Origin of the sequence: Amycolatopsis sp. NPDC051903, from assembly GCF_044452505.1 — a bacterium.
Lineage (GTDB): Bacteria > Actinomycetota > Actinomycetes > Mycobacteriales > Pseudonocardiaceae > Amycolatopsis.
This window is the reverse complement of sequence record NZ_JBITBT010000011.1, coordinates 1-49,695: the sequence shown is the minus strand read 5'-3', so window position 1 is coordinate 49,695 and position 49,695 is coordinate 1. Positions and strand designations below refer to the sequence as shown.

At 71.6% G+C, this 49,695-nt stretch carries 41 protein-coding genes; 24 read left to right on the top strand and 17 right to left on the bottom strand.

Features of this window, described 5'->3' with window-relative positions; all coding sequences use genetic code 11:
• Positions 1-227 precede the first annotated feature (227 nt).
• Positions 228-3,224, bottom strand: a complete 2,997-nt coding sequence (locus ACIA77_RS23635) for a glycosyl hydrolase (protein ID WP_395888111.1) — start codon at positions 3,222-3,224, stop codon at positions 228-230.
• Between the two features lie 217 nt (positions 3,225-3,441).
• The gene (locus tag ACIA77_RS23630; RefSeq protein ID WP_395888110.1) at positions 3,442-5,625 is read right to left on the bottom strand and encodes an alpha-L-rhamnosidase C-terminal domain-containing protein; all 2,184 of its coding nucleotides are present in this window, start codon (positions 5,623-5,625) and stop codon (positions 3,442-3,444) included.
• A gap of 279 nt (positions 5,626-5,904) precedes the next feature.
• Here ACIA77_RS23630 and ACIA77_RS23625 point away from each other — a divergent pair, with 279 nt between their 5' ends.
• The 7 genes from ACIA77_RS23625 to ACIA77_RS23595 all read left to right on the top strand — a co-directional run bounded on the left by ACIA77_RS23625 (position 5,905) and on the right by ACIA77_RS23595 (position 15,042).
• A complete protein-coding gene (locus ACIA77_RS23625; RefSeq protein WP_395888109.1) occupies positions 5,905-6,963 on the top strand; it encodes a LacI family DNA-binding transcriptional regulator in 1,059 nt (352 codons plus the stop codon).
• A gap of 161 nt (positions 6,964-7,124) precedes the next feature.
• The gene (locus ACIA77_RS23620; RefSeq protein ID WP_395888108.1) at positions 7,125-8,435 is read left to right on the top strand and encodes an MFS transporter; all 1,311 of its coding nucleotides are present in this window, start codon (positions 7,125-7,127) and stop codon (positions 8,433-8,435) included.
• Positions 8,435-11,245 (top strand): family 78 glycoside hydrolase catalytic domain, encoded by a 2,811-nt coding sequence (locus tag ACIA77_RS23615; RefSeq protein ID WP_395888107.1) that lies wholly within the window; start codon positions 8,435-8,437, stop codon positions 11,243-11,245. The genes ACIA77_RS23620 and ACIA77_RS23615 overlap by 1 nt, the downstream gene beginning before the upstream one ends.
• Entirely contained in the window at positions 11,242-11,472 is a 231-nt protein-coding gene (locus tag ACIA77_RS23610) for a hypothetical protein (RefSeq protein ID WP_395888106.1), read from the top strand. The genes ACIA77_RS23615 and ACIA77_RS23610 overlap by 4 nt, the downstream gene beginning before the upstream one ends.
• Before the next feature lie 698 nt (positions 11,473-12,170).
• Positions 12,171-13,553, top strand: a complete 1,383-nt coding sequence (locus ACIA77_RS23605) for an MFS transporter (RefSeq protein ID WP_395888104.1) — start codon at positions 12,171-12,173, stop codon at positions 13,551-13,553.
• Positions 13,550-14,053, top strand: a complete 504-nt coding sequence (locus tag ACIA77_RS23600) for a pyridoxamine 5'-phosphate oxidase family protein (RefSeq protein ID WP_395888103.1) — start codon at positions 13,550-13,552, stop codon at positions 14,051-14,053. Before ACIA77_RS23605 ends, ACIA77_RS23600 begins: the two co-directional genes overlap by 4 nt.
• Positions 14,050-15,042: an NADPH:quinone reductase gene (locus ACIA77_RS23595; protein WP_395888102.1), complete on the top strand. Its 993-nt coding sequence runs from the start codon at positions 14,050-14,052 to the stop codon at positions 15,040-15,042. The genes ACIA77_RS23600 and ACIA77_RS23595 overlap by 4 nt, the downstream gene beginning before the upstream one ends.
• Positions 15,043-15,048: 6 nt before the next feature.
• Here the strand turns inward: ACIA77_RS23595 and ACIA77_RS23590 are convergent, their stop codons facing one another.
• Positions 15,049-15,834, bottom strand: coding sequence for an IclR family transcriptional regulator (locus ACIA77_RS23590; RefSeq protein WP_395888101.1), 786 nt, complete (start codon positions 15,832-15,834; stop codon positions 15,049-15,051).
• Positions 15,835-15,996: 162 nt separating this feature from the next.
• Between ACIA77_RS23590 and ACIA77_RS23585 the strand changes: the two genes are divergently transcribed.
• Positions 15,997-17,850: an FAD-dependent monooxygenase gene (locus ACIA77_RS23585; RefSeq protein WP_395888100.1), complete on the top strand. Its 1,854-nt coding sequence runs from the start codon at positions 15,997-15,999 to the stop codon at positions 17,848-17,850.
• Between the two features lie 412 nt (positions 17,851-18,262).
• Here the strand turns inward: ACIA77_RS23585 and ACIA77_RS23580 are convergent, their stop codons facing one another.
• Positions 18,263-19,312 (bottom strand): S1C family serine protease, encoded by a 1,050-nt coding sequence (locus ACIA77_RS23580; RefSeq protein WP_395888099.1) that lies wholly within the window; start codon positions 19,310-19,312, stop codon positions 18,263-18,265.
• A gap of 202 nt (positions 19,313-19,514) precedes the next feature.
• On the opposite strand from ACIA77_RS23580, the gene ACIA77_RS23575 reads away from it, so the two are divergent.
• Positions 19,515-20,015, top strand: a complete 501-nt coding sequence (locus ACIA77_RS23575; protein ID WP_395888098.1) for a pyridoxamine 5'-phosphate oxidase family protein — start codon at positions 19,515-19,517, stop codon at positions 20,013-20,015.
• Positions 20,016-20,267: 252 nt separating this feature from the next.
• A complete protein-coding gene (locus ACIA77_RS23570; RefSeq protein ID WP_395888097.1) occupies positions 20,268-20,720 on the top strand; it encodes a universal stress protein in 453 nt (150 codons plus the stop codon).
• A 76-nt stretch (positions 20,721-20,796) separates the two neighbouring features.
• Here ACIA77_RS23570 and ACIA77_RS23565 read toward each other — a convergent pair whose 3' ends face one another.
• Complete coding sequence (locus ACIA77_RS23565) at positions 20,797-21,204, bottom strand: VOC family protein (protein WP_395888096.1); 408 nt, start codon at positions 21,202-21,204, stop codon at positions 20,797-20,799.
• An 85-nt stretch (positions 21,205-21,289) separates the two neighbouring features.
• Positions 21,290-21,862, bottom strand: coding sequence for a hypothetical protein (locus tag ACIA77_RS23560; RefSeq protein WP_395888095.1), 573 nt, complete (start codon positions 21,860-21,862; stop codon positions 21,290-21,292).
• Positions 21,863-22,323: 461 nt separating this feature from the next.
• On the opposite strand from ACIA77_RS23560, the gene ACIA77_RS23555 reads away from it, so the two are divergent.
• On the top strand, positions 22,324-24,615 hold the full coding sequence (locus tag ACIA77_RS23555; protein ID WP_395888094.1) for a GH92 family glycosyl hydrolase: 2,292 nt from the start codon (positions 22,324-22,326) through the stop codon (positions 24,613-24,615).
• Positions 24,616-24,839: 224 nt separating this feature from the next.
• Positions 24,840-26,588: an amidohydrolase gene (locus tag ACIA77_RS23550; protein WP_395888093.1), complete on the top strand. Its 1,749-nt coding sequence runs from the start codon at positions 24,840-24,842 to the stop codon at positions 26,586-26,588.
• Here ACIA77_RS23550 and ACIA77_RS23545 read toward each other — a convergent pair whose 3' ends face one another.
• Both ACIA77_RS23545 and ACIA77_RS23540 read right to left on the bottom strand, forming a co-directional pair.
• Positions 26,589-27,689 (bottom strand): aldo/keto reductase, encoded by a 1,101-nt coding sequence (locus ACIA77_RS23545; protein WP_395888092.1) that lies wholly within the window; start codon positions 27,687-27,689, stop codon positions 26,589-26,591.
• Positions 27,690-27,780: 91 nt separating this feature from the next.
• Positions 27,781-31,188 (bottom strand): S8 family serine peptidase, encoded by a 3,408-nt coding sequence (locus ACIA77_RS23540; protein WP_395888091.1) that lies wholly within the window; start codon positions 31,186-31,188, stop codon positions 27,781-27,783.
• Positions 31,189-31,374: 186 nt separating this feature from the next.
• On the opposite strand from ACIA77_RS23540, the gene ACIA77_RS23535 reads away from it, so the two are divergent.
• Complete coding sequence (locus ACIA77_RS23535; RefSeq protein ID WP_395888090.1) at positions 31,375-32,337, top strand: helix-turn-helix domain-containing protein; 963 nt, start codon at positions 31,375-31,377, stop codon at positions 32,335-32,337.
• A gap of 11 nt (positions 32,338-32,348) precedes the next feature.
• Here ACIA77_RS23535 and ACIA77_RS23530 read toward each other — a convergent pair whose 3' ends face one another.
• The 3 genes from ACIA77_RS23530 to ACIA77_RS23520 all read right to left on the bottom strand — a co-directional run bounded on the left by ACIA77_RS23530 (position 32,349) and on the right by ACIA77_RS23520 (position 34,128).
• Positions 32,349-32,624: a hypothetical protein gene (locus ACIA77_RS23530; RefSeq protein WP_395888089.1), complete on the bottom strand. Its 276-nt coding sequence runs from the start codon at positions 32,622-32,624 to the stop codon at positions 32,349-32,351.
• Between the two features lie 567 nt (positions 32,625-33,191).
• Entirely contained in the window at positions 33,192-33,734 is a 543-nt protein-coding gene (locus ACIA77_RS23525) for a hypothetical protein (protein WP_395888088.1), read from the bottom strand.
• A gap of 160 nt (positions 33,735-33,894) precedes the next feature.
• Complete coding sequence (locus tag ACIA77_RS23520) at positions 33,895-34,128, bottom strand: hypothetical protein (RefSeq protein WP_395888087.1); 234 nt, start codon at positions 34,126-34,128, stop codon at positions 33,895-33,897.
• Positions 34,129-34,611: 483 nt separating this feature from the next.
• On the opposite strand from ACIA77_RS23520, the gene ACIA77_RS23515 reads away from it, so the two are divergent.
• The 4 genes from ACIA77_RS23515 (at position 34,612) to ACIA77_RS23500 (ending at position 38,125) form a co-directional block, all read left to right on the top strand.
• Positions 34,612-35,025 carry a pyridoxamine 5'-phosphate oxidase family protein gene (locus tag ACIA77_RS23515; RefSeq protein WP_395888086.1) on the top strand — a complete coding sequence of 138 codons (414 nt, stop codon included), beginning with the start codon at positions 34,612-34,614 and terminating at the stop codon, positions 35,023-35,025.
• Between the two features lie 1,050 nt (positions 35,026-36,075).
• Positions 36,076-36,474 (top strand): hypothetical protein, encoded by a 399-nt coding sequence (locus ACIA77_RS23510; RefSeq protein ID WP_395888085.1) that lies wholly within the window; start codon positions 36,076-36,078, stop codon positions 36,472-36,474.
• Positions 36,471-37,496 carry a hypothetical protein gene (locus tag ACIA77_RS23505; protein WP_395888084.1) on the top strand — a complete coding sequence of 342 codons (1,026 nt, stop codon included), beginning with the start codon at positions 36,471-36,473 and terminating at the stop codon, positions 37,494-37,496. Before ACIA77_RS23510 ends, ACIA77_RS23505 begins: the two co-directional genes overlap by 4 nt.
• A gap of 38 nt (positions 37,497-37,534) precedes the next feature.
• Positions 37,535-38,125: a hypothetical protein gene (locus ACIA77_RS23500; protein WP_395888083.1), complete on the top strand. Its 591-nt coding sequence runs from the start codon at positions 37,535-37,537 to the stop codon at positions 38,123-38,125.
• Positions 38,126-38,193: 68 nt separating this feature from the next.
• Here ACIA77_RS23500 and ACIA77_RS23495 read toward each other — a convergent pair whose 3' ends face one another.
• Both ACIA77_RS23495 and ACIA77_RS23490 read right to left on the bottom strand, forming a co-directional pair.
• Positions 38,194-38,616 (bottom strand): hypothetical protein, encoded by a 423-nt coding sequence (locus ACIA77_RS23495; protein ID WP_395888082.1) that lies wholly within the window; start codon positions 38,614-38,616, stop codon positions 38,194-38,196.
• A 61-nt stretch (positions 38,617-38,677) separates the two neighbouring features.
• Complete coding sequence (locus tag ACIA77_RS23490) at positions 38,678-39,436, bottom strand: SDR family oxidoreductase (protein ID WP_395888081.1); 759 nt, start codon at positions 39,434-39,436, stop codon at positions 38,678-38,680.
• 140 nt (positions 39,437-39,576) lie between these two features.
• Between ACIA77_RS23490 and ACIA77_RS23485 the strand changes: the two genes are divergently transcribed.
• From ACIA77_RS23485 to ACIA77_RS23470, 4 genes are all read left to right on the top strand, one after another.
• Positions 39,577-40,791 (top strand): FAD-dependent monooxygenase, encoded by a 1,215-nt coding sequence (locus ACIA77_RS23485; protein ID WP_395888080.1) that lies wholly within the window; start codon positions 39,577-39,579, stop codon positions 40,789-40,791.
• A gap of 16 nt (positions 40,792-40,807) precedes the next feature.
• On the top strand, positions 40,808-41,509 hold the full coding sequence (locus tag ACIA77_RS23480; RefSeq protein ID WP_395888079.1) for a TetR/AcrR family transcriptional regulator: 702 nt from the start codon (positions 40,808-40,810) through the stop codon (positions 41,507-41,509).
• Between the two features lie 55 nt (positions 41,510-41,564).
• A complete protein-coding gene (locus tag ACIA77_RS23475; RefSeq protein WP_395888078.1) occupies positions 41,565-42,260 on the top strand; it encodes a hypothetical protein in 696 nt (231 codons plus the stop codon).
• Positions 42,261-42,395: 135 nt separating this feature from the next.
• Positions 42,396-43,247 (top strand): NAD-dependent epimerase/dehydratase family protein, encoded by an 852-nt coding sequence (locus ACIA77_RS23470; protein ID WP_395888077.1) that lies wholly within the window; start codon positions 42,396-42,398, stop codon positions 43,245-43,247.
• Positions 43,248-43,283: 36 nt separating this feature from the next.
• Here ACIA77_RS23470 and ACIA77_RS23465 read toward each other — a convergent pair whose 3' ends face one another.
• Both ACIA77_RS23465 and sigJ read right to left on the bottom strand, forming a co-directional pair.
• Positions 43,284-44,687, bottom strand: a complete 1,404-nt coding sequence (locus tag ACIA77_RS23465; RefSeq protein ID WP_395888076.1) for a PLP-dependent aminotransferase family protein — start codon at positions 44,685-44,687, stop codon at positions 43,284-43,286.
• A 3-nt stretch (positions 44,688-44,690) separates the two neighbouring features.
• Positions 44,691-45,584, bottom strand: a complete 894-nt coding sequence (sigJ, locus tag ACIA77_RS23460) for an RNA polymerase sigma factor SigJ (RefSeq protein WP_395888075.1) — start codon at positions 45,582-45,584, stop codon at positions 44,691-44,693.
• 119 nt (positions 45,585-45,703) lie between these two features.
• On the opposite strand from sigJ, the gene ACIA77_RS23455 reads away from it, so the two are divergent.
• Entirely contained in the window at positions 45,704-46,180 is a 477-nt protein-coding gene (locus ACIA77_RS23455; RefSeq protein WP_395888290.1) for an RrF2 family transcriptional regulator, read from the top strand.
• A gap of 41 nt (positions 46,181-46,221) precedes the next feature.
• Here the strand turns inward: ACIA77_RS23455 and ACIA77_RS23450 are convergent, their stop codons facing one another.
• Positions 46,222-46,635: a cupin domain-containing protein gene (locus ACIA77_RS23450; protein WP_395888074.1), complete on the bottom strand. Its 414-nt coding sequence runs from the start codon at positions 46,633-46,635 to the stop codon at positions 46,222-46,224.
• A gap of 9 nt (positions 46,636-46,644) precedes the next feature.
• The gene (locus ACIA77_RS23445) at positions 46,645-47,415 is read right to left on the bottom strand and encodes a fumarylacetoacetate hydrolase family protein (RefSeq protein ID WP_395888073.1); all 771 of its coding nucleotides are present in this window, start codon (positions 47,413-47,415) and stop codon (positions 46,645-46,647) included.
• A 370-nt stretch (positions 47,416-47,785) separates the two neighbouring features.
• Here ACIA77_RS23445 and ACIA77_RS23440 point away from each other — a divergent pair, with 370 nt between their 5' ends.
• Both ACIA77_RS23440 and ACIA77_RS23435 read left to right on the top strand, forming a co-directional pair.
• Positions 47,786-49,012, top strand: a complete 1,227-nt coding sequence (locus ACIA77_RS23440; RefSeq protein ID WP_395888072.1) for an NAD(P)/FAD-dependent oxidoreductase — start codon at positions 47,786-47,788, stop codon at positions 49,010-49,012.
• Positions 49,013-49,042: 30 nt separating this feature from the next.
• A partial coding sequence (locus tag ACIA77_RS23435; protein ID WP_395888071.1) for a LysR family transcriptional regulator occupies positions 49,043-49,695 on the top strand: 653 nt, incomplete at its 3' end.

The following is a 49,695-nucleotide window of genomic DNA, read 5'->3' as shown; positions in this document are numbered from 1 at the left end:
CCGCGGGGGGGTGGCCACCTGGGCGGCCCAGCGCCGGGGGGGGGGGGTTGTGTCGGGGTCGGGGGGGGTGTGCCGGTCCCGCGGCCCGGCGTAACCCCCCGGCCCCCGCTTCGTGCGTTGGTGATGAGGTTGCCGGCCGGCGGCTCCGCGGTGCTCAGCCGTCGCAGACAAGCGCCGGGGGTCGCCTGTCGGCGTCCCCCGGCGCTTTCGGGACTCGTCGAACCGGACTACTTCCCGTCGTAGATGACGTAATCCTGGTACGGCGTGAGCGTCACCGGGCCGCGCAGCCCGTAGGGCTGGCTGGCTGTGGATTTCTTGGTGTACTGGGACACGGCGTTGCGCAGTGTCGTCCGCACCGTGATCTGGACCGAGTTCGTGCCGGGGTGGAGCCAGGGGGTGATGTCCCAGTGCCGGCCGTCCGTGAGCTGGGTGCCGACGAACCGGCCGTTGACCGAGATGTCCGCGGTTCCGTCGACGTGGCCGATGTCCAGCTGCACTCCCTCCGCGGCGTTCGCGTGCCACCCGTCGGGCAGCGTGGTGTTCGCCGTGTAGGTCCCGACGCCGGACTCGCCGGTGAGCTGGGTGATGTCCCGCCAGTCCTTGAGCCGGAACTGCTGGAACTGGGAGTCGCCCAGCCCGCTGGGGATCGACACCGTGGCGCCGCCGGTGGGGGAGACGGTCTTGACCGTCAACGACCACGGGGTCCACTGGTCGATGGTGGACGGACGGCTGGACGGGACTCCGGAAAGCGGCCGATCGTCGTCGGTGCGGACTTCGGCGGTGACGTCGGTCTTGCGGCCGTTGGACAGCTGGAAGGTCTGTCCGCCGGATTCGGTTGCCCGGAAGACGATCTTCCCGGCGCCGACGAGGAACGAACCGTCCTCGGGCGGCGCGCCCGTGACGTGGACGGCCGGGCGCGCGTCCTTGTTGATCGCCACGACCGCGCCCTGGCCGCCTTGCAGGGTCATCGGGACAGTGGTGCGTCCGTTGCCCGTGGCGTACTGGGCGATCGGCGCGATCGACCCGTCCCACAGGTTCATCTCCGCCGGCACGCCCTGGACACCGAAGGACGGGCTGAACGTGACCGGGTGATCGGACGGGTTGTACAGGTAGACGTAGGCGCCGCCCTTGATCTCGCGCCACTGGGACAGGACCTGCGTGCCACCCGAAGCGACCCGCGGAGCGAGACGCAGGCGCTTGAGCGCGTTCGCGACGTCATTCTGCGTCGCCGCCTTCGTCGCCGACGCTAGTTTCAACGTCGCGGCAACGTTGTTCTTGACCTCCGCGTCGCCGCGCGCTCCGCTGGCGTAGGTCGTGTCCCGGTCGGGGAGGGCACCTACGAACACGACCCGGACGCCGGCCTTCGCGGCCTGCAGGATCGCAGCCGATGCTTCGTGCGTGATCGACCGTTGATCGACCACCAGGGCGCGGTAGCCGCTGGTGCCGGGGAACAGTTCACCGTGCTCCGGACGCGCATCCTTCGCCAGCCCTTGCGGGTCGAGGTACTCGACGGAGAAGCCCTGCTGCTCGAGGCGCTGAGCGTTGAACGGCGACTGGTGTCCGCGTGGGGACAAGAAGGAGTCGCTGTAGACCGCGACGTCCGTCTTCGCCGTACCGGTCTCGAGCACGCTGGTGCCCCGGGCGAAGTAGCTGTTCAACGCCGGCCAGCTGGACCACTGGGGGAAGTTCTTGTCGTTCCAGCTTTCGGTGACCGATTCAGCGAAGCGGGTGGTGCCCGGCCACGCTGCGCCTGCGGATTGCAGGGCGAAGCCGTGGATGAACGGCTGGGACACCCCCGCGGCCCACTCCTTGCCCATCAGGTCGCGGTAGTCGTCGAGGTTCATGCTGTAGGCGGGCTTGAAGATCGCCCCGAGTTCGACGCTGAGGAGATCGCCGCCACCTTGGTGCACGCCGGCGGCGATCGTTTGCTGGAAGGCGAGCGAGTTGCGCCAAGCGGGGTCGTCGGGCGACACCGGCAAGTTCTCGCCGGCATCGAGGGATTCGGTCTCCGACCTCGCGCCGAAGCTCTGCAACGAGCGGAAGCTCCGGATCGGTTCGAGGTCCTGCAGGTAGGCGGCCTGGGCCTTGTACTGCATGCCGTACTGCTTCGCCCAGTCCTGGAACACGTGGAGGTGGTTCGCGAGGTACAGGTCGGTCAACGTCTCGTAGTAGTCGTGCCGGATCTTGCTCGCCGATCCGTCGGAGAGGGAGAAGTCAGGTGTCGGTTCCTTCGGTGGCACGGGGAAGTCCGACTCGCCCTGGACGAACATCATCGGCAAGTACTTCGCCATGTCGTATCCGCGGCGGCTGCGGAATTCGCTTTCCATGGTGGGTGTCCAGAAGAGGGAAGTCGCGTGCAGCTCCAGCGAGTCTTCGAACAGGTCCGCTCCGGATTTCCGCAGTTTCGCCGCGTTGTCCTTGCCGATCTGGATCTGATCGAGGTCCTGCGCGGCTTTGCGTGAGGCGTCGGCGTCCAGCGGGTTCGTGTAGTTCCCCTTGTTTTCACGGGACCAGAACGCGAACAGCTCCCAGTCACCCGACGCCGGTGCCTGCCACGTGATGCTGCCGTTCTTCACTTGCGCGGTGAGGTCCGTCAGCGAATCGGGGTCCAACACCGTCGACTTGGCCGGCGGCTGTCCGGGCGTCGACACGTCGGGACCGGCTTCTGTGACCCGGGCGGCCGTGACCGCGACGAGCCGGCGCGCCTGGGGCAGCTGCGCTGCGTCGATCGGCGGCGGAACCGGTCCTGAAAAGCTCTGGCCGCCGGACACGTGGACCAGGCCGTATTGCAGCTCTTGGGAAGCGAATCCACTTCCGGCGCCGGTTCCCGGCGTCTGAACCGGCCACGCCTTGCCCATGGTCATCGACACCTTGATGCCGAGCCGGGCAGCTTTGTCCAGCACGGCGCCCAGGATCGTGCGCTGGTCGTCGGTCGCCCACGCACCGTCGGAGAACGCGATCTCGACCTCGCCGAACCCGGCGTCCGCGATGACCTGCAGCTCGCGAAGCGCCTCCGCGTTGTCCAATGGCTTCTGCCACCACCATCGCATCGCCGGCTTGAACCGGGTGTCCGGGTGGGCGAACTGGGCCGCGGTGAGTCCGCCGGCCAGGGGCTGCAGCGCATCCGTTCCGTTCAGCAGCTCGGCGGACGGTTCGGCCGGGCTCCGGAGATCGGAGCTGGCGGTGCCGCTCGGCGTGAGGCTGACCAGTGATGCGACAGTCACCGCGGATACGCCGAGGGACAAGAACATCAGTTTTCGTTTTCTCGATGTTGTGGACGAAAACATCACACCTCCATTGGTGCTTTCCGTTCGCCTGGGACAGGAAGTCGGGGAAGGGAGATTCGCGCTTCGGCTGGTTTCGTCTTCCGCGACGTGGAGTGGGCTGCTGCGGAGATTTCCTCCACAGCAGCCCACAGCGTTACGGCGCTTCTTCGTCTGGTCAGGAAACGATGATCTGGGAGGTGCCGTCGGGCACCGTCAGGGTCACGTAGCCACCGGACGAGTTCGCCCCGGACCCGAAGTCCTTGCCGGCACGGCCGTTGACCGTGACGACCGACGTGCGGCCGACCGGGACAGTGATCGTGCCGGTGGTGTGCTCGGGCGCCTGCACGGTAAGGGTGAACCGGCCCGATCGCGGGTCCGAGGTCCACTCCGTCTTGATGGTCCCGTACGCAGTGGGGACGGCGCCGCTAGCCCAGCGAACGCTGCCGGGGTGCGGCGCGATGCTCCACGACTGGTAGCCGGCGCCGACCGGCTTGACGCCGAGGAGCTGCTCGGTCAGCTGCACCGACGGCGACGCGGCCCACCCGTGGGCGAGGCTGGCCGTCGCGCGGTTCACGCCGCCGGTGCTGTTCTTGAACTCCCAGAACGCGCCGGTGTAGAGCGGGTTCTTCTTGTCGATCATCGGGCCCCAGGTGCGCTTCATGAGGTCCAGCGCCCCGGTGGTGTCACCGACGGCGAAGCGGCCGGCGGTCTCCATGCCGTTGGCGAAGGGCTCGATGGTGTGACCGGTGGGGTCCTGAAGTCCCGGCCCCATGATGGCGCCGTACGGAGTCCAGAGCGACTTCATCGCTGCGAGGACGCCGGCTTCCTTCCCCTCCGGGACGAATCCGTACTGCAGCGCGAGGGCGTTGGCGTCCTCGACCAGAACGTCGGGCTTGGCGCTGCTCTGCCCGTACGCGCCGAGCTGCGGGTTCCAGAGCTTGCTGATCACCGCGGTCTTGACGGCCTCGGCCTTGGCATCGTCACCGTCGGCCAGTGCAGCGGAGCCGACGCTGCGCTCGAGCCACGACATCTCCTTTAACAGGACGTAGTAGTCGATGCTGTACTTGGTGACTTCACCGGTTTGCGTCGCCTGCCAGTAGTCACGGTCGTTGGAGACCACGAGGTTGTCGGTGCTGAGGAAGGTGTCGTTGTAGGCCAACTCCTTCCGCAGCGCGGGGAGCGCGGCGGTGAGGTAGGCCTTGTCGCCGGTGTAGCGGAAGTAGTCGATGAACGCGCGCGCTCCGTACCCGGAGTAGTTGTTCGAGTAGAACAGCGGGGAACCGGCCGGAGAGGTGCGCTTCGAGAAGTCCGGTGAGCCCGGGAAGGCGCCGTCCGCGCGCTGGGTCGCCAGCAGCACGTCGAGCGACGACTTCACGTAGGTCGCGCCGGCTTTTCCGAGACTGGTGAGCAGCGTGGGGATCTGCACGAGCAGGTCGCCGGTCCAGATGCTGCGATCACGCTTGGCGCCGTCGTAGATGCGCGCATCAGGTAGGCCGTTGAGCCCCGGCGCCTTCAGGTTCATCTGCAGCGTGTAGGCGCCGGAGTACCACATCCGGTTGAGGTCGTCCTCGCTGGAGAGGAACCATCCCTGGTAGTCGGCGGGTGTCGCGCGGAACGCCTGGAAGTCCAGGCCGGCCGACGAGAGGTTGACGCTGCCGAGGGAGGAGACGGTGAGCAGCGCGAATCGGAAGCCGCCATGGAATCCTCCAGTCAGCCGACCGGGCCCGGTCGGCTGGAAGGTGTCCGGACCGCCGACGCCGGCGAGCCCGCGGGACTCGTCCGAACTCGGCGCACCGGGCGACGTGGCCACGGCGGTGCCGGCCGCCAGAGCCGCCGGCAGCGCGGGTTTCACCGTGACGGTCCGGGCGGTGGCGTCGAAACCTGTGATCGTGCGGGTGACCGGGGTGCCGGTGGCGGGGGTGAACGTGATCGTGTTGCCGGTCTCCAGGTTCCCGGCGGAAGCCAGGGGGATCTGCGTCGATCCGCTCGCTGCCGCTGCCGAGACCGTTGTCGAGGCCGGGGTCCGGATGTACTGGCGAGCCTCGGCGGTCACCAGCGTGAGCGTCGGTGAACCGGTGACGCGGGTGAGGTCGAGGTAGGGCGTGCCGCCGACCTCCTTGCCGAAGTCGAGCAGGACGGACGCCGGCGGACCGCCCGCCTTCGTCGTGAGGGTCGTCGCGGGACCGTGCGATTTCAGCAGTGACTGCGGATGGGCGACTTCACCGCGGCCTTCGACCTGGACGGGGTGGACATCGGCGGTCGACGGGCCGAGCACGGAGGACTGCCAGGCGGAGGTGTTCAACCCGGACACATCGATCGGTGCCGCCACGGCGGACGGCGCCGCCAGCGCGGGGATCAAGGCGGCGAGGATTCCCGCCGTCGCCAGCCGGTGCGGCCGGGACGATCTCAGGCTAGTGAATCGTTTCAATTCAAATGCCTCTCTCTCCGTTGAGCGGAGGTCTGCGGGGACTGTCCGGAACGGGCGCGGACGGGCCTGGCCACGGTCGGGGACCACGGCCAGGAAGAAATGGTGGGGACCCGCCCGAGGGCAGGGCAAGGATTTGTCCGGATCCGGACGCGCATGCGGCATCGGCCGAGGTCGCGGTCCGGGTGCCTGCACTAGCATCGGTGGCACTGGGTGTCGTGCGGGCGGGAGAGGAACAGTCGGCTGAACAGGGTCACCATTCGCGACGTCGCGGAGCTGGCGAAGGTTTCCCCGGCCTCGGTGTCGAACTACTTCCACCGGCCGCGGAAGCTGTCCGAGGGAACGCGCCAGCGGATCCGCCAGGCGGTGGACACGCTCGGGTTCGTGCCCAACGACGCCGCGCGCACCTTGCGGACCGGGGTCAGCCCGGTCATCGGCTACCTCGCCTTCGAGCTCGCGGGTGCCACCACTCCGGAGATCGCCGCGGCCATCGAGCAGCGGGTCTCGGCCGAGGGCATGTACATGTTGATGGCCAACGACACCGCGTCCGAGCAGCGCGAACGCGCCTACCTGCAGCTGTTCGCGAAGCAGCAGGTGAGCGGGGTCATCATCGCCCCGGTCGGCAACGTGGAGGCCGAGCTCGCACGGATGCGTTCGTTCGGCATCGCGAGCGTGCTCAGCGCTCGCCGCGCCGAGTCGCCGGCTCAGGCGTCGGTGTCGATCGACCACGTCGAGGGCGGCCGGCTCGCCGCGGCGCACCTGATCGAGCAGGGGCGCAAGCGCATCGGGTTCGTCTCGTCCTCACTCGAGCTGAAGCAGATGTCCGACCGGCTCAACGGGGCGCTGTCCGCCGTCCACGCCGCGACGGGCGTAACGCTGGAGGTCATCCCGGTCCCGGAACGGTCCGTGGAGGCGGGGATCGCTTGCGCGGACGCGCTCCTGCGCCGGCCGGCGGCCGAACGGCCCGACGCGTTGTTCTGCGCCAACGACCTTCTGGCCATCGGTGTGGTCCAGGCTTTCGTGGCGAACGACGGTGTCCGCGTGCCGGCCGACATCGCGGTGGTCGGCTACGACGACATCGAGTTCGCCCGGTCCACGATCGTCCCGCTGACGACGGTCAGCACACCGCAAGCGGAACTCGGCACGGCGGTGGCAGATCTGCTGTTCGCCGAGATCGACGCCCTCGTCTCACCGGGTGGCGGCGGTCCGCCGCGTCCTCAGCTCGAGTTCTCGCCCGAGCTGGTCGTCCGGGCTTCGACCGTTCGGCGCTGACCCGCCTCACGGGCGGTTTCGCGTCGGCTCGTTGTTGAATCGTTTTACTAGATTTCCCTCTTCGCCTTGACGGGCCCCGGAGGCCATGTGGTGTGATGCCACGCGCACGGAGGTAAAACGTATTACCAACGGCGTGCTGCTTCGACGATGAAGGAGACCTGATGGCCGAGAACACCGCCGCCGGCGCGGCCGCGCTGGAGACCAGACACTGGCTGCTCGCGGTCGCCGCGGGGATGGCGTCGCTGCTGGATTCCGGAGCGATCATCTCCGTGGGCTTGGGCCTGGCGCTGTGGAAGAAGGCGTTCGAGCTCGACGTGTGGACGGTCGGGGTGCTCGGTTCCGCCTTGACCTTGTTCATCGCGGTCGGCTCCGTGTTCGGCGGGCGCCTGGCCGACCTCGTCGGCCGCGGCCGGATGTTCTCCCTGACGATCCTGCTGTACGCGGCAGCAGCGGTGACCGTCGCGCTGGCCCCGAGCGCGACCGTGCTGGTGATCGGCGTGATCGTGCTGGGGATCGCCGCCGGGGCCGACCTGCCGACCTCGCTCGCTGTGCTGTCCGAGCGCGCTCCCGGCGGGACCCAAGGTCGGCTCGTCGCGTTCACGCACGTGATGTGGACGATCGGCGTCGTGGTGGCGACGCTGCTGGGCTTCGCGGTCTCCGGGATGGGCGTGCCCGGCATCAGCCTGATCTTCGGGCTGCTCGCCGTGCTGGCTGTGGCGACCTTCGGGTTCCGAGCGTTCTACCCGCCCTTCCGGCGGCTCGAGCAGGAGGCACAGGCCCGGTACGCGACGGGCGGCGTGGATCCCGCGAAGGCCCTGCCGCTCGCGAGCCTGCTGCGGAACCGGACTTCGCTGGCCCTGATCGCGCTCACCGCGCTCTTCTACCTGTTCTTCACCTTGGTGGCGAACACGTTCGGCTCGTTCAAGACGTACTTCCTCGTCACCGTCGGCGGTACGACGCAGACCGTCGCGACCGGACTGTCGTTCGGCACCACCCTGATCGGTCTCGTCGGCACGATCGTGTTCACCCGCATCGCGGACACCAAGTGGCGCAGCCGGTTCTTCGCCGCGGGCGTGGTGGTCTTCCTCGTCTGCCAGTTGCTCATCGCCGTCACGGGTGGGGTGGTCCTGCCGGCGATGATCGCCGCTTTGGTCCTGTACAACATCGCGTTCCCCTTCGTCGGGGAGGCGCTGTACAAGATCTGGACCCAGGAATCGTTCCCGGTCAACGCCCGCGCGACCGTGCAGGGCTTCACCATCGCGATCGCGCGGTTCATCGCCGCCGCCTTCGCGCTCGTCACGCCCGCACTCATCGCGTGGAGCCCGGCCGGCCTCTACTACTTGCTCGCCGTGTTCGCCGTGGTGTCCGGGCTCATCGGCACGCTCATCATCCGCCGGCTGCGGGCCGGCTCCGGCCGTGCGCCGGCTTCGCCGTCCCAGCCTGCCACTCTCACCACCAAGGAGGCTCTTTGATGACGGGTGATCCCCTCGTCACCGTCAACGCTCCCCGCCTCGGCCTCTCCGCCGAGCCGTTCGTGGCGACCCCCTCGCCGAAGCTGTCGTGGACGACGGTGGCGCGCTCCGGCGGCTGGCTCCAGGCCGGCGCGGAGATCGAGGTGTCCCGCGGGGGTTCGCGCACGACCGCCGCGATCGAGGGCGACGCCTCGGTCTTCGTGTCGTGGCCGTTCGCTCCCTTGGGGCCGCGCGAAACCGCGAGCGTGCGGGTGCGGGTGCGGGGAGCCGACGGGTCGGCGTCGCCGTGGAGCGAGGCGACCGAGGTGACGGCGGGGTTTCTCGGAGCTTCCGAATGGCGGGCGCGGTTCGTCGGGTCCGGTTCGGACGAACCGCACCTGTTGCGCACGACGTTCGACGTGCACGGCGCCGTTCGGCGGGCGTTCCTCTACGCGACCGCGTTCGGTGCCTACGATGCCCGGCTCAACGGCGCCGCGGTCGACGACGCGGTGCTGAAGCCCGGCTGGACGAGTTACCAGTGGCGGCTCCAGCACGACGTCACCGACGTGACCGAGCACCTCCGCCCAGGGGCGAACACCCTCGGGATCGAACTGGCCGGCGGTTGGTACACCGAGGAATTCGGTTTCCGGGACCGGGCGCGGAGGTTCTACGAAGGCCACCCGGCCGCGGCTGCGCAGCTGGTGATCGAGTACGCCGACGGCACCACGGCTTCGGTGGTCACCGACGAGCGGTGGCGGTGGTCGCCCGGGCCCGTGGCCGCGGCGAGCATCTACCAGGGTGAGACCTACGACGCGCGACTTCACGATCCGAAGTGGACGGACCCGGGGGTCGCCGAGGACCGGTGGAGCCCGGTGGTTCCGGTCGGCGTCCCGGACGTCCGGCCCGAAGCCCGGGCGAGTCAGCCGGTTCGGGTGGTGGAACGCCGGGAGGTCGTGGAGGTCATCACCACCCCGGCCGGCCGCACGGTGCTCGACTTCGGCCAGAACCTCGTCGGCTGGGTCAGGCTGACCGTAACCGGTCCTCGCGGGCACACCATCACCTTGCGCCACGCCGAAGTGCTCGAACACGGCGAACTCGGGACCCGGCCACTGCGCAACGCGGCGGCCACCGACCACTACACGCTGCGCGGCGGCGGCGAGGAGACGTGGGAGCCCCGGTGGACGTTCCACGGGTTCCGGTACGTCGAAATCCACAACTGGCCCGGCGCGTTCTCACCGTCGGCGGTCACGGCGGCCGTCGTCCACACCGACCTGCCCCGCACCGGCGGCTTCTCGACGTCACACCCCTTGGTCGACCGGTTCCACGAGAACGTGGTGTGGGGGATGCGCGGGAACTTCCTGTCGATCCCGACCGACTGCCCCCAGCGCGACGAGCGGCTCGGCTGGACCGGCGACATCCAGGTCTTCGCGCCGACCGCGACGTTCCTCTACGATTGCGACGCCTTTCTCCGGTCCTGGCTGGAGGACGTTTTCCTCGAGCAGAAGGCCGCGAACGGGGTCGTCCCGATGGTGGTGCCCGCGGTGATCCCCCAAGTGCCCGGGCAGCTCGAACCGGTTGCGGCCTGGGGCGATGCGATCACGGTCGTGCCTGCTGTCCTCAACGAACGCTTCGGTGATCGGGACGCGTTGTCCGCCGCCTTCGAGGCCATGAAGGACTGGGTGGATACCGTCACGGACCGCACGGGAGGCAGCCCCCTGTGGGAAACCGGCGTCCAGTTCGGCGACTGGCTCGACCCGGACGCGCCGCCCGATCAGCCGGGGCGCGCCAAAACCGATCCCGGACTGGTCGCCACGGCCTACTACTACCGCTCCGCCGACCTGACCGCGAACGCCGCCGCCGCACTGGCCCGAGACGACGACGCCCGGCACTACCGGGACCTGGCGGCGAGCATCGGCGAGGCGTTCCGCAGCACGTACGTCACCGCGGCGGGCCGCATGATGTCCGACGCGCCCACCGCCTACGCCCTCGCGATCGTCTTCGGCCTCGTCGAAGGGGAGAGCAAAGCCGCGTTGGGGGAGCGGCTGCGGCACCTCGTGCGCGCCTACGGCTACCACATCGCCACCGGCTTCGTCGGCACCCCGATCATCTGCGACGCGTTGACCTCGACCGGACACGTGGACGCCGCGTCGCGCTTGCTCGCGCAGACCGAGTGCCCGTCGTGGCTGTACCCGGTGACGATGGGCGCCACCACCATCTGGGAGCGGTGGGATTCGATGCTGGAGGACGGCTCGATCAACCCGGGCCAGATGACGTCCTTCAACCACTACGCGCTGGGCGCGGTCGCCGATTGGCTGCACCGCGTCGTGGCCGGCCTGGCTCCGCTGGAAGCCGGGTACCGGCGCATCCGCGTCGCACCGACGCCGATCGACGTGCTGGACGACGCGTCGGCCTGGCACGAAACCCCCTACGGACGAGCGTCGTCGGGCTGGCGGCGCGAGGGCGAGCTGGTGCGGTTCGCCGTCGACGTGCCGGCCAACACCCGTGCGCTCGTCCGGTTGCCGTCGGGCGCGGAACACGAGGTCGGCAGCGGCACCCACACGTGGACCGAGCCGCACCCACGGCCGCGCCGCGCCCGATCCGAGCTCGGGCTGGACAGCGATCTGGCTACCATCGTCGACGACGTCGAGGCCTACCAAGCCGTGCTGGCGGCGATCAGCGGGATCGACCCCGTACGAGCGGTCGCGTTCCGCCGGGCCACCCGCTGGACGCCGGGCCGTTCGCTGCGCGACCCGCTCAGCCACACCCCGCTCGACGTGGTCGACGCCATCGAAAAGGCCCTTGCCGCGCTCCCGGTCGGGGAGTTGCCGTGACACCCGACCTGCCGACGGACCCGCTCGTCAACGGACGGCGCGATCCGATCGGTGTGGTGGACGACGCGTGCGAGCCGGTCTGGGCCTCCGGAACAGTCCTGACGTCGATGCCTGAGCTGCGTTTCCGCGGATCGGTACGCCCCAGCCGTGCGGTGAGCCGCTGGCGCCTGCGGGCCTCCGACGAGGGTGATCGGATCTCGCCGATGGGCTCGGTGGGAGACCGGTGATTGGTCGGCCGCGTGGCTCGGCCGGCGGACGGACCCGCCACGGCGCATCCCGGCCCAGGAGGTCGAGGGGGGATCGAACTGTGCGATCCGGAAGGGATGATGCTGGCGGCTGAAGTCGTGGCAAGAGGCTTCCGCGGGGCCGGTTCGCCTGCTTCCTCGATGCGCCGGCGGGACGCGGACCTGGCGAGTGCCTGGTGCGAGTCAGCCTCGAGCACCGCCGGCTCGACTGGGGGACGCTCTCGACACCGGCTCGTGCGGCGCCTGATGACGGCGTCTCGCCGAGGCCGACGCGGTGAACGTCGTAGCGGGACGGCGTGGAGGAGCCGGGAGTCCAGGCGATCGGGGTCGAAATCGTGCCCTCGCCGAGCCCCGTGTTCCGCACGAAGCCCACACCACGGTCCACAGCCGAGCCGCCGCCTCGTGGGACCGCAGCGGTCCGGTGTGGACCGTCGAGGCCGAGGTCCCCCACGGCGTCGTCGCGGCGCCTAAGCGCCAGTCAGCACGTGGCAGAGATCAGGCAAGAGCCCGTCTGATTGGAGCCAGGAGAATGAGTGCGCTGCAGGCGACAGGCCGGGACCCTCCTTTCGCGACCGTCCACTCCGTTCTGCCCTGAGGAATTCCCTGGGGACACGGGAGTTCGCGTGGCTTTACTGGACACCCACCATCCAGAACCCGCGACACCCCCGGAGAAGGCCTCAATGACCGAGTCCCCACCGCACGTCGCTTCGACCGAGCTGGAGCGCGGGCGGGGCCGCAAGGCCCGCGTCGGCGCACAGGTCGGGTTGTTCATCGACATGTTCGACGTCTACCTGCCCGTTATCGTGCTCGGGCCGGCGCAGGAGTACTTCACGCCGGCCGGCTTGCCGGACGCCACGGCGAAGATCCTGACCGCGGCGATCTTCGTCGCGACGCTGCTCGGGCGGCCGCTGGGCGCGCTCATCTTCGGGCACCTCAGCGACCGGCGCGGGCGGCGGCGCGCGTCGATCGCCTCGCTGGTCGGCTTCGGCCTGTGCACGCTGCTGATCGGGCTGCTGCCCGGCTACGCGACGCTCGGCGTGACCGCCGTCGTGCTGCTCGTGGCGCTGCGCTTCCTCGACGGCGTTTTTCTCGGCGGCCAGTACACCGCCGCGACGCCGCTCGCGCTGGAACAGAGCCCGAAGGCGCGCCGCGGTTTCACCGGCGCCGTCATCATGACCGGCTTCCCGCTCGCGTACTGCGCGATCGCCCTGCTGACCACCGCGCTCTTGCTCGTCATCCCGGCCGGCGGCCCGTCGACGCCGTACGCGCAGTGGGGCTGGCGGATCCCGTTCTTCCTCGGCGCCGTTCTCGCGCTGGGCTGGGCGTGGTGGTACGCGCGCAACGTCCAGGAATCCGACGCGTGGCGCGAGCGCGAACCCGGCTCCGGCCGCTCGCCCGTGGCGGAGCTGCTGCGGGGCGGGAACTTGCGCGGTTTCCTCCAGGTCTTCGTGCTCATGTCCGGGATCTGGCTCGCGTTCAACATGGTCGGCGCGGTGCTGCCCGGCGTCCTGCGCACGGGGGCCGGCCTCACCGGCGTGCAGTCGACGCTGGTGCTCGTGGTCGCGTACGCCGTGCTGGCCGCGGCGTACGTCGGCGCCGGGGTGCTGAGCCAGCGCATCGGCCGCAAGCCGTTCCTCATCGCGCAAGGCGTGCTGACGGCGGTTGCCGCGCCGCTGCTGTTCCTGCTCATCGCGAGCGGGCAGCTGGCGGGTGTGGTGCCGGTGGCCGTCGCCGTGGTGGCGCTCGTGCTGGTCGTCGTGTCGACCTACGCCGTGGTGAGCACCTACATCGTGGAACGGTTCCACGTCGGCGTCCGCTCCAGCGCGTACGGGCTCGGTTACACGACCGCCGTGGTCATCCCGTCGTTCTACGCCTTCTACCAGGCCGGGCTGGCGAGGTTCCTGCCCTACGACCTCACCCCGCTGGTCTTGCTCTGCGCGGGCGGGGTGCTCATCGTGGTGGGTGCCGTGTCCGGACCGGAGACGAGACACGTCGACCTCGGGGCCCAGCCCGCCGAGGCACCCGCACTGCAGCCGACCCGCAAGACAGGAGACAGGCCGTGACGATCATCGACCAGGACATGCGCGACATCATCGACCGGGCCATGCTGGCGTTCGCCGCGACCGTGTGCGAAGACGGTTCGCCCAACCTCTCCCCCAAGGGCTCGGTGCGCGTCTACGACGACGAGCACCTGGTGTTCATGGACATCGCCTCGCCCACCACGATCGCGAACCTGCGGCGCGACCCGCGGATCGAGATCAACGTCATCGACTTCTTCAGCCGCCGCGGCTACCGGTTCAAGGGCCGGACCCGCTTCGCCCCGCCGGGCGCGCCGGAGTACGAGTGGCTCAACTCGTGGCTGCTCGAGGTCAACGGGCCCGGGTACCCGGCCAACGAAGTGGTGGTCGTCGACGTCGAGCGCGTGCTGCCGGTCCTGTCGCCCGCCTACACCTGGGGCGGCGCCGAACAGGGCGCGCTGACCGAGGCCTGGGAGGAGCGCTACCGCACCACGATCGCCGAGCACAAGCTCGGGGATCCGGTGACCGGGGAGCGGCAGGCGTGACGGTTCCGGCGACCATGCGGGCCGCGTTCATCCGGGCCACGGGCGGCGTCGAGCGGATCGAGGTCGGGGACCTGCCGACACCGGTTCCGGGGCCGACCGACGTGCTGGTCCGCATGGAGGTGAGCAGCGTCAACCACGTCGACCTGTTCGTGCGGTCGGGCGCGTACCGCACGCCGACGCCGTTCCCGTTCGTCATCGGCCGCGACCTCGTCGGCACGGTGGCCGCGGCCGGTCCGGGGGTCGCCGGCTTCGCGCCCGGCGACCGGGTGTGGTGCAACAGCCTGGGCCACGGCGGCCGGCAGGGCGCGTTCGCGGAGTACGCCGTCGTGCCCGTCGACCGGCTCTACCCCCTGCCCGCGGGCGTGGCGGCGGAGACTGCCGCGCCCGTGCTGCACGGGGCGGCAACGGCGCACGTCGGGCTCTTCCGCGAAGCCCGCCTGGCGCCCGGCGAAACCGTCTTCGTCGGTGGCGCCGGCGGTGCCGTGGGGAGTGCCTTGGTGCAGCTCGCGGCGGCCGCCGGCGCCCGGGTCGTCGCCACGTCGTCACCGCGCGACGTGGCGTGGTGCACGGAATCCGGCGCCGCCGCGGTGATCCCGTACGACGCCGCGGACTTCGATGAGCAGGTGCGCGCGGCCGCCCCCGGCGGGTTCGACGTCTGGTGGGACAACAGCGGCCACCACGACTTCGAGCGGACCCTGCCGCTGCTGCGCCAGGGCGGCCGGGTCGTGCTGATGGCCGGGCTCGGGGCCGCGCCGGTGCTGCCGGTCGGCGCGCTGTACGTGCGCGATCTGAGCCTGCACGGCTTCGCGATCAGCAACGCGTCCGTCTCCGACCTCGCGGCCGCCGCGACGGTCATCAACGCCGGCCTCGCGTCCGGCCGGCTGCGCGTGCGCGTCGGCGCGACGTACCCCCTCGCCGACGCGGCCAAGGCGCACGCGGCGCTGGAGTCCGGTTCGGTGCGCGGGCGGATCCTCGTCCGGCCGAACTGACGCAGTTCAGAGCGCGGCGTTCTCCGCGGCGACCTTCCGCGCGAACGCCCGCTCGATCCCGGCCGTGGTCACGGTCAGCCCGCGCACGACCGAGCCGAGCACCTCGGTGGAGAACCGGGTCGAGGGCATCGAAACGCTGACGGCGGCTCGGAGGTCGTCGTCGTCCGTGCGGACGACGCGGCCCACCGCCGTCACGCCCGCCTCGGTGGCTTCGACGTTGAGCGCGAAGCCCGCGGCCGGGATCCCGTGCAGCTCCTCGCGCAGCGCCTTGAGCGACGGCCGTTCCTGCTCGCGCCCGGCCCAGGCCTCCGGCGCGTAGATCGCCTCGAGTTCCTCCGCGGGCAGCTCGGCCAGGATCGCCTTCCCGCCGGACACGAGGTGCGCGGGGAACACCGAACCCTCCCGGCTGCCCACGCGCAGTACCCGTTTGCCCTCCACCGTGCCGATGAAGCGCATGTGGTCGCCGAAGAGCACCATCAGGTTCGCGCTCTCGTCCAGGCGGGTGGCCAGCGACTCGACGAACGGCATCGCCACCTGCCGCAGCAGGGACACGCGCGAATGCGACCGGGCGGCCAGCGACAGCACCGGGCCCGCGGCGTACGACCGGTCCTCGTCCTGCACCGCGAAGTCGCGGTACACCAGCATCGACAGGAGCCGGTGCGCCGTCGACCTCGCCACGCCCAGGCGCTCCGCCGCGTCGCTGACGCGCAGCGGACCCTCGACCTGGAGGATCACGGCCAGCTGCAGCGCGTGGTCGACGCTCGTCACGGAGTAGCTCGGTGAGTTCTTCATGACGGAATCTCCTCTTCGCCCTGACAGTAGCATTCTAGCGTTGTTTCCCCGTCGTCCCAGTGTTTCACGGGTGATTGGTGTTCTGGACAACAGAACTTGCTGTGCACGTCGGGGTGCCGCGCCGAGAATGGAAGTGTTCCCACGCGGAGAGGAGCCCGCACCGTGCAGTTCTACCTCGACGGCTACCGCCCCGGTGACCCGTTCGTGCAGCAGCCACACCCGTCCGTCGCCGATCGTCCGGCCGGCCTGCCGGAGACGGCCGACGTGCTCATCGTCGGGTCCGGCCCCGCGGGCCTGGTGCTGGCCGCTCAGCTCGCGCAGTTCCCGGAGCTGCGCACGGTGGTCGTCGACCGCCGCGACGGGCCGCTGGAAGTCGGGCAGGCCGACGGCGTCGCCTGCCGCACCGTGGAGATGTTCGAAGCCTTCGGGCTCGCCGACCGGCTGGTGCACGAGGGCTACCGGGTCAACGAGGTCACGTTCTGGCGGCCCGGCGCCGGCGGCATCGAACGGACCGGGCGCATCGACGACGTCGAAGAGGGCCTGTCCGAAATGCCCCACGTGATCGTGAACCAGGCCCGGATGCTGAGTTACCTGCGCGAGCACCTGAGCCGCTCGGCCGCGCGCACGGAACCGTTCTACGGCTTGCACGTGACCGACCTCAAGGTCGACCCCGACCCGGCGGCGGAGCACCCGGTCACGGTGACGCTGCAGCACCTGGAGGGGTTCGAGCCGACGGGGGAGACCTCGACGATCCGCGCCCGCTACGTCGTCGGCTGCGACGGCTCGCGCAGCGCCACCCGGCAGGCCATCGGGCAGGAGCTGCGCGGCGAGGCGGCCGACAAGTCGTGGGGCGTGCTCGACGTGCTGGCGGTGACGGACTTCCCCGACATCCGGCTGAAGTCGGCCATCCACTCCGACCACGGCAGCATCCTGATCATCCCGCGCGAAGGCGGGTACCTGGTGCGCCTCTACATCGAACTCGACAACGAGCGCGACGGCGAAATGCTGCGCTCGCGCACCGTCACGCCGGAGAAGCTCGAGGCCGTCGCCAACCGGATCCTGCACCCCTACAAGATCGACGTGAAGCACGTCGGCTGGTGGACGGTGTACGAAATCGGCCAGCGCCTGTGCGACCGCTTCGACGACAACCCGGTTTCCCCGCGCGTCTTCATCGCGGGCGACGCCTGCCACACCCACAGCGCCAAGGCGGGCCAGGGCATGAACGTCTCGATGGCCGACGCGTGGAACCTGGGCTGGAAGCTCGGTACGGTGCTGCGCGGCACGTCCCGCCCGGAGATCCTCCGGACCTACTCCGAAGAACGCCAGGCCGTCGCCCACCGCCTGATCGAGTTCGACCGCGAGTTCACCACCCTGTTCAGCGGCCACGACGACGATTCCGCGCGCTTCCAGCACTACTTCCGTGAACAGGGCCGGTTCACGGCGGGCGTGGCGGTCCACTATGGAGCGTCGGCGCTCACCGCTTCGGCTCAGCACCAAGGGCTGGCCACCGGGTTCCCCGTGGGGATGCGGTTCCACTCGGCACCGGTGATCCGCCTCGCCGACGCCAAACCGATGCACCTGGGCCACGCCGCCCGCGCCGACGGCGCCTGGCGCCTCTACGCCTTCGCCGACCCGGCGCACCCCGCCGCGGCCGATTCGCGGCTCCGCGCGCTGGGGGAGTTCCTGCCGTCGCTGCTCGACCGCTTCACGCCCGCGGGCGCGGACCCGGATTCGGTCCTCGACGTCCGGGCGGTGCTGCAGCAGGGACATCGCGACCTGACGGTGGCCGATCTGCCGCCGGTTCTGCAGCCGCGCAAGGGGCCGTTCGGTCTGGTGGACTACGAGAAGGCCTTCTGCCCGGCTCCGGCGGGGGACATCTTCGACCTCCGCGGGGTGGATCGCGAGCACGGTTGCGTCGTGGTGGTGCGGCCGGATCAGTACGTCGCGGACGTGGTGCCGCTGGACGCGTTCGACCGCCTGGCGGAGTTCTTCGCCGGAGTGCTCGTGGAGCGGTGATCGGGGTGGCCGTGGGCTTTCGGCTCCCGGCGACGGGCTGAAGCGGGGGGCCACGGCGAGGCCGGGAACCGCTGGCAGCAGGATGGCCGGCACCATCGACCACTGGGCTGGGCAAGCCGCCGACGGCGCGTGACCTGTCGGCGGTGCGCCGGCCGGTTGCGCGTCGGGCAGAAGCACGACAACGGTTTCCGTGCTGCCGAGGACGATTTGGTGCCGGATCCGTCGGACTGAGGCCGGTGGGTTTGTCGGCTTCGCCGGCGCGCGGTGTGGTGCGAAGGGCGATCAAGTTCTGAGCCCGCAAGCGGAAATCCGGCGGACGCGAACGCCTACCGGATCGGCTGGTTCCGGAGTCGCGGCCCGGAGGACGACAGCGGTTTCCGCAGTGCAGAAGAGGTTCGAGTGCCGAAAGGCGTCACCCGCTCGCGGCGGGCCGGTCGGTGAGTGTCAGCTGGGCCGTGCGTTCCCGGCCGTCCGGGCTGCGCACCGTCACGGTGATCACGTCGCCCGGGGAGCGGCGGCGGAGTTCGCCCACGAAGTCCTCCGGGCGGCGCGTCGGGCGGCCGTCGACGGTGAGGAGGATGTCGCCGGGTTGCAGGCCGGCGGTGGCGGCCGGGCCGGCGGGGACGGTGGCGGTGATGATGACGCCGTCGGTGCCCGGGAGGTGGAGCTGGGTGGCGATCTGGGGCGTGATCTGGGCCGGCTCGAGGCCGGCGAAGGCGTGGCGGGCGTGGCCGGTGGTGCGCAGCTGCTCGGCGACGTCCGTGGCGGTCGCGGCGGGGATCGCGAACCCGATGGACACGGCGCCGGCTTGGGGCGGGATGTAGGCCTCGCTGATGCCGACCACCTCGCCCTGCGCGTCGACCACGGCGCCGCCGCTGTTGCCCGGGCTGATGGCGGCGTCGGTCTGGATCAGGTCGACCAGTGCGTGGGTTTCGGTGGCACTGCCGGGAATTTCGCGGTGCAGCCCGGAAACCACCCCCGCCGTGACGCTGTTCTCGAAGCCCAGCGGGCTGCCGATCACGATGGCGAGCTCGCCGATCACCGGCAGCTGGGGCTGGAACCGCGCCGCGGGCAGCCCACGGCGGCTGACCTGCACCAGCGCCAGGTCGGTGTCGACGTCGACCGCCTTGACGGTGCCGGGGTCGCGCCGGCCGTCGGCGAACGCGATCTGCACGGCGGACGCGCCGCGGACGACGTGCTCGTTGGTCAGGATCAGCCCGTCGGCGGTGTAGACGACGCCGCTGCCGTTGCCGCTTCCGGCGAGCACCTTGACGACGCTCGGCAGCAACCGCGCGGACACGGCCGGCACATCGGCCAGGCTCCCGGTGCCGGGCGGCAGCGGGGCGTGCGTGGCCGTTTCGGTCGGGAACGCCGTGGTCGGGTCCGCGGTGCAGGCGGTGGCGAGGAGCAGGGCGGCCAGCACGCCGATGCGGTGACGGCGGGTCGGGCGGGTACCGGTCACGGCGCGCCTTCCTCGGGGCGGTTCACGGGGCCAACCACTGTCCGCCCTGGTCAGCGCCGCTGTCTTCGTCCGCAGCAGGTGATCCGTGTGGCTGTGACCTGAGTCACAACGAAGGCGTGTCGAGAACGCCCGGCCGGCTCCGTCCCCGGGGCGCGAAAGCGGCCGGACCACGGGCCGCCCGAACCGAAACGAGGGAGCACCCATGCAGGCGAACGAGGTCACCGAGGTCCTGAACCGCCCGTACAGCCAGGAGTTGCTGGCCCGCGACCTGACGCGGCTGGGCTACGTCGCGAAGGACGGAACGCCGCGCAACGTGCCGATCGCGTTCACCTGGACCGGCTCGCGGATCGTGATGTGCACGTCGAAGAACGCGCCGAAGCTGGCGTCGCTGCGGGCGAACCCGATGGTCGCGCTGACGATCGACACCGAGATCCACCCGCCGAAGATCCTGCTCGTCCGCGGCCGCGCCGAACTCGACGTCGTCGACGGCATCCCGGACGAGTACCTGCAGATGAACGGCTCGTACCAGATGACGGCCGAGCAGCGCGTCGAGTGGGAGAAGGAGGTGCGCTCGCTCTACGACGGCATGGTCCGGATCGTGGTGACGCCGACGTGGGCGAAGCTGATCGACTTCGAGACGACCCTGCCGAGCGCGGTCGAGGAGCTGGTGCGCGAACGGGAAGAACGCCGGCGCGCCGGATGAATCGCCACCGTCGCGGGGGCCGTGGACACGCGTGAACCGCGGCTCGCGCGCGGCAGGAGCCGGTGACGCGCGGCACGCCAGCGAGCAGTGTCGTGGGGGTTGCGATCATCGTCACCGTTCTCGCGAGCGCTCCGGCTGGCAGTCTGGTGGGGTACCACCGAGGTTTCGGTTCACGGCGATCAGCTGCGGCACGGTGACGATCGCCGTGGTCGCAGCCGACCGTCGCACGTGACCCTCCCGAAAGGACGTTCCATGTCTGCACCTGCCACCCCGTACGTCGTCGTCGGCGTCGACGGGTCCGCGGAGTCCGAGCACGCACTGCGCTGGGCCGAGTTCATCGCCCGCCAGACGGGGTCCGAGGTGCGCGCCGTCATGAGCTGGTCGCCGGTGCTCCCGGGTGGCGGCGTCGCGGTGCTGGGGCCGGACGGCTGGGACCCGGAGGCCGACACGCGGCAGATCCTGGCGACGACTGTGCGCAAGGTCCTCGGCGAAACCCCGTCGGTGGCCGTGGAGGAACGCGTCGTCGAGGGCGGTGCCGCCAAGTCCCTCCTCGAGGAGAGCGCCGAGGCCCGCATGCTCGTCGTCGGCAGCCGGGGCCGTGGTGGCTTCGCGGGTCTGCTGCTGGGTTCGGTGAGCGCGGTGTGCGCGGCGCACGCGAAGTGTCCGGTGCTGATCATCCACGGGGACACGCCGCTGCCGGAATGAGCCGGCATTTCGCCGCTTGGCGCACCTGGCGGACCATCCATTGTGGATCTGTGCCGCCGGGTGCGCGTCGCCCGTCTCAGCGGGGCACGGCGGCGAACTTCGCGACGGCTTCCTCGGTCACCGGCGTGAACAGGTTGACCAGGTTGCCGTCCGGATCGCGGAAGAGGAACGCGCGATTGCCCCACGGCATGGTGGTGGGTGGTGTGACCACGTCGCTGAGGTGGCCGCGCAGGAATTCGTGCCGGGTGTCCACATCGGCCACGAGGAATTCGAGGATCGCGGAGCGGTTGCTCGCCGGGGCGGCCGAGCCGGGGGCGAAGAGGGCGACCGTGCGGGTGCTGCCGATGGCGAGCGTGGCCGACGGGAAGCACACCTCGGCGAAGTCAGGGGTGCTCCAGGTCGCGGGCGTTCCGGTGACGAGTTCGTAGAAGGTGACGAGGCGGTCGACGTCGTCGGTGATCAGGCGGACGGAAGCGAAGTTCACGAGGGTCCTTTCGGTCGAATCGCCTCGAAGGTACGAGGGATCGAGGACGGGTACGGTCCTCGTTCGCAACGATCAGCCCTCCGCATCAGGGCGCCTCTTCGTCCGCCTGCCTCGCCCGAGCCCGCGACCGCTCGCTGTAGCGGATCGTGAAGGTGACCGGTACGACGAAGGCGAGCACCTTGATCACGACCAGCTCGACCGTGGCGTGCGGGGCGAAGTGCAGCAGGAACGCGCCGGCCGCGGCCGAGACGGTGAAGCTCGCCGCCCAGACCGTGGTGATGACCACGTTGACCCGGCGGAAGCGGGGATGGTGCCACACCTGCGGTGGGGTCATGGTGCGGGCGATGCCGAGGGTGAACGGGTGGCGGACCGCCAGCGAGCCCCACGCGGTGAGCGCGAGCCAGGCGTCGGTCAGTGCGCCGACGTAGTCGCGCAGCGGTGAGTCCGGGTCGGCGAAGGCGTAGCCGGACAGGAGTGCGAAGAACACCACCGCGCTCAGCTCGATGATCAGCGTGTCCCACGCCTGGCCGCGGCGGCGCTGCAGGAGCAGAAGACCACCGGCCAGCGCGAGACCGATCAGGCTCGACCAGCGCCAGTCGGCCTGCGTCGAGACGATGGCGAAGCCGATCCACGGGATGAAGCTCTTCAGGTAGTTCACGGCTGGGTCCCTCCCCGGGGCGACGAGCCCTGACGGACCTGTCATAACCGCCGAGCCGGTGGTGCGGCAAGGAGGAGAAAATCAAGCTCCCCGATCCTCACCCGGCGCAGCGCGTCGGGCACTGGCGCCCTGGTTCCGGATGCCGGTGAAGAACGGACCGGACACGCTGCGGGGCCGACTGTCCCACCGGTGATCGAGCACGAGCCGTGAGCTGATTCCGACAGAAATCGATCCGCTGGTACGTAGACATCGCAAGTCGCCAGACATCCGATGGATTGCACTGGAGCGGCTGGAAAGCCTGGCGCTAATGGCGCTACCACAAGAAGTAGGTCGCAGTGGTGATCAAGCCAGAATGTGTCATTGACAGCATTGGTCAGATGTATTTACCTGGACGGCGCCGGAGCCGACAACGTTGTCCACCAGGGCGACGAGCGGTCCCGTCCCGAGCCAGGAGGTCGCTCGTGCCTGATTCCTCGTTCAGCCGCCGGGGGTTTCTCGTCGGGGCCGGCGGGCTCGTCGCCGGGGCGGCGTTGTTCGAGCCCACCGCGTCGGCCGCTCCGGCGCGGCCACTGGCGCCGGTCGACGCGATCGACCCGTTCATCGGCGCGGTGACGACGGCGCCGGACACCGCCTGCGGCAAAACGTTCCCGGGTGCGGTGTCGCCGTTCGGGCTGGTGCAGCTCAGCCCGGACACCGTGTCGGGCGGGGACAACGGCAGCGGCTACTCCTACGAGATGACGTCGCTGGAGGGCTTCAGCTTCCTGCACATGTCCGGCGTCGGCTGCTACGGCGACCTCGGCAACCTCCAGATCCTGCCCCAGACCGGCCCGCTCGTGACGGACCGCGAAGCCGCGAAGAGCCCGTACCGCAAGGAAACCGAGCAGGCGAGCGCCGGTTTCTACGCCGTCGAGCTCGACCGCTACCGGGTCCGGGCCGAGCTCACGGCGGCACCGCGCGCGGGACTGGCGCGGTTCGTCTTCCACGACGCGGGCACCGCGCGGATCAAGGTCGACCTGACCCGCCGCATCGGTGGCGACGGTTCGCACTCGGTGCTGCAGACCGTCCGCCAGGTCGACGACCGCACCGTCGAGGGATCGATGCGCTGCGACCACGGCGGCGGTGGCTGGTTGTGCGGCGGCCAGGTGCTCGTCTACACCGTGTACTTCTCGATGCGCTTCAGCCGCCCGGTGAGCGTGTTCGGCACGTGGGACGGCGCCGACGTGTCGACCACTGTCTCGGAGCGCACCGGCACGCAGCTCGGGTTCTTCGTCGAGTTCCCGACCGGCGCGGAGGAGGAGACGCTGGTCAAGGCCGGAGTGTCCTTTGTGGACGTCGACGGGGCCAGGGCGAACCTCGCCCACGACCAGCCCGGCTGGGATTTCCGCGCCACCGCGGCCGCGGTGCGGCGCCGGTGGTCGGACGCCGTGGGCCAGATCCGCGTCGAGGGCGGCACGGACGAGCAGCGGCGGATCTTCTACACCGCGCTCTACCACACCAAGATCGACCCGCGCGTGTTCGGCGACGTGGACGGCCGCTCCCGCGTCGGCGACGCCGCGCCGATCCGCACGCCGTACGGGCGCCGCACGCTGTTCTCCGGATGGGACGTCTTCCGCGCCCAGTTCCCGTTGCTGGCCCTGCTGGAGCCCGGCGCCGTCTCGGACACGATCGCGTCGCTCCTCGAACTCACCGACGCCGGCCTGGCCAAGGGACTGCCGCGGTGGGAGCTACTGGGCCGCGACCTGGACACGATGATCGGCGACGGTGCGGTCAACGTCATCGCCGAGGCCCACCTCAAGGGCATCGGCGGCTTCGACCTCGCGAAGGCCTACCGGTTCAGCCGGGAGGTCGCGCTCGGCCCGGCCGCCCGCTCCAACCGCACGGACTTCGCGAACTGGACCAGCCTCGGCTACTGCGGCGCGACCAGCATTTCGGCCACCCTGGAGAACTGCTACACCGACCACGCCCTCGCGAAGCTGGCCGACGCGCTCGGCCACCCCGACGACGCCCGCACCCTGCGCGCCACCGCCCAGAACTACCGCAAGATCTTCAACGCCGGCGACGGCTGGTTCCGCGGCCGCAACGCCGACGGGAGCTGGCAAGGACCCGGCGACGGCTGCATCGAAAGCACTCCGGCCCAGCAGGGCTGGTTCGTGCCCCACGACGTGCAAGGGCTGATCGACCTGGTCGGCGGGCGCGCGGCGTTCGTCGAGCGGCTCACCGCGATCTTCGAGGCCACGTCACCGGAGCAGATCCGCGGCTGGAACGAGAACTACAACCACTCCAACGAACCCGTGCACCAGATGGCGTTCCTCTTCACCTACGCCGGCGCTCCGTGGCTGACGCAGAAGTGGTCGCGCTACGTCTGTCAGTACGCCTACCAGGCGAACCCCCAGGGGCTGGCCGGCAACGACGACGCCGGGCAGATGTCGGCCTGGTACGTGCTCGCCGCCACCGGCTTCTACCCGGTCAGCCCCGTCGACGGCGTCTACGTGCTGGGCAGCCCGCTGTTCGAACGCGCCCAGCTCGCCCTGGGGAACGGCGAGAAGTTCGTCGTCGAAGCCGAGGGTGCCGCCCAGGGGCTCGCGTTCATCCAGTCCGCACGCCTCAACGGCCGCCCGCTGCAGCGCGCGTGGCTCACCCACGACGAGATCGCCGGCGGCGGGGTGCTGCACCTGCGGATGGGCGCGACCCCGAACACGACGTGGGCCACCGATCCCCGGTGGGCGCCACCCTCGGCGTCCGCACCCAGGTGAAGCCCTGCCCGGCTGCCGCTCGGCCACAGATCACGCAGGTCAACCAACCCGGACGTGAACGGCGAACGACCGGATACCCGGCATTCCACTGTGGATATTTAGCGCTGCTTAGCAGATGGATCCCGCGTTGCCAAGATCTAGGAACGCCCGCGCCGCTGTTGATACGGTCACCGCCGCCATAAGTACGCGATATATGACGGTCCCCTTGTCCGGAAGGTCGGCGTATGTGCCAGTTGTGCGGTTCGGAAGTCACGCCCTCGACGGTTTCCCGGCGGACGTTGTTCGCCGCCGCGGCAGGGCTGGCGGTGGCGCCGATGGTGGTGGGCACCTCGGCCGCCTCGGCGGCGCCGCGGCCCGACGACGGCGCGGACCTCATCCTCCACAACGGACACGTCATCACCGCGGCGCTGCACGGGCACGCCGCGCAGGCCGTGGCGATCGGCGGCGGGCGGATCCTCGCGACCGGCCCGTCGAGCCAGGTCCTGCGGCTCGCCGGGCGGCGCACCCGCCGGATCGACCTGCGCGGGCGCACGGTGGTGCCCGGCCTGATCGACAGTCACCTGCACCAGTTCAACTCCGCGCTCGACCGGCCCAACGTGTCGCTGCTGGAAGCGCGCAGCATCGCCGACGTCGTCGCGCGCATCGGTGAGCGCGTGGCCGCGAGTGCCGCCGGCGCCTGGGTGCAGGCGCGGTCGGGCTGGCACGAAAGCCTGCTGGCCGAAGGCCGCCTGCCGACGCGCTCCGAGCTCGACGCCGTGTCGCCCCAGAACCCGGTGTACATCCCGCGTGGCGGGCACGTCGCCACCGTCAACAGCGCCGCGCTGGCGCTGGCCGGCATCACGCGCGACACGAAGGACCCGACCGGCGGCGTGATCGTGCGCGACGCGAACGGCGAGCCCACCGGTGTCCTGCTGGAGCGCGCTCGCGCGTTGATCACGCCCGTCCTGCCGCCCCCGCCGTCGGCCGATCAGCAGCGGCAGCAGTTGCGCGACCAGATGGCCGAGCACAACGCGCTCGGCATCACCGGCGTCACCGAACCCGGGCTCTCGCCCGACCAGATCGACATCTACACCGGCCTGTGGCACGACCACCAGCTGACCACCCGCGCGCACCTGCTCTGGCGGATCGCCGCGCTCGCGGACGTGGACGCGGCCGTCGCGGCCTTCAAGCCGCACACCGGCGACGACCTGCTCCGCTTCGACGGCCTGAAGTACCTGTCCGACGGCGGCGTCGAAGGCGGGTTCCTGCGCGATCCGTACCAGATCGTGCCGGGGGAGCAGACCAGCGCCGACTACCACGGCGTGCAGCTGCTACCGCCCGGCGGCGCCGACGAGCTGACCGAGATGTATCGCCGCGCGGCGCAGCACGGCTTCCAGGTGCAGACGCACGTCGTCGGCGACGCGGCGATGGACTTCGTCGTGGGGGTCATGGACACCGTGCACCGCGAGACCCCGCTCGCGCGGCTGCGCTGGGTGCTGATGCACCTGTTCCTGCCCAGCAGCGAGAACATGGCGCGCATGCGCAAGATGGGGCTGCTCGCGAGCGTGCAGGACCACCCCGTGCTGCTCGGTGCCAACCAGGTCAAGTGGTGGGGCGAGGAACGCGGGGCGCGGGCGATCCCGATCCGCGAGATCCTCGACGCCGGCCTCGTCGCCGGTGGCGGCACCGACGCGCCCGTCGTGCCGCCGAACCCGCTGTGGTCGCTCGGCTGGATGGTCACGCGCGAGACGCTCAAGGGCGACGTCCTCGGCCCCGAACACGCGATCACCGCGCGCGAGGCCCTGCACCTCTACACCCTCGGCAGCGCCACCACGCAGTTCGCCGAGCACACCCTCGGCACGATCGACCGCGGCAAGCTGGCCGACGTCGTGGTGCTCGACGCCGACCCGCTGTCGGTGGATCCCGGTGCCATCAAGGACATCGGGGTCGACCTGACCGTGGTGGACGGCCGGGTGGTGTACGAAAAGGACTGATCAGGCGGTCTTCTCAGCCGGCCAGTTGCGCACGGCCGGCGCGTAGCCCGCGGGTTTGTCGCCGACCTTCGCGCCGGTGCTGACCAGCCACGACTGGTACTCCGGCGTGAACATGCGGTACACGCCCGCGGGCGGCGTCGCGCTGGCGCGGTCGAGGTCGGCGCGGAGCTCCGCGGGCAGCTCGAAGTCGAGGGCCGCCAGCGTCGAGCCGAGCTGCTCGGGGCTGCTGGCGCCGACGATCGCCGACGCGATGCCGGGCTGCGTGGCGACCCAGTTGATCGCGACCTGCGCCATCGGCACACCGAGCTGCTCGGCCGCCGTCTCGAGCGTCTTGAGCAGTTGCCACTGCTGCGGCGTCCAGGTGTCGCCGCCTTCGGCCAGGCGGCCCTGGCCGGTGACGGCGTCGCCCGAGCTGCGGTACTTGCCGCTCAGGAACCCGCCGCCGAGCGGGCTCCACGCGGTGACACCGAGGCCGAGCTGCTGCGCCGCGGGCACGTGCTCGGTCTCGATGCCGCGCTCGATCAGCGAGTACGGCAGCTGGAGGCTGACCATCGGCGTCAGCGAGTTCGCGTCGGCGAGGGTCTGGGCGCGCGAGGCGTACCAGGCGGGGACGTCGGACAGGCCCGCGTAGCGGATCTTCCCGGCGGTCACCAGGTCGTCGAACGTGCGCAGGACCTCCTCCACCGGGGTGATGCGGTCCCAGGTGTGCAGCAGGAACAGGTCGACGTAGTCCGTGCGCAGGCGCCGCAGCGAAGCCTCCAGCGCACGGACCAGGTGTTTGCGCCCGTTGCCGCCCGCGTTCGGGTCGCCGGGGTCGACGCTGTTGGTGAACTTGGTGGTCACGACCATCCGGTCGCGGTTGCCGGCCTCGGCCATGAACTGGCCGAGCAGTTCTTCGCTGTGGCCGGCCGTGTAGAAGTCGGCGGTGTCGAGGAAGTTGCCGCCGGCCTCGACGTAGCGGCGGAAGATCGGCCGAGCTTCGTCGGCGGTTTTGCCGTAGGGGGCGTGGAATCCCGCCGTGCCGAAGTTCATCGTCCCGAGCGCGAGCCGGCTGACGCGGAGCCCGGAGCGGCCGAGCAGGTAGTACTGGTCGAAAGTCATGACCCCACCGTGCTCGGCCGAAAATGGACCCGCAAGTCCAGAGTTGCGCGAAGCCGGGCCGGGAGGGCCGCGCCGCCCTCCCGGCCCGGTGCTAGCGGCCCGCGGTGAACGCCACCGTGAGACCGCCGAGGCGGGCGGTGTGCGGTCCGCGCGCCAGGTTTCGCAGGTCGAACGACAGCCGCGTCGACCGGTCGGTGCCCAGCGACACCGTCTGCTCGCCGGCGACCGCGCCGTCGAGCCACAGCACGCCCGTGTACGAACCGGCGCGTTCGCCGACGTTCTTCACCGCCGTCGTGATCCGCGCGTGGCCGTGGGTGTCGGCCGTGAGGTCCGAGACGGCGAAGCGCGGTTCGGGCCCCGGGGTGCGGTCGTGGACGAACACGTCGGAGTAGCCGTTCGTGTCCCCGGCGACGAGGTTCGTCGCTTCGCTTTCGAAGGCGACGTACTTGCCGTCGGCGCTGATCGACGGGAAGTCGCTGTACGCGTCGCCCAGTTCGCCGTACGGGCCGCCGGAGATCTTCTCGGTCGTCCGGGCGCGCAGGTCGCGCACGTAGACGTCGGAGAAGGCGTCGTCGCCGGCGACGAGGTTGGTGGCGAAGCTGAAGAACGCCACGAACTCGCCGTTCGCGCTGATCCGCGGGCTGGCGGAGTACGCGTTCGCGCCGCCGGCCGCGCCCAGCGCCTGCGTCACGAGGGTGTTGGTGTGCGTCTGCCGGTCGTAGACGTACACCTGGAAGCCCTCTTCGGTGCCGCTGATCGCGTACGCGACCTTGCGGCCGTCGGCGCTGATCGACGGCTGCGTGGCCTCCGCTCCGGCGGGCGCCGGGATCAGCTCGGTGGTCCCGGCGCGCCGGTCGCGCACGAACACGTCGCGGTGGGTGTTCGCGGTGCCCGGCACGAGGTTCTCCGCGCCGCTTTCGAACGCCACGAACCGGCCGTCGGCGCTGACGCTCGGCTCGAGCGAGTCGCCGTTCGCCGGCGCGCCGCCCGCGCCCGCCGACACCAGTTCGGTGCGGCCGCTGACGCGGTCGCGCAGGAACACGTCCTGGCGGCCGTTGGTGTCCCCGGGCACCAGGTTGGTGGCGGTGCTGAGGAATACGGCGTAGCGGTCGTCCGCGGTCACGACCGGCTGGCTCGACGACTGGTCCGCCTGCACCCCGCCCGTGCCGACCGAGACCCGCTCGGTCCGGCCCGTCTTGCGGTCGTGCACGAACGCGTCGGGCACGCCGTTGGTGTCACCCGGCACGAGGTTCGTGGCGCCGCTGAGGAATCCGACGTAGCGGCCGTCGGGGCTGACGGTCGGACTGATCGCCCACGCGTTCGCGCCCGTGCCGTCGGAGGCGACGGACATCCGCTCGACGATCCCGGTGCGGGCGTCCCTCGCGAAGACGTCGACGTCCTCGTTGGTGTCGCCGGGCACGAGGTCCGGCGCCAGATCGCCGAACGCGATCACGCCGCCGTCGCCGCTGAGCGCGGGCCAGAACGCGTCCGCGTGGACCTCCTGTCCGGTACCGGACAAGGAAACGCGCTGGGTCGCGGCCGGGCGGGGCAACGCGAAGTCCGTGCTGCCGCGGGACTTCTTGCCCGTGACGACGACCCGGCGCGGGTCGGTGGCCGAGATGCCGAGCGCGGACGCGGACACCTGGTACGTGCCCTCGGGCACGTCCCGCACGGTGTAGCCGCCACTGCGGTCGGACACGGCGGTGAGCTCGTCCGGGACGCCGAGCACGCGGACGGTGGCGCCGGGCACCGCCGAGCGCGTCGGGCCGTAGGTCACGCGGCCGGTGATCGTGCCGCGCGGGGTCGGCTGGAGCGTGATCTTCAGGCCGGCGATCGTGCCGTCGACGACGGTGGCGCTCACGTGCTGGTCGCGGTAACCGAAGCGGGACAGCGCGAGGTCGTAGCGGCCCGCGGGCAGGCGCAGCGTGAAGTGCCCGGCGGCGTCGGTCGTGGCCTTGCGGCCGGTCGACGTGACGGTGATCGTGGTGCCGGACAAGGGTTCCCGGGTCCGGTCGGCGGTGACCGTGCCGCTGACGCCGCTGGTGAGCGATGCCTCGGCGACGGCCGCGTACGCGTCGATCCGGCCCGCGCCGTAACGGGTGTTGGGGAGCGCGCCGTAGCGGTCGTCGGAGAACGCCGTGCCCTTGAGGATGTCGAGCGTGTCGTCGACGCTCAGGTCCGGGTTCGCCTGCCGCATCAGGGCGACGGTGCCCGAGACGTGCGGTGTGGCCATCGACGTGCCGCTCAGGCTGCCGTACTCGCCGCCGGGCAGGGCCGACGTGACGTCGAGACCGGGCGCGGACAGGTCGGGCACGACGTAGCCGGCCGGCCAGGACTCCGGAGCGTTCTGCCAGTCGGTCTTGTGGACGACGCCGCCGCACGAGAAGTCGGGCACGTTGTCGTTGCCGTCGGTCGCGCCGACGCCCACGGACTCGTAGACGTTGCCGGGGCTGGCCGAACCGCCGGGCACGCAGTCGTTGCCGATCGCGAAGGCCGGGAACGCGCCGGCGAGGTAGATGTTGCGCGCGGGCTCGACCATTTCGTCGGAGTAGCCCTCTTCGCCGAGCGACATGCTGACGACGTCGGCCGGCTTCCCGGCGGGTTTGCCGTCGGCGTCGTACGGCGCGATCGCCCACTGCATGCCGGCGATGACCTGCGCGAGCGTGCCGGTCCCGCCCGGGATCACGAGGCCCGCCATCAGGTCCGCGCCGGGTGCGACGCCGATCTGCTCGCCGGACGCGTCGCCACCGGCGATGGTGCCGGCGACGTGGGTGCCGTGGTAGGCGCTGTCGTGCGGCGTGGAGTGCACGGGCCTGCCGTCCTCGCCGAATTCGAGCCAGCCGCCGGGGTGTTCGGGATCGGAGGGGTCGTCGGTCACGAGTTTGCCCGCGAGGTCGGGGTGCCCGGCGTCGATGCCGGTGTCGAGGATCGCGACGCGCACGCCCTCGCCCGTGAGCCCGCGTTCCCGCTGCACGCGGTCGGCGCCGATCTTCTGCACGCCCCACGTCGCCGTCTCGCCGGTCCGGCGCGCGGCGACCTTCTCGACCGGCGGCTCCGTCGGCGTCGTGAGGGTGAAGTTCGGGATCACGTGGTCGACCAGCGGCAGCGCGGCGACGGCGTCGAGAGTGGCCGGCGTGGCGCGCACGAGGACCATGTTCTTGAGCCAGAACGTGTTCACGACCTGGTCGCCGCGCGCGTCGACGAGGTTCACCACCGGCGCCTGCATGGCGGCGGCCGAATCGGTGAGCTGCTCGCGGGCTCCGGCACGCGTGAGCCCGGTGCGGTCCTTGAGGACCACGGCGGCTTCGAACCGGGTGTCCGCTCCGGTCCGGGCCGTGGCCATCCGGGTTCTCAGCTCCTGGGCGATCTTCGGCGAGTGGGCCGGGCCGGTGGGGGTGGCCGACGTCGGCACCGCGGGCAGCGCGCCCAGCGTCCCGGCGGTGACCAGCACCGCGAGGACCAGGCGTTGCCCGCGCGTCCGCAAGGCGGACAGGGACATGGGGAGACTCCTTCGCTCCGTCATCTCTGGCGGGGGAGATGTGGCGGGCGCGTCGGGGTGGGCGCCCGCCACCCGGAAAACGGTGCAGGAGTGATCAGGGGCGTGACAAGCTCGCAGCGTGGCCAGTTCCGGTCAGCTGTCGGGTTTCCGACACCCTTCGTGGTCCGGACCAGTGGGAGGAACGACGTGCTCGAGGCGATCGGGCTCAGCGGTGACGACGAAGCGGTCTACGACGCGCTCGTCCACCGGACGCAGGCGACGGCCGCCGAACTGGCGGAAGACTGCCGGCGCCCGCCGGCGGGCGTGCGCCGGACGGTGCGGCGGCTCGTGGCCCTCGGGCTGGCGACGCGCTCGGCGGGACGGCCTTCGCGGTTCGTCGTGGTGCCGCCGGACCGCGCGATCGAGGCCGTGGTGCAGGAACGCGAAGCCGCGCTGCGCGACACGCGCCGCCACATCGCGTCGCTGACGGCCACCTACCGCGCGAGCACCCGCTTCGCGCACCCGGGCGAGCTGGTGGAGGTGATCTCCGGACGCGACGAGGTCAACGAGCGGTGGGCGCGGGTGCAGCAGGAGGTCCGGGTGCAGATGCGCGGGTTCGACCGCCCGCCCTACGCCGCGCCGAACGGGCACCAGGAGCCGAACCACCTCGAGCTCGCGTTGCTGGAGCGGGGTGTGCGCTACCGCGTCGTCTACGACAAGAGCGCGCTCGAACTCAGCGGTGTCCTCGAGGACATCGCGGTCGGCGTGCGGCACGGCGAAGAGGCCCGGATCGCCGGCGACGTGCCGATGAAGCTCGCGATCGCCGACGACCGGTACGCGATGATCCCCCTGCTGCGTCCCGGCGACGTGGCGTTGACCGCTTCGTACGTGATCCACCCGTCACCGCTGCTGGACGCGCTGATCGCGTTGTTCGAAGCGGTGTGGGCGCGCAGCGTGCCCTTCCAGTCGGGCGCGGCGGACGCCTTGCCGCCCGGCGAGGCGCAGCTGCTGGCGCTGCTGGCGTCGGGGCTGACGGACAAGGCGGTCGGGCGCGCGCTCGGCTGGAGCGAACGCACGGTGCAGCGGCACGTCACGAAGCTGATGCACCGCGTCGGCGCGCGGACGCGGTTCCAGATCGCGATGGAAGCCACGCGGCGGGGCTGGTTGTGACGGGGTCCGGCTCAGTGGCCGTGGTGGTGGGGGTGGTGGTGCTCACGCCAGGCGCCGCTCCCGGCGCTCGCCGCGGATTTGGCCTGGGACCACTTGAGCTTCGCCAGCTCGGCCGGCGTGAGCTCGACGCGGCGGGCCCAGTGCCGCCCCGAAACGATGACGGCGGACCCGAACACCGCCAGTCCCGCCATCCCCAGTACCGCGCTGGCACCGATCAGCGACACCGCGGCGATCAGCAGCCCCCGGTGCACGTCCTCGCGCGCGGGGCCGGTTTGGTGGTTGTTCATGGGTGGCCTCCCTCCTGTCCGGGCACACGCTCGCGGTCCGACCCCTGCGCGCACATCGCCCGGCGAAGGTGAAGCGCGTGGTGGGGCGTCGCGGTGATCGACGGCGGATCCGCGAGCCCGGCGGCTCGTGCTCACCTCGCGGACGGGTGTCCGGGCCTGTTCCGGGTCGGTGGGTCGCCCGGATTTCGTCGGACGTGGTGCTTCGGCGCCGGTGAACCGGGTGGTGGTCGGGGCATGGCCGGTCGGGCTGCCGGCCGGTCCGGCGTTGCGGGAATGGGCTGAACTCCAGGCGGGCACGACTCGCCGACCGGCCGGCACTCCGGTCAGTCCGGTGCCGCCGTCCCCGGTCGGCCGGCGACGGCGGAACCGCTTCCGCGGCGGGCCCGCCGGGAAAACGGCTCGTCAACGTCGGTGGTCGCCGGCCCACCCGGCAGCGGGTGGGGGCGACCACCGGACGGTCACCCGCGCCGCCGTGAGACGCGGCGAGCGGTGCGCCGCGCGGTCCGGCGGGCGACCCGGCGTGATCCGAACATCTTCTGCCTCCTCGAACGGGTGGGTCGGAACGGATCAGGAAGCGCCGACGGAGGCGGTTTCCTGGGCGTGCAGCGCGCGGGCCTCCTCGGCGGTCAGCAGTCCGATGCCGATGAGGTCGAGCGGGCTGATGAAGCCGTCGCTGATGCGGAAGCCGCCCGCGGACGCGATGGCGTCGCGGAGCGGGACGGCCCAGTGGTGTTCCAGCAGCAGCAGTGCGGCGGCCGAGCCGTTGGGGATCTCCTCGAGCACGTCCCACGCGTCTTCGTCGGAGAAGACCTGGATGTCGTCCGCGGCGGCCGCGCCGGCCTCGGCGCCGGCGACGAGGCCCTCGTCCCCGTCGATGCCCAGCCCGATGAGCGCGCCGACCTTGCTGCCGAGTTCGCGCGCTTCGTCGTCGGTGAGGTTGCTCAAGTGCACCACTTCGACCTCGCCGTCGTCGTCCTTGTGGACGGCGAGGGCATCGATGACCCGGACGGTGTCGCTCTCCCGCAGGCGTTCCAGCTCGTCGATGATGGCGCCGTGGAACTGCGGCTCCGGGAATCCCAATACGATCAGCTGAACTGGTCCGATTGTCATGTGACTCCTTTCCGAGACTTCGGCACGGTCCAGCGTCGGCACCCCGCCCCGGGCCCCGCATCATCCGCCGGGGGTGAGCCGGGTCGAGGGGGTCCTTTGTGGACGACGGTGGTGGCGTGGTCACCCGGGTGTCCGCGGGGGTCCGGGACCGCTCACGCGCTCAGCCGTGCAGCAGGTGCCGCGAGCGGTCCACGAGGGCGCCGGGATCGGGTACATCGGTGAGGAGGCCGAGGAAGGTGTCGGGCCGGACCAGGCCGAGGAAGGTGTCAGGCCGGACCGGGCCGAGGAAGGTGTCGGGCCGGACCAGGGCGAGGCCGTGGTCGCCGAGCGCGTAACGGCCGAAGGCGCCGGCCGGGTCAAGGACACCGTCGCGCGGCGCCGGCGGGGTGCGCACGACCGGCCCTCGCCGAGTGTGGCCAGTGCGGCGCGGAGTCGGCTGGGTGTGGATCGCGGCCCGAGCGGGCCTCCAGGGCGATCGGGGCGGCCGCAGCGCGTTCCCCCGGGGCAGCACACCCATCACGGCGAAGTACTCCCGCGTGCGCGGGTGCACGGTGACCGCGCGGGACCGGGTCGTCGGCTCGGTGAGCCGGCCGATCAGCCGGGTACGGGCACCGCGCCGCGCCGGCGGCGGTCAATCCGACCGGCCGCCGCCGGCGATGAGCGCGGAATCCGGCTCGGTCACAAGCCGGATTCGGGCGTCAGATCACGGTCGCGCATCATCTCGCATCCCCCCTCGTGGTCGGCAACAGGTGTATTCAAGGCGTCGTTGCGGGATTTCCGAGCGTTACGGGTCTTGAAAACAATTTTGGTGTCCTTTGTGGACTCATGTCGGTTTTTGTCGGATCCGGCGTTTAGGGTCTTCGGCATGGTGTTATCAGTGCGAGAACGTGAAGAATTCCTGGCAGAGCCGCACGTCGCGGCGTTGTCGGTCGTCGAGCGAGCCGACCGGGCGCCGCTGGTGATGCCGATCTGGTACCAGTACTCGCCGGGTGGTGCCCTGTGGATCCGCACGTCGCCGGAATCGCGGAAGGCACGGGCCATCGCCTCGGCCGGCCGGTTCACCCTGATGGCCGACCGCGTCACGCCCACGGTCCGCTACGTCTCCGTCGAAGGCCCCGCCACCCTGGGCGGCATCAGCACCGACGAGCAGTCCTGGGAAATGGTGGCGCGGTATCTGGCTCCGGATGCGATTTCCGCGTTCCTGGAGTTCGAACGGCGCGAAATCGGCCCCCACATCGTCATCACGATGCGGCCCGAGCATTGGCTGTCCGTGGACCTGGGCCCGGTCTGACCACCCGCTGACCCGGCGCGGTGGGGTGTTTTCCCACTAGAGTTGACGGGTTCGCCGGCCGCGCACGGGCAAGGGGAGACCATGACGACCTCGGACGACGAAACGCCCTCGGACGAGGCCGCCACGCCGGAGTCCGACGTGCCGACTGGTCGTTCGGCCGGGTCGCCGAGCCCAGCGGACAGTGGCGACGCGGCGCGTCCGACTCGACCACGGCTTGATGACACCCTGAGCGGCAGCCAGCCGCCAGGCCCGGGCTTCGAGCCGCGCGCTTCACGGCTTGATGAGCCCGGCCACGGCGCTCGGCCTCGTGCCTCACGCCTCGATGAAGCCGATGAAGGCGCCCAGTGGCGGGGTCCGGACCTCGGATCGTCCGGTTCGTCCTCGCGAGACCGTCCGGGTTCTCCGGCATCCTCGTCGAAAGGCTCCCTGGGTGGCGCCCGCCCGCCGGGCCCGCACTTCGAGTCACGCGCCTCCTGGCTCACCGACTCCGGCGACGAAACCGAGTCACCGCGCGGCGAGGTCGACGGCGCACGCCCGCCGGGCCGGCGGGTTCGACACCCCGAACCGTGGCCGCAGCACACCCCTCCGACGCCTGCGCCCCGGCCGTCGGCATCGCCGGGTCCGCGCTTCGAGCGGCCCGGCGACGCGGATCTGGAGTCGGTGCCGGACTTCCTGAAGAGCGACCGGAACGAACCGCCCGAAGGCCCGCTGGTCCGGGGCGTGCACTCGGATTCGTCGGAAGCGCTGGGGTACCTGTGCCCGCCACCGCCGGGCCCCTCGTTCGCGGCCGGTCCGGCGGAGCCGCAGCGGGAACCGGCCGGATCACCGGACACGCCGCCGATGGGGATGCAGCCGCCGGCTCCTTTCGCGGACCGGTCGGCGCCGACCGGGGGTCCGTCGCCGGGGCCGGCGTTTTCCTCGCCCGAGGCGAGGGCATCGCAGGAGCCCGAGAGCCAGGCGCACGCGGAGCCGCGCTCAGGTGCGGGAACAGGCGAACGGCACGGGCCGTCGGAGCCGGGTGCTCGGCAACCGCTGTTCGCTCCCGCGCCGGTGGCACCGCCGACTGGCGACCAGGGGCCCGGGCCGGCGACGTGGGTGTCGCAGCCGAAGGGCGGGCCGCCCGGGCCGAGGGTGTCGGGGCTTGGCGCGGGGCCGGCGCCGGGGTACGAGACGCAGACCCAGGGGGCGCAGCCGCCCGGGCCGGAGCTGTCGGTGTTCGGGGAGCCGCTCACGCCGCCGGCGCCGTGGGCGGTGGAGCAGCCCGCGGGAGGGGGCAGGCCGCCGGGGCCGCAGGTGGCGGCAGGGGACCGGCCGCCGGGGCCGCGGATGACCGAGTACCGGGCGGGTGACCCGGCGAAAGTGGATCCGTGGCGGATCCACGGGCCCTACGACGACGTGCGCGAGTCGTGGGTGCGCCGGGTGGTCAAGCGCTTCCGAGGGCGCGGATGACCGGAATCCTGCAAGGCGCGCTGGGTGGCGCCCGGGCGCTGCTCGTCGGCTGGTTCCTGCCGAGCCTGATCAACGTGGTGGTGTTCGCGTTCGTCGTCGCGCCCGGGCCGGCGAAGTTCGGTGCCCTCAGCGCCGACGCGGGGTGGGCGGCGATCGCCGGGGTGCTGGGCACGGCCGTGCTCGGGCTGGTCCTGGCGGCGCTGCAGACACCGCTGTACCGCGTGCTCGAGGGTTACCTCGGCTGGCCCGGCTGGCTGTTCCGCGCGCGAACCCGCCGTCAGCTCGCGCGCAAGCACCTGCTGCGCAATCGCGTCGACGCCATCACGCTCGCGCGGCACGAACGCGGCGGGCGCCTGGCCGACGCGGACCGCCCGACGCTCGCCGCGTTCCGGGCGCACGCGGTGCTCGGGCGGTACCTGGCCGAGGACGTCCGCAAGGGCGCGGTCTGGCTGGCCCTGCTCACCGAACGGCTGCACCGCTACCCCGTCGACGACGGCCAGGTGGCGGCCACCCGCCTCGGTAACGCCATCCGGCGTTTCGAGGAGTACGGCTACAACCACTACCTGCTCGATTCGCAGGTCCTCTGGCACGAGCTCAACGCCGTCGTCCCCGATCCCGTCCGCAAGCAGGTCGAAGACGGCCGCACGAACGTCGACTTCTTCGTCTGCCTCCTCTACGGCCACCTCGTCGTCGCGGTGGCCGCGGCCGCGGACCTCATCGCCGGCACGGCCGGGCGGCCCTGGCTCGTCGCCGGTGCGCTCGCCGGCCTGCTGGTGCTCGCCGCGGTCTGGTACCGCGTGGCCGTCGTCGCGACCGACGAGTGGGCGGGCGCCGTGCGCGCCATGGTCAACCTCGGTCGCGCGCCGCTCGCCGCCGCGATGGGGCTCACGCTGCCCGCGACCATCGGCGAGGAACGCGTGATGTGGCTGTTCACCGGTGATCTCGTCGGCACGGCCTTCAACCCGGGCGTGGAAGTGCTCGACAAGTACCGCACCACACCGGAGACCAAGCCGAAAACCTGACGCTGTCACGTTCACCGCACCTGCGCGGTCTGGTCCGCGTGAACGAACGAGAACTGCGAGCCGGTGCCGTCGTGGTCTTCGGCGGGGTGGTGTTCGAGGTCGCGTACGCGATCGCCGGGACGCCGCCCGGGCCGATTCCTTTGCTGGCGGGGCTTTCGGCCGTGGCGACGACGACGGCGGCGGTACTGCGGAAACGCGCGGTCGTGCTGGGGTGGATCACCGCGGTGCTGCTCGCCGCGGACTTCGGGGGCGCGGTGGCCGACCGGTTCGGTGTGCTGGGCGCGCCGGGCACGAGCGGAGTCACCTGGGGCGACTGGCAGACCTTCACCACCTACACCGGCACGCTCGTGCCCTGGTTGGCGCAGCCGTTCGTCGCGCCGCTCGCGGTCGTGGCGACGATCACCGAGACCGTCCTGTGCGCGTGGCTGGTCAGCGGAGTGGCGAGGCGCTGGGCCGGGCGGGCGTCGGCCGCGGTGCTGGCCGTGTTCTGCGTGGCGATGCTGACCACGGTCGGCGGCGCGGCCGTCGCGAAGAACGCGGTCCCGGTGCTGGCCGGCGGCGCACTCGTGCTGGCGTCGATCCCGGCGCGGATCCCGGCGAAACGCCGCCACGCCACCGGCGCCAGGTGACCGGTGTCCACTGTGTCCAGTGGGAGGCGCCGTCTCGGGGTCGCCGCGACGGCCCCGAGACGGTGCGGTCAGGCTAGTGCCGCGCGGGCGGCGAGGCGCCGGTCTCGCAGGAGGGCCAGCGGGATCGGCAGGAGGCCGAGCACACCGACCACGGCGTTGGCGGTCGTGAGGATCACCATCTGGCTCGCGCTGTCGGTCATGGTCTCGAACAGGTGGAAGAAGAAGTGCGGCACCGCGAACACCGAGTACGCGACCGCCGCGGGCACGACGTAGTGCGTTTTCGGTGTGATCAGCGCGATCAGCAGCACCGCACCGATCCCCAGCAGCGCGCCGCCGAAGTCGTGGGCGAAGTGGTCGCTGAACGGGGGGTTCAGGTTCACGGTGGGGAAGTTGTCGTAGAAGCTCTGCGGAGCGAACTGGTTCCAGCCGCCCACGATCAGCGCTTCGAGGAGCAGGATCGCGAACGCGATCCGGATCGCGAGGGTGTACATGGGTTTCCTTTCCCCGGCGGTCGAGCCGGTACGGCGGTGGGGTGGCGCCCGTCCGAAGCGGTCACACCCGGGTGGCTTCCCGCCGGACCCGGTTCAGGTATTCGGCGAACGTGCGCTTGCTGCGCGTGTACTCGGCTTTGGGCAGCAGCGCGCCGCCGGTCATCGCCTTGCCGACCGAGCCCGGCAGCTTCACCGGGACGACGATCTTGCGTGAGCCGCGAGCCTTGACCAGCCGGCGCGTCATGTCGCCCATCTGCAGCTGCTCGGGGCCGGCCAGCTCGCGCGCGTAACCCGCGGGCGCCTTGCCGACGTGCGCGGTCAGCGCGTTCGCCACCTCCTGCGCGGACACGGGCTGCGACAGCTCGCTCGGTACGACCACGAACGGCCCGCGCGCGCCTTCGAGCAGCGGCTCCGGGAACTCGTGGAACTGCGTGGCCCGCAGGATCGTCCACGGCACCGGCCCCTGCCGGACGAGCTCTTCCTGCTTGCGCTTGCCGTGGTAGTAGCCGAGGTCGACGTCGTCGATGCCGACGATCGAGAGCGTCACCACGTGCCGGACCCCGGCCGCCGCGGCGGCGTCGATCAGGTTGCGCGTGGCCGCGGCGAAGAACGCGACCGCCGGCTTCTTGCGCACCGACACGACGTTCGTGACGTCGACGACCTCGTCGCACCTCGACAGCTTTCCCTCCAGGCCTTCGCCCGTGGTCAGGTCGACGCCACGCGATCGCGCCAGCACCACCGGCTCGTGCCCGGCCGCGGTGAGCCCTTGCACCACCATCGCGCCGATCAGGCCGGTCCCCCCGGCCACTGCCACTCGCATCGGTCTTCCCCCTCGTGTCGTCTCGGGTGGTGATCACTGCCCAGACTGCGCAGCACCGCGGAACGTGACGGCCGAGCGCTGTGACCCATCCCTCGACTGACCGAATGAGAAAAATGGTCAGTCGGTTCCATGCTCGCCGCATGACTACCGAACAGGACCGGCGCGCACTCGTCGTCGGAATGGGGATCAGCGGCATCGCCACGGCGATTCGCTTGCGGCAGATCGGCTGGGAGCCCGTGCTCGTCGAACGGGCTGCGCAGCGCCGCTCGGGCGGCTACTTCGTGATGTTGTGGGGCGCGGGGTTCGCCGCCGCCGAGCGGCTCGGCATGGCGGAGAACCTGCCGGACCACGGCGCTCCCGGCAGCGTGCAGTGGGAGATCGACCGCCTCGGCAACCGCACCCGCGCACCCAAGGTCTTCGTCGGCTACGCGGGCGGGCCGCGGTCGATGCTGCGCGGCGACGTCGAGAACGCCGCCTGCGCCGCGCTGCCCGAAGACGTCGAGGTGCGCTTCTCGACCGTGCCCACGCGGATCGAGCAGGACGCCGGCGGCGTCGACGTGACGCTGCGCAACACCGCCACGGGCGAGACCGCGACCGAGCGGTTCGCTCTCGTCGTCGGGGCCGACGGCCTGCGCTCGACCGTGCGCAGCCTGGCGTTCGGCCCGCCCGAACGGTTCCTGCGCCGGATGGGCCGGATCACGTGCGCGTTCCAGCTGTCGAAGCCCCTGACCGACCTCGCGCAGGAGGACTTCGCGGCGCTGCTGGAACCCGATCGGGCGATGTGGATCTTCGGGTTCGCCGATCACCTGCCGACCGTGCTGCTCACCTACCGGACCGACGACGTCGACGCCGAATTCCACAAGCCCTTCGCGCAGCGGCTGCGCGAGGTCTTCGGTGCGGAACCGACCGGGCGGGCGCTGGGTTCCGTGCTGGACGAGGTCGACGCGGCGGAGCAGGTGCTGTTCGACTCGGCCGAGCAGGTGCTGCTGGACACCTGGCACCACGGGCGCGTCGTGCTGGTCGGCGACTCGGCGTGGTGCGTCACGCTGTATTCCGGCATGGGGGTGTCGGCCGGGCTCGCCGGCGCCGACCTGCTCGGCACCGAACTGCAGCGCCACCCCGACGACCTCGCGACGGCACTGGCCGAGTGGGAGCGCAAGCTGCGCCCGCCCATCACGGACTGGCAGCGGATGGCCGACGGGTCGCGGCTGCTGTTCAACCCGGGCGGACGGCGCGACCAGCTGCGGCGCCGGATGGTGGTGCGCGGCAGCGGTTACCCTGTCGTCGGCCCCTTCGTCCGGCGGATGGTGCGGCGCACCCGGCTCTCGAAGAACGCGGACGTCGCGGCGGCCTGAGGCAGGAGGAGAAGCGGTGACGGAACTCGCGCGGCACGATCCCGCGAAGGCCGCGCGCATCCTCAAGGTGACCCGGGACCTGGTGCTGCGCCACGGCGTGCGCGGCATCAGCGTCTCGGAGATCGCCCGGCCCGCGCAGATCGGCAAGGGCACGCTCTACTTGTACTGGCGCACCAAGGAAGAGCTGGTCGCGGAACTCGTCGCGCGCGACTTCCTCGACGCCGCCGACGAGTACTTGCCGGGCCTGGCCGCCGACGCCGAGCGCGTGCGGCCGCACCGGATGTGCTGGGCGATGCTGCAGACCGTGCTGGAACACCCGTTCGCGCGCGCGGTGCAGGTGGCCGATGTGCACACGATCGGATTGCTCACGGAACGCGAGGACACGCGCCGGCTGCTCGATCTGCTCGGCCCCGGCGTCCTCTCGCGCGACCTGCTCGAGGTGTGGCGCGCCCATGGCCTCGCGCGCGCCGACTGGGCGTTCGCCGACCAGGCCTACGCGTTGCGCGCGTTTTTCGCCGGGTTCTTCTCCCTGGCCACGGGGGAACGGGCGGAACCCGTCGCCGACTCGCGGGCGGTGTTCGAGGCGAGCGTGCGGGCGCTGCTGGATCCGCCCGGCGAGGTACGGGCGGACGTTCCGGCCGCGGCGGCCGAAGCGCTGGACCTGCTGACGCGGCGCCAGGGTTCGGTGCGGGCGCTGCTGTCGCCGGTGGACCACTGACGCGGGTCCCGAGTGGACCAGGTCCGCCGGGGGCGTTTCGCCTAACGTCGGGGACGTGGGCGAGACAGCGGTGAAACTGCCCGCGGGTGTGCGGACCGCGGTGGCGATCTCGGTCGACCTCGACACGGCGGCCGTGCCGCTGCCGTCGGAGCGCGGGTTCGCGGTCGACGTCGGGGTGCCGCGGCTGCTCGCGCTGCTGCGAGAACTCGACGTGGTGACGACGTGGCCGACGTCGGCGCGTGACCTGGTGGCGCACCAGCCGGCCGTCGAGGCGGTGCTGGACGAAGGGCACGAACTGGCGGTGCACGGGTTCGCATCTCTGGGGGATTTGCCCGCGTACGAGCGGGTCGCCGGCCGGGCACCGGCGGGGTTCCGGGCGCCGGAGCGGCTGTTCACGGCCGGCACCGGGCGGATGCTGGCGGACGCCGGGTTCAGCTGGGACAGTTCGCTGGCGGGCACGGAGTTCGAGCCGTACCGGGTGGACGGTGTGCTGGAGATCCCGGCTTCGGCCTACGCCGACGACCTCGCGTGCGCGTTCGACCACCGCCCCGTTTTCCGGCGGTGGCGGGACACCTTCGACTACGCGCACCAGCGCGTGCCCGCGGGCGTGTACTCGGTGACGGTGCACCCGCACGTGATCGGGCGGGCGCACCACATCGTGGCGTTCGAGGAGTTCCTGCGGTACCTGCGCGGTTTCGCGGACGTCTGGTGCGCGACGCTGTCGCAGGTGTGCCACGCGTGCTCCGCGTGAACCGGTCCAGCCGGGGGAGTGCGAAGTGGACTACCGGTCGCCGGGCGTCGCGGCCTAGCTTGGGGTCATGACACAGGTGATCGACTCGCCGCCGCGGGCGCTCTCGCGGGCCGGGCGCTGAACAGGGGGACGACGATGCGGATCTTCCTCGCCGGGGCTTCCGGCGTGGTCGGCAGGCGGCTGGTGCCGGAGCTGCTCGCCGCGGGTCACGAGGTGGTCGGGCTGGCGCGCGGCCAGGAGTCGGCCGACGTGATCACCGCGCTGGGGGCGCAGGCGGTGCTCGGCGACGTGTACGACGCGCCGGGGCTCGCGGACGCCGTCGCCGCGGCCCGGCCGGACGTCGTGGTGCACCAGCTCACCGACCTCGCGGCCGGTGACCGCGCCGCGAATTCCCGGCTGCGCAAGGTCGGCACGCGCAACCTGGCCGACGCCGCGCAAGCCGCGGGCGTTCGGCGGATGGTCGCGCAGAGCATCACGTGGGCGTACGAACCGGGCGCCGCGCCGGCCACGGAAGACGTCGGGCTCGACCTGCACGGCGCGCCCGACCGCGTCGCCACCGTGTCGGGCGTGGCGGACCTGGAGACCGCCGTCGCCGAACTGCCGGAGTGGGTCGTGCTGCGCTACGGGACCCTCTACGGCCCCGGCACCTGGTACACCTCGGGCGGCCTCATGGCGCAGCTCGCCGCGGCCGGCCAGCTGCCCGCGAACGCGGACGTCGCGAGCTTCGTGCACGTCGACGACGCCGCGTCGGCCGCCGTCGCCGCCCTCACCTGGCCGACCGGCGCGGTCAACGTCTGCGACGACGAACCCGCGCCGGGCGTCGAGTGGGTGCCGGCGTTCTGCGCCGCGGTCGGTGCGCCGGCGCCGGCCCCGGTCGAGGGGGAGCGCACGGCGTGGGCGCGCGGTGCGGACAACACGAAGGCCCGCAAGGAACTCGGCTGGGTGCCGGCGTGGCCGTCGTGGCGGGACGGTTTCGCGAAAGCCTGACCGGCTGCCGTCGAACCGAGGGGCCGAAGCGCCGGGTCACCACGGGGAAATCGCGGCTCCGTCCAGCAACCGGGTCAGCGCGTCGAGCGCCGGGTGCCACGAGTGTTGCGGCGGGGTCGCGAAACCGAGGATCAGGCCGGCCTTCGAGCAACCGGCCGAGTGCCAGTAGCCGGCCGCGTGGAGGCCCTGGACGCGCAGGCCCGCCACCAGTCCCGTGTCCATCAGGCGTTTCTCCTCGGCCGGGGCGGCGAGGGGCAGCAGGGCGTGGAGGCCGGCGGGGACGCCGTCGAGGGAGACGTCGGTCAGGGTGGCGAGCCGGGCCGCGAGGTCGGCTCGCCGCTTCTGGTAGGTGTGGCGGGCGCGGCGCACGTGCCGGTCGTAGTCGCCGCGCTCGAGCAGGTCGGCGAGGGCCAGCTGGTCGGGGGCGGCGACCGTGGCGCCGGTGAGCAGCACGGCGTCGAGGACGGGGATGCGCAGCCGTTCGGGCAGCACGAGCCAGCCGATGCGCAGGCCGGGGGCCAGGGCTTTGCTGGTGCTGCCCGCGAAGACGATCCGCTCCGGCGCCGCGGCCTGCAGTGCGCCGATGGATTGCTTGTCGTAGCGGAACTCGCCGTCGTAGTCGTCCTCGACGAGCAGGCCGTCGCACGATTCGGCCCAAGCGAGGAAGGCGGCTCGCCGCTCGGCGCTCAGCACGGCACCGCGCGGGTGCTGGTGCGACGGCGTGAGCAGGACCGCGCCGGCGTCGGCGGGGATCGCGCCCGGGTCGGCGCCGAGCGGGTCCACCGGCAGCGGCGCAGTCGCCAGGCCCGCACCCCGGATCAGGCGCCGGTGGTGGGGCATGCCCGGGTCCTCGGTGGCGATCGTGCGCACGCCCGTCTCCCGCAACGCCCGGGCCAGCAGCGCCAGTCCGTGCGTGAACCCGCTGGTGATCACCACCGCTTCGGCCTCCGCCCGGACACCCCGGGTGCGGGAAACGTACGTCGCCACCGCTTCGCGCAGCACCCGCAACCCGGCCGGGTCGCCGTAGTCCAAAGTGGAGCCTGCCGCGGCGGCCAGCGTGCGCTTCACGCTCGCCGCCCACAGCTGGTGCGGGAACAGGCTCAGGTCCGGCCGCCCCGGCCGCAGGTCCAGCAACCGCGGGCCGGACCCGTCGGGCGTGGTTTTCGCCGCCGGCAGCCGGGTTTCGGCGACGCGAGTACCGGAGCCGGTCGTGCTCACGAGCCACCCCTCGGCCACGAGCTGCGCGTAGGCCTCGACGACGGTGCCGCGCGCGATGCCCAGGTCGTCGGCCAGGCTGCGGGTGCCGGGCAGCCGCGTGCCGGCGGGCAACCGCCCGGACGTCACGGCCTCGCGCAGCGCGGCTTCGATCGACCGCGACCCCAGCTCACCGCCGACGTCGATGTGCAGGTCGAGACCCAGCGGGTTGTCCCGCGACGGCACGGCTCACCCTCCGTGGGCCGCCGCCAGCGGGGCGAGCTTGGCCGGGTTCACCACGAAGCACACCTGGTCGATGCCCTCGGGTGACGCGTCCACCCAGACCGCAGCCAGCGGTTCGCCCGCGCGGGAGACGTAAACGACGTGCTGCCCGTTCGCTTCCACGAACTCCGTCTGCACCTGCTGCCCGTAGATGCCGACCGTCCGCGTGAGGTACCGCGCCACGCGTTCGCGCCCCGTCACCGGTTTCCGCGCGGCGGTGACGACGCCGCCACCGTCCGAATAGGCCACGGCGTGCTCCGCGAGCATGCTCTGCAGCTCCGCCAGATCACCCCGCTGCGCGGCCGCGAGGAACGCCTGCAGCAGCCGGTCGCGTTCGGCCGGGCTCACGCGCCCGCCGCGTTCGCGCGCGACGTGCCCTCGTGCCCGGTGTCCGAGCTGCCGCGCGTGCTCCTCGGTGATGTCGAGGAACTCCGCGATGTCGCGGTACGGGTAGTCGAACGCCTCCTTCAGCACGTACACCGCGCGTTCCTGCGGGGTCAGCCGTTCGAGCAGCAGGAGCAGGGCCAGCTCCAGCGCCTCGCCGCGCTCGACGACGTGCTCGGTGTCGTCGCCGGTCGGGACCGGCTCCGGCAGCCACGGCCCGACGTAGAGCTCGTGGCGCGCCCGCGCGGAGCTCGCCGCCGTGAGCGCCAGCCGGCTCGCGGTGGTGACGAGGAACGCCTCGGCGTTGCGCACCGTGGTGCGATCCGTGCGCTGCCAGCGGATCCACGTGTCCTGCACGACGTCCTCCGCGTCGGCCGACGTCCCGAGGATCCGGTAGGCGATGCCGAACAGGCGCGGGCGCGCGGCCTCGAACGCCGCCACCGCGTCGGTCAGCCCGCCATCCGCCACTTCGGTCACTTCGCTGCTCCTCGCGCACTGCAGGGGATTCCGATGGTGGCAGGAGTCGACGCGGGGCGGCAACCGCGGGGGAACCTTGACTCCCGAGGTCCAGGTTGTCTAGGGTGGCGCCCGTGCGGATGAACCGGGGCGTCGAGTGGTCCGTCCACGTCCTGCTGTCGCTCGCGTGGCTCGACGACGACAAGCCCGTGCCCACGGCGGAGCTCGCGGCCAGCTACGAGCTCCCGGTCGCCTACCTCAACAAGCAGCTGCAGGCGCTCGTCCGGGCGGGCCTGCTGCGTTCGGTCCCCGGCGCCCACGGCGGGTTCCTGCTCGCCCGGCGGCCCGAGGAAATCACCCTCATGGACGTGGTCTCCGCGATCGAGGGCCGCGAACCCGCGTTCCAGTGCACCGAAATCCGCCGGCAGGGCATGGGAGAGGACGCGCCGCGCAGCGCGTTCCGCCGCAAGTGCGCGGTCGACGCCGCGATGCAGCAGGCTGAAGTGCAGTGGCGCCGGGCGCTGGCGGCGCAGACGATCGCGGACATCCGCGCCGAAGCGGACAGCCACGCGCCGTCCGCGGGCCGCCTCGCCCGCAAGGCGTACGGCCGCGCCTGAGCCCGGCCCGCCGTCCCCGGGGGACAGCAGGCCGGCGCCGGTCAGGAGAAGCGGCGCGCCGACGGGTGGCGCAGGTGGTCGCGTTCGCGCATCTCGTCCTCGTCGAGGAACGTCATCATCGGCACGTCGGGCGCGCACACCATGGTGACCACGAACTTGCTCGGCACGTCCTCGCGCAGGTTGGCCGCCTGCCAATGCACGACGTCGCCGCCGGGCTCCCAGAACGCCTCGCCCGCCTTGATCGGGTAGGGCTCCTCGCCCTCGAGTTCGAACAGGATCTCGCCTTCGAGCACGTAACCGAACACGGGCCCGGAGTGCCGGTGCGGGCCGCTGCCCGGATCACCCGGCGGCACCGTCACGGTGCCGACCATGAAGTGCGACCCTTCCGGGACGAACGGCGGCGTCTGCGTCAGCAGGTTCTCGTAGTTGTTGCTGGGACCGGATGCTGGGTTCATACGGCGAGGCTAAGCCGGTCCCGTGCGCGCGCGCCGGTCCACTCGGGACTCGATTTCCTGGACCGGTTGCCGGAGTTCGTTCTCCTGGAAGCCGATCTCGTCGATCTCGGTCTCCAGCACGCAGCGCTCGCCCAGGTGTCTTCGGGGACCGCCGGGAACGCCGACGGCGATGACGTCGCCGGGTTGCAGCGGGACTGCGTGCGACAGCCGCCGGAGCACGTCGACGGGGTCGAGGCCGGCTGTGGGGGCTTCGCGGACGAGGGCGCCGTCGACGATCTCGCGCAGGACGACGCGCGGGCGGACGCCGCCGGGGAGTTCGTCGGGGGTCGCGAGCGCCGGGCCGAACGAGAGGGTGCCGTGGGTGGACGTGGTGATGGCGGTGAGGATCGAGAAGCCCGCGATCGCCGCGGCGGCCGCCGCTTCGCTGCCCCGGTGCAGTGGCGCCCCGAGCACGACGGCCAGGTGGGTCTCGCAGTCCGCGTCCGCGCCGGGCGGCGGGAAGATCGCGTCACGGGACCCGGCGAGGGTCACCGGCAGCCACGACGCGGTCCGGCTGAGGCGCCCGACGCAGAGGATTCGGCCGGGCGACAGGACCAGGGGCGCGCGGGTGCTGAACATCGCCTCGTGCGAGCAGCCCGCCGCCGAGCCGGCGACGCTTCGCCACCGCGGGTCGCGCAGCGCCGTGCCGACGTCTGGCCACGGCAGTTCGACGAGCGTGCCGTCGCCCTCGGCGCGGGCCGCCCGGGTGCCGCCGCGGGTGCGGATCGTGGTCAGTTTCATGGCGGCCTTCCTTCAGGCGGTGGTGGGAGCTCCACTTCGGACGGCCGGGTTCAGACGGAACGCGCATGAATGCCGCGTTCCTGTCGATGAATAACCGGGTGGAGTTCGGGTGCGGGGCGCGTGCCGGCGTCGCCGGGCTGCTCTGTCCGGGTGGTGTCGTGGTGCGCTGACCTGCGAGGTCGGTTCGATTCAGGGTGCTCGTCCCGCCCGGTCACGGGCCGATCGGAACCTTGACATTTTATATCCAGGTTCCTACGGTTCTCCCATCGCCGAGGCCGGCCGAGTCCGGCCGCTCGGCGGCTTCGCGGTGGTTGCGGAGCCGGCGGCGAGTTAACCTACCCAGCGCCGGAGGCGCAGAAGGGAAATCCGGATGTCAAGGATCCTGATTGTGGGCGGCGGGTTCGCCGGCGTGTGGAGTGCCGCGAGCGCGGCGAAGCTGCGCCGGGACCGCGGTCTGTCCGAAAAGGACCTCCAGGTCACCGTGCTCACCGCGGGCGACGACCTGGTCATCCGCCCGCGGCTGTACGAGGCGGACCCGGACCGCATGCGCGTGCCGCTCGACCGCGTGCTCGGCCCGATCGGCGTGCGCCGCGTCGCCGGAACCGTGACCGGCATCGACACCGGGGCGCGCACCGTCACCGCGATCCGGCGCGACGGCACCACCACCGAGATCGGTTACGACCGGCTGGTGCTGGCCTCGGGCAGCCAGGTCGTGCGGCCCGGGCTCCCCGGCGCCGAGCACCTCTTCGACATCGACACCCTGACCGGCGCGGCCACGCTCGACGCGCACCTGCGCCGCCTGCCGGAACGGGCGGGGGAGCACGGGCAGTTCACGGCCGTGGTCGTGGGCGCCGGGTTCACCGGCCTGGAGATCGCGACGGAGCTCGTCGGCCGGCTGCAGGAGCTGGCCGACAGCGTGCGCGTGGTGCTCGTCGAGCGCCTCGACGCCGTCGGCCCGGAGCTGGGTGAAGGCCCGCGCCCGGCGATCGAGAAGGCGCTGGCGGACCTCGGCGTCGAGGTCCGGCTGGGCGTCAGCGTCGAGCAGGTCGCGCGCGACGAGGTGCTGTTGTCGGACGGCACCGTCATCCCGGCCGCCACGGTCGTGTGGACAGCGGGGATGTCCGCGAGCCCGCTCACGGAGTTCATCCCCGCCGCGAAGGACCACCTCGGCCGGCTCGAGGTCGACGAGTTCCTGCGCGTGCGCGGCGTCGAGGACGTGTACGCGGCCGGGGACACCGCTGCCGCGGTCTCGCCCGCGGAGGGCCGCGTCGTGATGCAGAGCTGCCAGCACGCCATGCCGCAGGGCAAGTTCGCCGGCCACAACGTCGCGGCGGACCTGCTGGACGATGCGCTGGTGACCTTCCAGCCGGCCCCGTACGTCACGTGCCTCTCGCTCGGCCCGGCCGGCGCGGTCGTCACCTCCGGGTGGGACCGGGAGGTGCAGATGACCGAGCACGTCGCGAAGGACCTCAAGACCACGATCAACGAGCAGTGGATCTACCCGCCGGTCGACGACCCGGCGGAGCTGCTGAACCAGGCGGGCCCGCGGGGAGAGCTGCCGGAGTACGAGCCCGCCGAACCGCTCGCCGCCGGCTGAGCGCGGCCGGCTGCGGGAAGTGAGGTCGGGATGGAGCTGCGGCACTTGCGGTACTTCGTTGCCGTGGCCGAGGAGTGTCACTTCGGCCGGGCGGCGGACCGGCTCCACATCGCGCAGCCGGCTTTGTCTCACCAGGTCAAGCAGCTCGAGACCGAACTCGGGGTCGAGCTGCTGGCCCGCACGACCCGCAAGGTGCAGCTGACGCCGGCGGGCCGGCGGTACTTGGATCGGGCGCGGGCGGTGCTGGCGTCGGTGGATGCGGCCGGTGTGGAGGCCGGGCGCATCGCCCAGGGTGACGTGGGACGGGTGGCGATCGGGTTCACCGGCTCCGCGACCTACGAGCTGCTGCCGTCGCTTGCGCGGGTCTTGCGGCGGGACTTCCCAGGGATCGATCTGGACCTCAAAGGGGAGATGCTCACACCGGATCAGGTGTCGGCGCTGGTGGAGGGGACCCTCGACATCGGGTTCTTGCGTCCGCCGGTGCGCGAGCCGGGGCTGGTGGTGCGGGTGTTGCGGCGGGAGCCGCTGATCGCCGCGTTGCCGGCGAGTCATCCGCTCACGGCGCGGGACACGGTGCGGCTGGCGGAACTGCGGGACGAGCCGTTCATCTGCTACCCCTCGCGGCACCGGTCGGTGGTGTATGACGCGGTGTTCGACGCGTGTCAGCAGGCGGGGTTCGTGCC

What these genes read in the sequence shown, in the direction of transcription:
- ACIA77_RS23440 (WP_395888072.1), top strand. Translation starts at nt 47,786, where the DNA reads ATGTCAAGGATCCTGATTGTGGGCGGCGGGTTCGCCGGCGTGTGGAGT.
- ACIA77_RS23450 (WP_395888074.1), bottom strand. Translation starts at nt 46,635, where the DNA reads ATGAACCCAGCATCCGGTCCCAGCAACAACTACGAGAACCTGCTGACG.
- ACIA77_RS23570 (WP_395888097.1), top strand. Translation starts at nt 20,268, where the DNA reads ATGTCTGCACCTGCCACCCCGTACGTCGTCGTCGGCGTCGACGGGTCC.
- ACIA77_RS23615 (WP_395888107.1), top strand. Translation starts at nt 8,435, where the DNA reads ATGACGGGTGATCCCCTCGTCACCGTCAACGCTCCCCGCCTCGGCCTC.
- ACIA77_RS23525 (WP_395888088.1), bottom strand. Translation starts at nt 33,734, where the DNA reads ATGACAATCGGACCAGTTCAGCTGATCGTATTGGGATTCCCGGAGCCG.
- ACIA77_RS23485 (WP_395888080.1), top strand. Translation starts at nt 39,577, where the DNA reads ATGACTACCGAACAGGACCGGCGCGCACTCGTCGTCGGAATGGGGATC.
- ACIA77_RS23530 (WP_395888089.1), bottom strand. Translation starts at nt 32,624, where the DNA reads ATGAACAACCACCAAACCGGCCCCGCGCGCGAGGACGTGCACCGGGGG.
- ACIA77_RS23470 (WP_395888077.1), top strand. Translation starts at nt 42,396, where the DNA reads ATGCGGATCTTCCTCGCCGGGGCTTCCGGCGTGGTCGGCAGGCGGCTG.
- ACIA77_RS23495 (WP_395888082.1), bottom strand. Translation starts at nt 38,616, where the DNA reads ATGTACACCCTCGCGATCCGGATCGCGTTCGCGATCCTGCTCCTCGAA.
- ACIA77_RS23455 (WP_395888290.1), top strand. Translation starts at nt 45,704, where the DNA reads ATGAACCGGGGCGTCGAGTGGTCCGTCCACGTCCTGCTGTCGCTCGCG.
- ACIA77_RS23505 (WP_395888084.1), top strand. Translation starts at nt 36,471, where the DNA reads ATGACCGGAATCCTGCAAGGCGCGCTGGGTGGCGCCCGGGCGCTGCTC.
- ACIA77_RS23545 (WP_395888092.1), bottom strand. Translation starts at nt 27,689, where the DNA reads ATGACTTTCGACCAGTACTACCTGCTCGGCCGCTCCGGGCTCCGCGTC.
- ACIA77_RS23575 (WP_395888098.1), top strand. Translation starts at nt 19,515, where the DNA reads ATGCAGGCGAACGAGGTCACCGAGGTCCTGAACCGCCCGTACAGCCAG.
- ACIA77_RS23550 (WP_395888093.1), top strand. Translation starts at nt 24,840, where the DNA reads ATGTGCCAGTTGTGCGGTTCGGAAGTCACGCCCTCGACGGTTTCCCGG.
- ACIA77_RS23540 (WP_395888091.1), bottom strand. Translation starts at nt 31,188, where the DNA reads ATGTCCCTGTCCGCCTTGCGGACGCGCGGGCAACGCCTGGTCCTCGCG.
- ACIA77_RS23605 (WP_395888104.1), top strand. Translation starts at nt 12,171, where the DNA reads ATGACCGAGTCCCCACCGCACGTCGCTTCGACCGAGCTGGAGCGCGGG.
- ACIA77_RS23590 (WP_395888101.1), bottom strand. Translation starts at nt 15,834, where the DNA reads ATGAAGAACTCACCGAGCTACTCCGTGACGAGCGTCGACCACGCGCTG.
- ACIA77_RS23445 (WP_395888073.1), bottom strand. Translation starts at nt 47,415, where the DNA reads ATGAAACTGACCACGATCCGCACCCGCGGCGGCACCCGGGCGGCCCGC.
- ACIA77_RS23490 (WP_395888081.1), bottom strand. Translation starts at nt 39,436, where the DNA reads ATGCGAGTGGCAGTGGCCGGGGGGACCGGCCTGATCGGCGCGATGGTG.
- ACIA77_RS23620 (WP_395888108.1), top strand. Translation starts at nt 7,125, where the DNA reads ATGGCCGAGAACACCGCCGCCGGCGCGGCCGCGCTGGAGACCAGACAC.